This is a genomic window from Klebsiella aerogenes, from assembly GCA_029027985.1.
Taxonomy (GTDB): Bacteria; Pseudomonadota; Gammaproteobacteria; order Enterobacterales; family Enterobacteriaceae; genus Klebsiella; species Klebsiella aerogenes_A.
Genome location: CP119076.1, coordinates 1,325,345 through 1,383,015, shown reverse-complemented (window position 1 = coordinate 1,383,015; position 57,671 = coordinate 1,325,345). Strand labels below are relative to the sequence as shown.

General features: G+C 54.5%; 51 protein-coding genes and 6 tRNA genes (2 of these 57 running past the window's edge). 24 read left to right on the top strand and 33 right to left on the bottom strand.

The annotated features are described in order from the left end of the window. On the top strand, positions 1-486 hold the final stretch of the coding sequence (gene nupC, locus PYR66_06630; GenBank protein ID WEF29383.1) for a nucleoside permease NupC. It extends 717 nt beyond the left edge of the window; only the last 486 of its 1,203 coding nucleotides appear in the window; its start codon lies beyond the left edge, outside the window; the stop codon is at positions 484-486. 50 nt (positions 487-536) lie between these two features. On the opposite strand, the gene PYR66_06625 is transcribed toward nupC, so the two are convergent. The 3 genes from PYR66_06625 to PYR66_06615 form a co-directional block, all read right to left on the bottom strand. Further along, positions 537-2,720 (bottom strand): EAL domain-containing protein, encoded by a 2,184-nt coding sequence (locus tag PYR66_06625; protein ID WEF29382.1) that lies wholly within the window; start codon positions 2,718-2,720, stop codon positions 537-539. Positions 2,721-2,928: 208 nt separating this feature from the next. Continuing rightward, positions 2,929-3,004 (bottom strand) — tRNA-Ala (locus tag PYR66_06620). Positions 3,005-3,045: 41 nt separating this feature from the next. Next, positions 3,046-3,121, bottom strand: a tRNA-Ala gene (locus tag PYR66_06615). Positions 3,122-3,340: 219 nt separating this feature from the next. Between PYR66_06615 and PYR66_06610 the strand changes: the two genes are divergently transcribed. Both PYR66_06610 and PYR66_06605 read left to right on the top strand, forming a co-directional pair. Further along, the gene (locus PYR66_06610) at positions 3,341-3,694 is read left to right on the top strand and encodes a putative DNA-binding transcriptional regulator (protein WEF29381.1); all 354 of its coding nucleotides are present in this window, start codon (positions 3,341-3,343) and stop codon (positions 3,692-3,694) included. Between the two features lie 7 nt (positions 3,695-3,701). Further along, a complete protein-coding gene (locus PYR66_06605) occupies positions 3,702-4,097 on the top strand; it encodes a putative DNA-binding transcriptional regulator (protein ID WEF29380.1) in 396 nt (131 codons plus the stop codon). 54 nt (positions 4,098-4,151) lie between these two features. On the opposite strand, the gene gltX is transcribed toward PYR66_06605, so the two are convergent. Next, positions 4,152-5,570, bottom strand: coding sequence for a glutamate--tRNA ligase (gltX, locus tag PYR66_06600; protein ID WEF29379.1), 1,419 nt, complete (start codon positions 5,568-5,570; stop codon positions 4,152-4,154). A 258-nt stretch (positions 5,571-5,828) separates the two neighbouring features. On the opposite strand from gltX, the gene PYR66_06595 reads away from it, so the two are divergent. From PYR66_06595 to PYR66_06580, 4 genes are all read left to right on the top strand, one after another. Further along, positions 5,829-5,904, top strand: a tRNA-Val gene (locus PYR66_06595). A gap of 46 nt (positions 5,905-5,950) precedes the next feature. After that, positions 5,951-6,026, top strand: a tRNA-Val gene (locus tag PYR66_06590). 46 nt (positions 6,027-6,072) lie between these two features. Beyond that, positions 6,073-6,148, top strand: a tRNA-Val gene (locus PYR66_06585). A gap of 4 nt (positions 6,149-6,152) precedes the next feature. After that, positions 6,153-6,228 (top strand) — tRNA-Lys (locus PYR66_06580). A gap of 263 nt (positions 6,229-6,491) precedes the next feature. Here PYR66_06580 and PYR66_06575 read toward each other — a convergent pair. The 10 genes from PYR66_06575 to PYR66_06530 form a co-directional block, all read right to left on the bottom strand. Next, on the bottom strand, positions 6,492-7,613 hold the full coding sequence (locus PYR66_06575; protein WEF29378.1) for a fimbrial protein: 1,122 nt from the start codon (positions 7,611-7,613) through the stop codon (positions 6,492-6,494). Between the two features lie 10 nt (positions 7,614-7,623). Continuing rightward, the gene (locus PYR66_06570) at positions 7,624-10,158 is read right to left on the bottom strand and encodes a fimbrial biogenesis outer membrane usher protein (GenBank protein ID WEF29377.1); all 2,535 of its coding nucleotides are present in this window, start codon (positions 10,156-10,158) and stop codon (positions 7,624-7,626) included. Further along, entirely contained in the window at positions 10,158-10,850 is a 693-nt protein-coding gene (locus PYR66_06565; protein ID WEF29376.1) for a molecular chaperone, read from the bottom strand. Before PYR66_06565 ends, PYR66_06570 begins: the two co-directional genes overlap by 1 nt. 125 nt (positions 10,851-10,975) lie before the next feature. Beyond that, on the bottom strand, positions 10,976-11,539 hold the full coding sequence (locus PYR66_06560) for a fimbrial protein (protein WEF29375.1): 564 nt from the start codon (positions 11,537-11,539) through the stop codon (positions 10,976-10,978). A gap of 211 nt (positions 11,540-11,750) precedes the next feature. Next, a complete protein-coding gene (locus PYR66_06555; GenBank protein ID WEF29374.1) occupies positions 11,751-12,377 on the bottom strand; it encodes a helix-turn-helix domain-containing protein in 627 nt (208 codons plus the stop codon). A 263-nt stretch (positions 12,378-12,640) separates the two neighbouring features. Next, the gene (locus PYR66_06550) at positions 12,641-13,876 is read right to left on the bottom strand and encodes a hypothetical protein (GenBank protein WEF29373.1); all 1,236 of its coding nucleotides are present in this window, start codon (positions 13,874-13,876) and stop codon (positions 12,641-12,643) included. Between the two features lie 8 nt (positions 13,877-13,884). Next, positions 13,885-16,476, bottom strand: coding sequence for a fimbrial biogenesis outer membrane usher protein (locus tag PYR66_06545; GenBank protein WEF29372.1), 2,592 nt, complete (start codon positions 16,474-16,476; stop codon positions 13,885-13,887). A gap of 29 nt (positions 16,477-16,505) precedes the next feature. Continuing rightward, positions 16,506-17,174: a fimbria/pilus periplasmic chaperone gene (locus PYR66_06540; GenBank protein WEF29371.1), complete on the bottom strand. Its 669-nt coding sequence runs from the start codon at positions 17,172-17,174 to the stop codon at positions 16,506-16,508. Between the two features lie 105 nt (positions 17,175-17,279). After that, positions 17,280-17,867, bottom strand: coding sequence for a fimbrial protein (locus PYR66_06535; protein WEF29370.1), 588 nt, complete (start codon positions 17,865-17,867; stop codon positions 17,280-17,282). A gap of 202 nt (positions 17,868-18,069) precedes the next feature. Further along, positions 18,070-18,996 carry a LysR family transcriptional regulator gene (locus tag PYR66_06530; GenBank protein ID WEF29369.1) on the bottom strand — a complete coding sequence of 309 codons (927 nt, stop codon included), beginning with the start codon at positions 18,994-18,996 and terminating at the stop codon, positions 18,070-18,072. Positions 18,997-19,085: 89 nt separating this feature from the next. On the opposite strand from PYR66_06530, the gene PYR66_06525 reads away from it, so the two are divergent. Then, the gene (locus tag PYR66_06525) at positions 19,086-20,084 is read left to right on the top strand and encodes a bile acid:sodium symporter (GenBank protein ID WEF29368.1); all 999 of its coding nucleotides are present in this window, start codon (positions 19,086-19,088) and stop codon (positions 20,082-20,084) included. Here the strand turns inward: PYR66_06525 and PYR66_06520 are convergent. The 3 genes from PYR66_06520 to zipA all read right to left on the bottom strand — a co-directional run bounded on the left by PYR66_06520 (position 20,081) and on the right by zipA (position 23,431). Then, the gene (locus tag PYR66_06520; protein WEF29367.1) at positions 20,081-20,299 is read right to left on the bottom strand and encodes a DUF3820 family protein; all 219 of its coding nucleotides are present in this window, start codon (positions 20,297-20,299) and stop codon (positions 20,081-20,083) included. The genes PYR66_06525 and PYR66_06520 overlap by 4 nt on opposite strands. A 1-nt stretch (position 20,300) precedes the next feature. Continuing rightward, positions 20,301-22,316 (bottom strand): NAD-dependent DNA ligase LigA, encoded by a 2,016-nt coding sequence (gene ligA / locus PYR66_06515; protein ID WEF29366.1) that lies wholly within the window; start codon positions 22,314-22,316, stop codon positions 20,301-20,303. Positions 22,317-22,390: 74 nt separating this feature from the next. After that, positions 22,391-23,431 (bottom strand): cell division protein ZipA, encoded by a 1,041-nt coding sequence (gene zipA, locus PYR66_06510; GenBank protein WEF29365.1) that lies wholly within the window; start codon positions 23,429-23,431, stop codon positions 22,391-22,393. 230 nt (positions 23,432-23,661) lie between these two features. On the opposite strand from zipA, the gene cysZ reads away from it, so the two are divergent. The 5 genes from cysZ (at position 23,662) to crr (ending at position 28,530) form a co-directional block, all read left to right on the top strand. After that, positions 23,662-24,423 (top strand): sulfate transporter CysZ, encoded by a 762-nt coding sequence (gene cysZ, locus PYR66_06505; protein WEF29364.1) that lies wholly within the window; start codon positions 23,662-23,664, stop codon positions 24,421-24,423. Between the two features lie 174 nt (positions 24,424-24,597). Beyond that, positions 24,598-25,569, top strand: coding sequence for a cysteine synthase A (gene cysK / locus PYR66_06500; GenBank protein WEF29363.1), 972 nt, complete (start codon positions 24,598-24,600; stop codon positions 25,567-25,569). Positions 25,570-25,948: 379 nt separating this feature from the next. Beyond that, positions 25,949-26,206, top strand: a complete 258-nt coding sequence (gene ptsH, locus PYR66_06495; protein ID WEF29362.1) for a phosphocarrier protein Hpr — start codon at positions 25,949-25,951, stop codon at positions 26,204-26,206. A 44-nt stretch (positions 26,207-26,250) separates the two neighbouring features. Beyond that, entirely contained in the window at positions 26,251-27,978 is a 1,728-nt protein-coding gene (gene ptsI, locus PYR66_06490; GenBank protein ID WEF29361.1) for a phosphoenolpyruvate-protein phosphotransferase PtsI, read from the top strand. A gap of 42 nt (positions 27,979-28,020) precedes the next feature. After that, complete coding sequence (gene crr / locus PYR66_06485) at positions 28,021-28,530, top strand: PTS glucose transporter subunit IIA (protein WEF29360.1); 510 nt, start codon at positions 28,021-28,023, stop codon at positions 28,528-28,530. Positions 28,531-28,616: 86 nt separating this feature from the next. Here the strand turns inward: crr and pdxK are convergent, their stop codons facing one another. Then, complete coding sequence (gene pdxK, locus PYR66_06480; protein ID WEF29359.1) at positions 28,617-29,480, bottom strand: pyridoxine/pyridoxal/pyridoxamine kinase; 864 nt, start codon at positions 29,478-29,480, stop codon at positions 28,617-28,619. Between the two features lie 82 nt (positions 29,481-29,562). On the opposite strand from pdxK, the gene ptsJ reads away from it, so the two are divergent. Both ptsJ and PYR66_06470 read left to right on the top strand, forming a co-directional pair. After that, positions 29,563-30,858, top strand: coding sequence for a transcriptional regulator PtsJ (gene ptsJ, locus PYR66_06475; GenBank protein ID WEF29358.1), 1,296 nt, complete (start codon positions 29,563-29,565; stop codon positions 30,856-30,858). A 17-nt stretch (positions 30,859-30,875) separates the two neighbouring features. Beyond that, on the top strand, positions 30,876-31,592 hold the full coding sequence (locus PYR66_06470) for a type 1 glutamine amidotransferase (protein ID WEF29357.1): 717 nt from the start codon (positions 30,876-30,878) through the stop codon (positions 31,590-31,592). A 44-nt stretch (positions 31,593-31,636) separates the two neighbouring features. Here PYR66_06470 and cysM read toward each other — a convergent pair whose 3' ends face one another. The 5 genes from cysM to PYR66_06445 all read right to left on the bottom strand — a co-directional run bounded on the left by cysM (position 31,637) and on the right by PYR66_06445 (position 36,491). Next, positions 31,637-32,548, bottom strand: a complete 912-nt coding sequence (gene cysM / locus PYR66_06465; GenBank protein WEF29356.1) for a cysteine synthase CysM — start codon at positions 32,546-32,548, stop codon at positions 31,637-31,639. A 134-nt stretch (positions 32,549-32,682) separates the two neighbouring features. Next, complete coding sequence (cysA, locus tag PYR66_06460) at positions 32,683-33,777, bottom strand: sulfate/thiosulfate ABC transporter ATP-binding protein CysA (GenBank protein WEF29355.1); 1,095 nt, start codon at positions 33,775-33,777, stop codon at positions 32,683-32,685. Further along, positions 33,767-34,642: a sulfate/thiosulfate ABC transporter permease CysW gene (cysW, locus tag PYR66_06455; GenBank protein WEF29354.1), complete on the bottom strand. Its 876-nt coding sequence runs from the start codon at positions 34,640-34,642 to the stop codon at positions 33,767-33,769. The genes cysA and cysW overlap by 11 nt, the downstream gene beginning before the upstream one ends. Continuing rightward, positions 34,642-35,475 (bottom strand): sulfate/thiosulfate ABC transporter permease CysT, encoded by an 834-nt coding sequence (gene cysT / locus PYR66_06450; protein ID WEF29353.1) that lies wholly within the window; start codon positions 35,473-35,475, stop codon positions 34,642-34,644. The genes cysW and cysT overlap by 1 nt, the downstream gene beginning before the upstream one ends. Continuing rightward, positions 35,475-36,491 carry a sulfate ABC transporter substrate-binding protein gene (locus tag PYR66_06445; protein WEF29352.1) on the bottom strand — a complete coding sequence of 339 codons (1,017 nt, stop codon included), beginning with the start codon at positions 36,489-36,491 and terminating at the stop codon, positions 35,475-35,477. Before PYR66_06445 ends, cysT begins: the two co-directional genes overlap by 1 nt. A gap of 200 nt (positions 36,492-36,691) precedes the next feature. On the opposite strand from PYR66_06445, the gene PYR66_06440 reads away from it, so the two are divergent. After that, on the top strand, positions 36,692-37,054 hold the full coding sequence (locus PYR66_06440) for a DUF559 domain-containing protein (GenBank protein WEF29351.1): 363 nt from the start codon (positions 36,692-36,694) through the stop codon (positions 37,052-37,054). Positions 37,055-37,779: 725 nt separating this feature from the next. On the opposite strand, the gene PYR66_06435 is transcribed toward PYR66_06440, so the two are convergent. From PYR66_06435 to PYR66_06420, 4 genes are all read right to left on the bottom strand, one after another. Then, positions 37,780-38,679, bottom strand: a complete 900-nt coding sequence (locus PYR66_06435) for a Dyp-type peroxidase (protein WEF29350.1) — start codon at positions 38,677-38,679, stop codon at positions 37,780-37,782. A 94-nt stretch (positions 38,680-38,773) separates the two neighbouring features. Continuing rightward, entirely contained in the window at positions 38,774-39,349 is a 576-nt protein-coding gene (locus PYR66_06430) for an RpoE-regulated lipoprotein (GenBank protein ID WEF29349.1), read from the bottom strand. Positions 39,350-39,410: 61 nt separating this feature from the next. Beyond that, positions 39,411-39,860, bottom strand: a complete 450-nt coding sequence (locus PYR66_06425; GenBank protein ID WEF29348.1) for a DUF2919 domain-containing protein — start codon at positions 39,858-39,860, stop codon at positions 39,411-39,413. Then, positions 39,847-40,272 (bottom strand): GNAT family acetyltransferase, encoded by a 426-nt coding sequence (locus tag PYR66_06420; GenBank protein WEF29347.1) that lies wholly within the window; start codon positions 40,270-40,272, stop codon positions 39,847-39,849. Before PYR66_06420 ends, PYR66_06425 begins: the two co-directional genes overlap by 14 nt. Positions 40,273-40,483: 211 nt before the next feature. Here PYR66_06420 and amiA point away from each other — a divergent pair, with 211 nt between their 5' ends. Continuing rightward, positions 40,484-41,356, top strand: coding sequence for an N-acetylmuramoyl-L-alanine amidase AmiA (gene amiA / locus PYR66_06415; GenBank protein ID WEF29346.1), 873 nt, complete (start codon positions 40,484-40,486; stop codon positions 41,354-41,356). Next, the gene (gene hemF / locus PYR66_06410; GenBank protein ID WEF29345.1) at positions 41,356-42,258 is read left to right on the top strand and encodes an oxygen-dependent coproporphyrinogen oxidase; all 903 of its coding nucleotides are present in this window, start codon (positions 41,356-41,358) and stop codon (positions 42,256-42,258) included. The genes amiA and hemF overlap by 1 nt, the downstream gene beginning before the upstream one ends. A gap of 80 nt (positions 42,259-42,338) precedes the next feature. Here the strand turns inward: hemF and maeB are convergent, their stop codons facing one another. After that, positions 42,339-44,618 (bottom strand): NADP-dependent oxaloacetate-decarboxylating malate dehydrogenase, encoded by a 2,280-nt coding sequence (gene maeB, locus PYR66_06405; protein WEF29344.1) that lies wholly within the window; start codon positions 44,616-44,618, stop codon positions 42,339-42,341. Between the two features lie 292 nt (positions 44,619-44,910). Between maeB and tal the strand changes: the two genes are divergently transcribed. Next, positions 44,911-45,879 carry a transaldolase gene (gene tal, locus PYR66_06400; protein WEF29343.1) on the top strand — a complete coding sequence of 323 codons (969 nt, stop codon included), beginning with the start codon at positions 44,911-44,913 and terminating at the stop codon, positions 45,877-45,879. 7 nt (positions 45,880-45,886) lie between these two features. Next, the gene (gene tkt / locus PYR66_06395) at positions 45,887-47,881 is read left to right on the top strand and encodes a transketolase (GenBank protein ID WEF29342.1); all 1,995 of its coding nucleotides are present in this window, start codon (positions 45,887-45,889) and stop codon (positions 47,879-47,881) included. Here the strand turns inward: tkt and PYR66_06390 are convergent. Beyond that, positions 47,871-48,917 (bottom strand): DUF1176 domain-containing protein, encoded by a 1,047-nt coding sequence (locus PYR66_06390; protein WEF29341.1) that lies wholly within the window; start codon positions 48,915-48,917, stop codon positions 47,871-47,873. The genes tkt and PYR66_06390 overlap by 11 nt on opposite strands. Positions 48,918-48,995: 78 nt before the next feature. Further along, positions 48,996-49,592 carry a GDP-mannose pyrophosphatase NudK gene (gene nudK / locus PYR66_06385; GenBank protein WEF29340.1) on the bottom strand — a complete coding sequence of 199 codons (597 nt, stop codon included), beginning with the start codon at positions 49,590-49,592 and terminating at the stop codon, positions 48,996-48,998. A gap of 381 nt (positions 49,593-49,973) precedes the next feature. On the opposite strand from nudK, the gene acrD reads away from it, so the two are divergent. Continuing rightward, positions 49,974-53,087 carry a multidrug efflux RND transporter permease AcrD gene (gene acrD / locus PYR66_06380; GenBank protein ID WEF29339.1) on the top strand — a complete coding sequence of 1,038 codons (3,114 nt, stop codon included), beginning with the start codon at positions 49,974-49,976 and terminating at the stop codon, positions 53,085-53,087. A gap of 103 nt (positions 53,088-53,190) precedes the next feature. On the opposite strand, the gene ypfM is transcribed toward acrD, so the two are convergent. Further along, on the bottom strand, positions 53,191-53,250 hold the full coding sequence (gene ypfM, locus PYR66_06375) for a protein YpfM (protein WEF30372.1): 60 nt from the start codon (positions 53,248-53,250) through the stop codon (positions 53,191-53,193). 369 nt (positions 53,251-53,619) lie between these two features. On the opposite strand from ypfM, the gene PYR66_06370 reads away from it, so the two are divergent. Genes PYR66_06370 through PYR66_06360 form a run of 3 tightly spaced genes read left to right on the top strand, consistent with a single transcriptional unit; the run spans position 53,620 to position 55,361 of the window. Further along, positions 53,620-53,976 (top strand): ArsC family reductase, encoded by a 357-nt coding sequence (locus tag PYR66_06370; protein ID WEF29338.1) that lies wholly within the window; start codon positions 53,620-53,622, stop codon positions 53,974-53,976. A gap of 3 nt (positions 53,977-53,979) precedes the next feature. Continuing rightward, positions 53,980-55,107 carry a succinyl-diaminopimelate desuccinylase gene (gene dapE, locus PYR66_06365; GenBank protein WEF29337.1) on the top strand — a complete coding sequence of 376 codons (1,128 nt, stop codon included), beginning with the start codon at positions 53,980-53,982 and terminating at the stop codon, positions 55,105-55,107. 53 nt (positions 55,108-55,160) lie between these two features. Then, entirely contained in the window at positions 55,161-55,361 is a 201-nt protein-coding gene (locus PYR66_06360; GenBank protein WEF29336.1) for a YpfN family protein, read from the top strand. Between the two features lie 721 nt (positions 55,362-56,082). On the opposite strand, the gene ypfH is transcribed toward PYR66_06360, so the two are convergent. After that, a complete protein-coding gene (gene ypfH, locus PYR66_06355) occupies positions 56,083-56,781 on the bottom strand; it encodes an esterase (protein ID WEF29335.1) in 699 nt (232 codons plus the stop codon). A 106-nt stretch (positions 56,782-56,887) separates the two neighbouring features. Further along, positions 56,888-57,671: the 3' end of a GNAT family N-acetyltransferase gene (locus PYR66_06350; protein ID WEF29334.1), read on the bottom strand. It continues 1,217 nt past the right edge of the window; only the last 784 of its 2,001 coding nucleotides appear in the window; the start codon falls outside the window, past its right edge; its stop codon occupies positions 56,888-56,890.

The window sequence follows — 57,671 nt, the reverse complement described above, 5'->3', positions numbered from 1 at the left end:
GGAGAATACATTCTGGCAGGCTTCAAGGTCGCGATTATCGTTGCTGCGATGCTGATTGGTTTTATCGCACTGATTTCCGCGCTCAACGCCCTGTTCGCCACTGTCACCGGCTGGTTCGGTTATAGCATCTCCTTCCAGGGGATCCTCGGCTACATCTTCTACCCGGTTGCCTGGATCATGGGCGTGCCGGCAAGTGAAGCGCTGCAGGTGGGAAGTATTATGGCGACCAAACTGGTATCTAACGAGTTCGTGGCGATGATGGATCTGCAGAAAATTGCAGCGACGCTTTCCCCGCGCGCGGAAGGTATCATCTCTATCTTCCTGGTTTCCTTCGCTAACTTCTCTTCTATCGGCATCATCGCCGGGGCGATTAAAGGCCTCAACGAAGAACAAGGCAACGTGGTCTCCCGCTTTGGCCTGAAACTGGTTTATGGCTCAACGCTGGTTAGCGTGCTGTCAGCCTCTATCGCTGCGCTGGTTCTGTAATCTCAAACCTTGCAGCAATAAAAAAGTCGGGCTTCAACACCCGGCTTTTTTTACGCCTTTAATTCACTTAGCGGCTGAGGTTTTCCTATCAGGTAGCCTTGCAAATAATCAACGCCCAACGCCAGCAACATCGCCTTCTGCGCCTCCGTCTCAACGTATTCCGCCACCACCGTTAACTGCTTTGCCCGCGCGATTTCAATAATGGATTTCACAATGATCGCATCAAGCTGGTCACTCTCAATTTCATGTACAAAGTAGCCATCGATTTTAACGATATCCGCCTGCAGACTCTTCAGACGCTCATAGTTAGCATAGCCGGTACCGAAATCGTCAATCGCAATAGCGCAGCCGAATTCACTTAGCTGTTGAATATTATGCTGGCTGGTATCCACATTCGAAAATGCCTGCTCTTCGGTGATCTCAATGGTGATATAGCTTGGCGAGACGTGATAGCGCTTAAACAGCGCAATAATCTGCGCCGCGCTATCCTTTTGCATTAGCGTATACGGCAGCAAATTGACGGAAAAGCGTCGCCCCGGATGCTGGTCAAATTGGCTAAACAGCGTTTCCAACACCAGCATATCGAAGCGCAAGCTGAGGTTGAACTGGGTGACAAGCGGAATAAAGCGATCTGGCATAATGATCGTCTCGCCACAACGCATGCGAGTGAGGATTTCGTAATACCCCTCCCCTGCCGCATTCTGAATCGGCTGTGCATACAGGAGCAGGTCGCGATCGTTTAACGCCTGTTTGATTTTGGTCAGCATCCGCACCTGCTCACTGGTTTGATCGGAGACTTCTTCCTGCGCCGTATCCAGCGCCAGTACCCGCTGAGTGGCCCCGGCCTGCTCCGATAACCAACTAAGCTGGCCCAGCATAGGGTGCAATTCAACCTCATCGCCGCTGTAGCTGCCCCACGCAGCGCCAAATTCTAAATCCAGAGTTTGGTTATGCCAGTTAAATTTGGTGTGATTAAGCATGGCGACAATATGATTAAGGCGCGCCGAAGGGTCCGGCCCTTGTAGTACCAGCAGCAACTCGCTACCCGGTAGCTGAAATGCTTTATCCCGGTTATCGAGCAACGGCTGCAGGCAATGGGCGACTTGTCGTTTGCAATCAACGCGCATCATCATGCCGTAATGGCGGCTAAGGAAGTCGAGATTTTCAATGCGCAGGCTGCTAATGACCACCCGGGGAGCCTGACGCAAATGCGCTTCCAGCGCCCGCAGATTGGGTAACCCGGTTAACGGATCTTCTTCTGCCCGATCGCGCCAACGTTGTTTAATTCTCTCACTGCGCGAATAAATATCCGTCATGTAAAATAAGCAAATCGTGAATGAAATTAACACTGACAGAACAAATGATAAGGAATACCCCGATTGAACGCCCTGAAGAAAATTTTTGTTATAGGCCACCAGGAAGAACGCGGAAATAGCCCACGTAATACGAATTAACTCATATCCTAATCGACCAATACCTATAAAATAGAGAATGAAAATAATAGGTACCAGATAACCAGCAATTAAGTCGGAATCATAGGGTGCGCACAGCACCAACATGATCGTAGTTAATACCGTAAACCAATATAAGGTAAAGGTCCGTTTTTCTTTCACCAGCCACGGCTGACAATGCCGCAGCCAAAAAACGCGCGCATAGCGCGGACAGACAATCATCCGCATTGGGTAATAGAAAGCGGTAGTGAAGATGAGCGCAGCGCAAATCAGCGCCTGAATATCCATCACCGAGTAGATGACCGACGCGGTGCTGAAGTAGCTGGAGACCGTTATCGGGAAGGCAAAGAAACTCCCTGCCAGGTACATCGTCAGCTTAAGCAGTACAGGCGCAAAGAAGCCACCCCAAAAAATCCTACGGCCAATATGCTGCCTGGCTGGCCGACCACTACGCCATTTTTTTCCCAAAAACGAACGCACAATGGCGCAGGAGACCAAAACGGCAAACAGTTGACAAAATAACAGGATAGCCGCCTGACTCCAGGTTAAATCTATTATAAAAGTATTAGTTATCGCAAAAACGACAATCAACGGTATGACCGCATACCGACCAAAAATAAAAATAGCCGAATACATCACGCTTAACGGTAACCAGGCGAGATAGATTTGTTTTCCGTCGATAATAGTTTGTGGCGAAATTAATCGAGACAATGGAATAAAAATCAAACAAACAATTAACGCCAGCAGAGTTTTTTTAACTTTGATGTTAATTTTGTCAGTCATTATTGTTAATCAATACCTCTGTGGCTAAACATTAAAAGCATTCAGAAAATACTATGTCGCTTAATAATAGCAGGCAAGAGAATAGATCAAGAAAAAATCTGAAATTACGTTCGTTTGTAATTGTTTGATACTCACTGACGTAAGCACAAAGCGCTTTACATAAACGGCATGAAAAACAAAAACCCCGCCGTAGCGAGGTTTTGAATTTTGGTGGAGCTAAGCGGGATCGAACCGCTGACCTCTTGCATGCCATGCAAGCGCTCTCCCAGCTGAGCTATAGCCCCACAGGACCTCTTTACGAACCAAATCCGCTGGGTGCAGAATTTGGTGGAGCTAAGCGGGATCGAACCGCTGACCTCTTGCATGCCATGCAAGCGCTCTCCCAGCTGAGCTATAGCCCCGTAACGTAAAGCGTGTCGTGTTGACGGGCGGCATAATATGAATTCCTTCGCCAGGTGTCAACGGCAAAATCAATCCTCCTCATTCAATCGCTGAAAAAGCAGGCAAATAACTGACAATGCGAGCCTTATCTCAGGTAGGCGTTAAACATGTCACGATTTCCTGTAAAAGGATGCTATAACATGAAGCACTAATTCCCACATATTTAATCAGGAAATAGTATGCTCAAGGAACGAATGACACCGGAAGAAATTGCGCATCTAACTGGCTTCAGCCGACAGACGATAAATAAATGGGTTCGTAAAGAGGGCTGGCAAACATCGCCGCGGCCTGGCGTACAGGGTGGTAAAGCACGTCTCGTTCACGTTAACGAGCAGGTACGGGAGTTTATCCGCAGCGCCCAGCGCGTCGCGGAAACGCCCTCCGCTTATTCTGCAGCAGAGACTGACCTTGAACCTTTATTGCTTACCCTCTGTAAAGAGATGACCCACCGTGAACAAAAGCAGCTGATGTCGCTGTTGTTGCGCGAAGGCATTACCGGATTATTAAACCGTCTTGGAATACGCGGCCAGTGAAACACGAATGATGAAACTGAAAGAGAAAATGACGCCTGCGGAGCTTGCCGACATTCTGGGTCTGGCCAGACAGACAATCAACCGCTGGGCGCGAGAACAAAAATGGCGGACCGAAGCGATTCCCGGCGTCAAAGGCGGACGCGCGCGTCTGATTGTCATCGACAGATCGGTGCTCGAATTTCTGACCAATATTCCGGCATTTCGTCATCTGAACGAAGAGTATCAGCTCGCCGAACAACCCGGCGGCTACTTTATTAATGAAGCGGATGCCGTTTGGCGGCAAATCGCCGACACGCTGCAACTGATGACCAGTGCAGAACAAACGCATCTGCGCGATCTTCTCGCCCGCGATGGTATTAGCGGTTTCTTAACGCGGCTAGGCATTAGCACAACCACCAAATAGCGGCGAAAAAAACGGCAGGATTAACCTGCCGCTGGATTCACCTTGAGCTCAGACTCAGGACTGCTGGTTTTCGCGTTCGGCAATAAATGCCAGCGCTTTATTGATGCGCTCAACGCTGCGGGATTTACCGATCGCATGAACGGTGACGTCCAACGCCGGGGATTGACCAGCGCCAGTCACCGCAACGCGCAGCGGCATACCGACTTTACCCATCCCCACTTCCAGCTCATCGGCGGTCGCCTGAATCGCATGGTGTACATTTTCCGCCGTCCAGTCGCTAATCGCCATCAACTTATCGCGAACCACTTCCAGCGGTTGACGTGCAACCGGGCGTAAGTGTTTCTTCGCCGCATCGGCGTCAAACTCGGCGAACTCTTCATAGAAGTAGCGGCAGCTCTGCGCTATCTCTTTGAGTGTTTTGCAACGTTCGCCCAGCAGTTTCACCAGCTCAGCCAACTGCGGGCCATTGCGGGTATCGATATTTTCCTGTTCGATGTGCCACTGCAGATGCGTTGCCACGTACTCTGCCGGCAGCGTATTGATGTAGTGATGGTTCAACCACAGCAGTTTGTCGGTGTTGAACGCACTGGCGGACTTACTGACTGCGCCCAGCGAGAAGAATTTGATCATCTCTTCGCGGGTGAAGATTTCCTGATCGCCATGGGACCAGCCCAGACGCACCAGATAGTTCAACAGCGCTTCCGGCAGGTAGCCGTCGTCACGATACTGCATCACGCTCACCGCGCCATGGCGCTTGGAGAGTTTTTTACCATCGTCACCGTTGATCATCGACACGTGCGCGTAAACCGGCACCGGCGCATTCAGCGCTTTGAGGATGTTGATCTGGCGTGGAGTGTTGTTGATGTGGTCTTCGCCGCGGATCACGTGAGTGATCGCCATATCCCAGTCATCCACCACGACGCAGAAATTGTAGGTCGGGGAGCCGTCGGTACGGCGAATGATCAGATCGTCCAGCTCCTGGTTGCTGAATTCGATCGGCCCGCGGATCTGGTCGTCAAAAATAACCGAACCTTCCTGCGGGTTAGCAAAACGCACGACGCACGGCTCATCGGCGGCGTGATGCTGATGGTCATGGCGGCAGCGGCCATCGTAGCGAGGCTTCTCGCCATTTGCCATCTGCTCTTCACGCAACGCATCCAAACGTTCTTTAGAGCAGTAGCACTTATAAGCCGTACCTGCTTCCAGCATTTCATCAATGACCGCGTTATAGCGATCGAAACGTTTAGTCTGGAAGTACGGACCTTCATCCCACTCCAGATTCAGCCAGTTCATCCCATCCATGATGGCTTCAATTGCTTCCGGGGTGGAGCGTTCGAGATCGGTGTCTTCAATACGCAGCACAAACTCACCGTCGTGATTACGTGCAAAAAGCCAGGAATAGAGAGCAGTACGCGCACCGCCAACGTGCAGATAGCCTGTTGGGCTTGGCGCGAAGCGAGTTTTGATTTTCATGAATTGGCCTTACGTTTAATAAAGATGCCGGTAGCCGGCAGTGTTCTTGGAATTGATAGGGGAATATTCTAACACCACAGGCTGATTCCTCAATGTAGATCCCGTCTGAACATCACGGTTTACCATTTTTGTTTATAAATCATACTCTATGGCTGGTTTTGCGATCGCTTTGTTTAATTTTACGACGAACAAACAAATTATTTAGAAAAGGCGTTGACTCATTTTCAACTCTCCCTATAATGCGACTCCACACAGCGGGGGTGATTAGCTCAGCTGGGAGAGCACCTCCCTTACAAGGAGGGGGTCGGCGGTTCGATCCCGTCATCACCCACCAACTACTTTATGTAGTCTCCGCCGTGTAGAACAGAAAATTGAGAAGTGGGTGATTAGCTCAGCTGGGAGAGCACCTCCCTTACAAGGAGGGGGTCGGCGGTTCGATCCCGTCATCACCCACCACTTTCTCGCCAGCTGGATTTTCTGTCAAAATGTGAAGTACCGAAGTGGGTGATTAGCTCAGCTGGGAGAGCACCTCCCTTACAAGGAGGGGGTCGGCGGTTCGATCCCGTCATCACCCACCACTTCGGGTCGTTAGCTCAGTTGGTAGAGCAGTTGACTTTTAATCAATTGGTCGCAGGTTCGAATCCTGCACGACCCACCAATGTAAAAAAGCGCCCTAAAGGCGCTTTTTTGCTATCTGCGATATTTAAGATTCGAACCTGCAGCAGGTTCGGGTCGACAAAATTGTCGGGAACAATTTTGCACAACGCGTAGCGTTGCCCGAAGGGCGAGTCTCAGGATGAGACGAGTAGCGAAGAGAGACAACGGAGCCGCCTGCGGCGACGGCCCGAAGGGCGAGCGAAGCGAGTCATCCTGCACGACCCACCAATGTAGAAAGGCGCCCTAAAGGCGCTTTTTTGCTATTTATTTCAGATCCATCTTCACCGTCACATTGCCTTCAAATTGCCCGGCAGCGGGCTGCGCGCTTTGGGTGCTTACTGGCGCGGCTTTGATGCTAACCACCCCGTCGCCCTGCTCGTCCAGGGTGATGGGGAACTCAAACGTACCGTCTAACGGCACATTTTGGTTGTTGCTGTCGAATACCCGTACGCCCAGATCGTCCCGGCCAATTAACTTTGCGATGAGCGGTTCACCGCTTACCGTGCCCTGATCGGCGCTTAGCGTCAGCTTTATACGGTCCGAGCTGCCTACTGCGCTGCTATCGCAGTGGTAATGGATATCGACATTTTTCAGCGTGTATCCCGCCGGGGGCTGGCCTGGAGTCACAAACTGCGATTTCACGATGCTGCCCAGATCGGCTTCAATGGTGGTACCCGCATTAATCGTGCAGCTTAACGGTGCCGTGACCGCGCCACTCATCCAGACATCAGAGACATGATAAAAATACGTTGCACATGATGACCCATCACTACCGCTTGCGATAGAAATGCACGCGTAGTACTGCACCATCAGGGTGTGCGGAATGACCTCAACGCCCAGAATCGGTTTGTTGACAAAAAGCCGTACGCTGAAAGTATTCAGGTTAAATTGACGTTTGGGGTAGCTGGGATTCTTGGCGCATACGCTGGCATCCTGTTCCTTGAATTGGGGGGCGTTTTTCCAGGCCATTGTCGATACCCCCACCGGTGTCGGATAGTTGTCTATAGCCAACGATTCGCCTCCAGATTCAGCGTAGGCCGTCACACTAACATCAAGACTATCCGTAAGCTTACCACGCGCCCCCGCAGCCCCTGCCTGGAGTGGAGATCCGGCGTACACAGTTTCAATGATTGGCGAAGTATTGAGTACATTACCGTGGCAGAGGCAGCTGGCGGTTACCGCTGGCCCCGACCCGGTAATAGTGTCTGATATATCGGTATATTGGCCAGCCTTATTTTTGCTGGGGTCAATTTCATGACTGACAACGGCCTCGTAGGTTGCCGTTGAGGTAAAACAGTCACTCAGCCAGACACTCGCGTGCGCCGGTCCGGCAGTGAGCAGGCAGAATAAGGCGGCTGACAGGGAAAGGCGCAATGTGTTTCTCATGTGCTGGTTCCTATTGGCAAAGCGCGTGAAGATAACGGATCCCGGTTTGCGTGGCTTCGGCTTGCTCAGCGCTCACGTTAAGCTGCACGCGGCATTGCTGGCTGGGGGCGTTGCCCCATTTCACGCGTAACAGCGTGTCATTGCGAATACCGGCCAGGTAGAGCGTGCCTGTTTCGTCCACAATACCGTTCACGGCGAGCGCATCGACAGTGGCCATCGCGCCAAACGGTACGGTCGCCCCATTCGGGCGGGTGAGGGTGATGAGCAGGCGATAGCCAATGTGAGCATTAAAGGTGGCGGTCACGGCGGCATTGCGCGATGGGATCACCGTGACGGCGGTTTCGTCGGTATCCACGTCTTCCGGCAGGCTATTGGTATCAATCCGGATAGCATTCTCCTGATAGGCGCTTAATGAGGGGATCACGGCATTACCCAGCCAGTCGGTTTGAATACCGCGCTGATTTTGAAAACGCACGCCCGATGCGCCATCGGCGGTGACGATCGCGAACTGGCTGCCCAGCGGCTGCGCCAGCGTTACGCCGTGAGGATGGGCAACCACCGCGCCGTTGATGCCGTAGTTCAACCGTTGGGTATTATCTGACCAGTAGTAGCCAGCGCTCAGGTTGGCATATTGCGAGCGGTAGCTCCCGGAGATGTTGCTGGTATCGCCCTGCCCCTGATTGGCATGGCTTTGCTGGAAGGAGTAGCTGAGTCGGTCATCATCCAGCAGCGTGCCGCTCAGCCCCAGGTTGTGTTGCGTGCTGCCGTGCTTACTGCTACTCATGTTGTAGCTGCTCCAGGCTTTCGGCAGCCATGTGCTTAATGGGATACTGAACCCAAGCGCAATCATTTGATCGCTCGTGCTGCCCCCACTTTTGCTGTAGGTATACGTCAGGTGCGTACTCACACTGCTGATCATCGCATTCACCCCCAGCGACAGGCTGCTATCCGTGTATGACGAGTCCCAATAGTCTTGCTGATAGCCATTCAGATAGATATTCACGCCCGCGATAGTTTGATTGATGCTGGCCTGGATCCGGTTGCGCTTGTTGTAGCGGAACAGGGGATCGTCGTCCTGGGCGTCGTAGTGCTGGTTGGCGTCGGCAAAGCTGTAATAGCCCTGCGTCGAGTAGCGATAGCCTGCCAGGGTGAAGTTGGTGTCGGTCGCGTCAATTTTTCCGGAGTAGAGCAAACGATAAGACTGACCGCTATGCTCGGTGTCGTTGTCCAGCGTGGTATTGGCGTAGGTCACATCGGCCGAAATCGCCCCCAGCGAGCCTAAAGAAAGGCCGGTACCCGTATTGATCGCCCGATAATCTTTGGCGCCGGTGACGCCGCCGAACAGCGTCATGACGTTATTCAGGCCATAGATGAGGCTGCCCTGCACGAAATCCGGCTCATTTTGATCGCTACCGCTGTCGGCCCGGTAGCGGCCTGCGGTGAATTCATATTTTATCCCGCCGGGGCGTTGCATGACGGCAATATTGGAATAAGGCTGGGTAAAGTGGTGCTCGGTGCCGTCCGCTTCTTTCACGGTGATATCGAAATCACCGCTGTTGGTGGTGGAATACAGATCTTTAATTTCAAAGGCGCCGGGGGCGACGCTCTGTTGATAAATCAGATAACCGTTCTGGCGTACCGACACCTCGGCGTTGGAACTGGCGATCCCGCGGATAACTGGCGCATAGCCGCGCTGGCTGTAAGGCAGCATCTCTTCATCAGAAGCCACGTTGATGCCGCGATATTGCACGCTGTCAAACACATCGCCTCTGGTGTTGCTTTCGCCCGCGGTAAACTGCGACCTTAACGCGTCAATATCATGCTGCACGTAGGTATTGATGGTCTCCCAGTGGTTGTCGTTGTCGCTGTGCGTCCAGGTGGTGTAATTGCGTAGCCGCCAGCCGCCGACGTTCGCGCCGCCGCGAACATTCAGGTACTGGCTGTCGGCAGTGTGATGAGACGCATCCTGCTCCCGGGAACCCGAGAAGGCATAGTCGGCAAACGCCACCGGTGCGCCGTCATCCCAACGAGAGGGGTCGATATACCCCTTTCCCATCCCCGCGATGGCCGCCTGAGGGATGCTCAGGCGCAGCGTCATGGTAGAAAAATCTAGCGTGGCCTGCGCCTGCGCAATGTAGTTCCCCAGCGGCTGGGGAAGCGGTTTGGCAGCGTCGAGCGCGGCTAAATCGGGGTATTTATCAACGGCCACGCCCCATTTGCGCAGCATCTCGGGGGTGAACTGGGGGATCAGCTCACCCTTTTCGCCGCCGAGGTAGGTGATATTCATGTCGCCCAGGCGCGTCTCATTGATCTTCACGCTGGAGGAGTACGTACCGGGCAGCTGGGTATTCGATTGCGAGAACAAAGAAAGGTCGATGTCCTGCTGCGTAAGCATGTCGCCTTCCAGCGCGGAAGGCGCAAAATCATATTCACGCGCCTGCGCCAGGCGGGACGATGCCAGTAAACAAAGACTAATACATTGGGCCAACAGCGTAAATCGCCAGACGGACAGATAAGGTGAGCGCGACGATTCCAAAGCCATCATTACCCCTGGCTTAGCGCTGCGGTGTGCTGAGAGGACGCGCTGCCGTAATCGGTAATACAACGCCAGTGCGCAGTATGTTCGGTCGCATTCTGAGGAATCGACAGCTGGACGCTGGATTTCGGCGCCACCATATCCGCGTTGTTGAGTGCGACATTGCCAAGCTTCAGGGAGTCGAAAACGCTGTAAAACGCGCCGTCATTGATGACCGTTAACCGGTTGCCCTGACGGACAAAGCGCAGCTTCTCGCATGTTTCACCGGGCGTGCCGGATAACGTTTTAGGCCGCCAGAACAGCTTCAGGCGGGTTTTATAGTTCAGCCGCAGCACGTTTTTGTCGCGGTCTTCTTTGGCGGTGCCGGGGATCGTGCGCACGTTCAGGTAAAACAGTGACTCTTGATCGAGCGGAAGCGCGGCACCATTCCACGCGATACGCAAACTTTGTTCTTTTTGGGCATCAAGGCGAAACAGCGGCGGGGTGACGATAAATGGCCCGCGGGTCTTGCCATCGCCGGTATCCGTCCAGGATTGAACCAGCCACGGCAGCTCGCTGTCTTTATTCACCAGAGGAAGTGAAACCTCTTTTTTATTCGCGTCATAAATAACGCGCGTACGCCCAATCTGAACGCCCGCCGCATCGCAAAAGGGGGCGACAAAAATAGGGGTAAATAATAAAGCACGAAACAGCATACGCATAATATAAGCTTATTCCGGATGAATGTTTTAAATAAGAAAGATAACGACTTAAGAATCATTAAGCCGTTATCTTTCCTGAAACAAAAAAACATTTGATAATGTGTGGTGACGATTTATTGTTTTTATCAATGATAAAGAATATTGACCGTCATATCCGCATCTGCGGGCCCTGGCGTTACGGTGGCGGAGTAAGACTTATAACGCGCATTGAAATTTGCCGACACATTCGATCCATCGACTGTTGGCAAACCAACCCAGATATGCCCTTCACTACCGTCCATTGGTATCAGTTCGTTATCGTTCCCATCCTCACTCAACGCAATACCAACACCAGTTGCAGCGTCATCGCCAGCGGCAGTGGTGGAGATTTTGCTCACCGCCAGCAAGTTAACATCCTCGGAGACCGTCGGACCATTGAACGTTAGCTGAACAGCAGCTAAACCATCGCTTGCCAGCGGGCACCCCGATAACGTAATGGTAAACGGTACCATTGCGGATTCTTTTCCCGACACGTCAAAATACGATGGCGCGATAGTGCCCAATGAGACATCGCCGTCCTCCATCGTGCAAGACGGGCTGACAATTTCCCCGCTAAAGTGGATGGTGCCCGCATTATCTTCCTCGGCCAGAACGTGACCTGATATTAATGCCAGCAATATACCTGACAGTATTTTGTAGTTTATATTCATAAAAGCAATCCTTTCCTTTTGCTAATATCATAAAATAATACTTCACACCTGACATTCTTAATATAAACCTGGCAACTTGTCTTCAGACACATTTATTTTTTAAAATTTAGTCCAATGTTGGACTCCCCGAATCGGGCGATGATGATGCCGATGAGTTGATGACCAATAACAACCGGGTCTTGCCAAAGCGCCCCGTATGACGTTGAATTCGTCACTTATTTATTTTAATCAGGATACCCTTCTTTGTTTCAAGATAGCCTGATTTCTTGAGGTCGGAAATAAACCGCATAATCCAGCTACGGGAGAGCAAGGTTCGCTCCTGGAGATAGGCCAGCACCGTCGTGTTAGCTCGTACGATTTCTGGTTCCTTGTAAAGCGCATCCAGGAGAATACGGGCTGTCTTGTTATGATCATTATTTATCAATACATTGTTGTATAGATGATAAGACATTAGCATCCAGGTCAAATTAGCCGTCTGTTGCTTCCACAGATTGAACTCTTCAAGGTATTGATTGAAAAGTTCAATGGGTATCAGGGCATACTTAATTTCGCTGATGGCCCGGATTATGAAATAATCGGCCTGGTCCTCTGGCACCCCCGTCCCCAGCACAACAGGTGCTCGCATGGTCGATAGCGTTCTTAAATCCTGCTGTCGGGCCAGGGAGATATGACCCTCGATTAACAGGATGACCTGTTTTTTACCCTGGAAATTAAGAGAAACTCGCCTGTTCTTCTGCCCATGCCGCACTTTTACTCTATCTTTCAGGGCATCAATGATATCTGCAATGTCTTTTGTTGGTTTGCTCTTACGAATGTTCGGTAGCTGGCTACTCATCATCACCCCGAATTATAGGTATTTTAAAATGTTGGGCGAAACTGATGAACCCATGGTTCATCGACATTATAAAACACTTTGGGATAATAAAGCAGCGCCATTCAGAAATAGCATTCATTACGCATCGGATCTCTGCCTCGCAGCGGCTGGCAGCAGAATCGATGCGTGTTTAGTGGAGGTTTCGATAAGGCAATCGGAACCGTGCCGCTGGTCATGTCACCATACGGAAACCTATCCCCCGATTTTTCAGGAATCACGGATGCTGTTTATTGGTAATTCGCAATCACCTGCACGATGGCGTTCGCGGAGCCATACATGGCATCTCCTGTCGTTCGGACATAACGCGCCGCCATTTTGATGGTGTTATCCCCGCCAGTAAAAGCATTGCCACCAATGGGCGTACTGTTCTTGCTAAATGCTGAGTTCAGCGTATTTGCATCTACCGGGGTCCCTAATATGACCGGGGAGGCAGGATCATCGCCGGTCGTTTGTGTGCTGTAATCTCCCCATGCCAGCTGAATGCCATAACCCTGAGCACCGCTGCCATCAAGCGCGATAATGCCCCGGTTTGCGTCAATCACTTCACTATTTAAAGGGATAATTTTAACCTGAACGCGACCATTTAGTTGATTATTCGCGGTGTATGACCCACCCGGTGAGATATTATAATAATTAGAATGTGGGTCTAATTGTTTAGTATCGTAGGTGCCTCCGTAGCCGTAACCATCCGGGCAAACCAAATGAAAGCTTGCATCCTTCCAGTCCGAATGGCCGTTCAAGCCATCATATTTCCCCATATCAACATTGACGTTATCACCCTGAACATTGCACGTTCCTGGCTGAAAGATAAATGATGCTGTGAGTATACGGGAACCTGAAACGTATGCCTTACCATTCCCCCCACCACCTTCTGAGTAAATTGAGACAATTCGTTCAGGGTACTGGCTTGTCAGCGTATAACCGAAATCATCAAGAAAGATAGCCATTTCAGGTCCTGTTACTGTAATAGGACCTGAAGCCAAAGGAATAATTCCGGGAACCTTCCAAAAGGTAACATCAACATACATAACATTACCGGACGCATACCTACCAGTACCCCCATGAATATTTGGGAAAGCCTTATACGAAAAATTAGCATGAACAGGATCACTTACCGAAACACCAATACCTGGGACATTTGTCGGAAATATATTATTACCAGATTTATTGGTGATTAAGGTTGGGCTTGATAACATGCCCAAATCACTATAAAGCCCTCCCGTACAGTTAGCCGACGCATTCAATACAGCCACCGATTTGAACGTATAAAGTGCAGTATAGTCAGGTATACTTGTCCCAACTGTAATTTTTATATCCGAAGGCATAAGTTCAAAGGGAACATGAATTTTGGACCATGGATCATCTGTGGGCTCACAATCAATGGACGCTGCAAATACCGATTCAGCATGAAAGAAAAAAACTAAAAATATAATCTTCACAAAAAACATTTTATTAAAAGACATAACTTCCTCTACTGGCACACACTGCTAAAACGCTGAATCGCATTTTTGCTGTTCTTATTCGGATCGGAGGCATCCAGCGTATACGCCACCTGACACTGGCTGCGGTTATCCTCGCCCCATTTCACGGTTAACCGGCCTTTCGCTTTACTCACTTTCACGTATATCACCCCACCCTGTGATACCGCACCGATATGCGTATTATCATCATCAAAAATATCGGCCCCGAACGGCAACGGCTCCCCATTCCAGGTGGAAACGATCAGCAGCGGCGTGCCGGTACGGGTATTAAACTTCACTTTGACCACCGCCCCGTCCCGCGGCACCACATCCTTCGCGGTGTTTTCGAACTCCACGCCTAAGTCAGAACCCTGCGGGTCAATGGAGACATGGTTTTGCTGATAAGGCATCAGCGACGGCGCCAGCGCATAACCCGATGAATCTATCGTAGAACCAGAACTGCCGGACACCCGCGCCCCCTCTGCCCCTTTCGCCTCAATCAGGGCATAGCTATCGCTGTTCGACGGTGAGAACGTCACGCCACCGGAGTGAATCACCATCCCCCCGGACATCCCGGCGGATGAACTGCTATAGCCCTTACCGGTACTGTAGCTGCCGTTGAGCGTCGCTTTGCTGCCTGACCACGAGCCGCTCACGCTGCCGGAGCTGCCGGAATAGTCATCATGGCTGCCGCTGATGCTATAACCATACTGGTTATCATCCCCGAGTGAGCCGGAAAGGGTCGCCTGCTCGCCCTGGTTGCCATCGCTGTCGTTGTTGTAACGCATACTGACATACGGCGCTTTAGCGTGGCCCGGCCAGAGGGGCATTGACAACATCAGATACCAACTGGTCTGGTCCACACCATTTCCGCTCTTATTTCGGCTGGCGTTGATGCTGTAGTTCAGCCATTTATAGCTGTTGGAGTACCCTGCCTGGTACTGCGTGTCATAGCCGCCGCCGTCATTCCAGTAATTCTGCACCGATGCGCTGATATACAGATTACCCAGGCCTGCCGGCAGCCCCTGGTTCAGGCTAACCCAGAACTGGTTCTTTGATCGCCAGACGGTGTCCGGGCTGTCGCCATGATGAATGGCGTCGCGTGTCTGCACCGCGGTCTGGAAGTCCATATAGCCGGAGCTGGAATAGCGATAGGTCGAGATGGTGATGTTACTGTTAGTGGCATCAATCAGTTTGCTGTAGTTAACGCGGTAACTTTGCCCGGATAAATCGCCCGCTTCGCCGCCGAGGTGGCTACGTGCCTGGGTGACATCGACGCTGATCGCGCCGACAGGCGTTCCCACCGCACCGCCAATCAGCCCCGCCTGATAATCCTCGCTGTACTGAACCCCGGCATAGGTGGTCAGGATATTGGTGATACCACGCATCCAGGTGGTTTCCAGGAAGCGCGGCGTTTCGGATGTACTGTAGTAATTACGCAGCTCACCAACCGTGGCGGTAAACTGCTGCGCACCGGGCCGTAGCGACAGCGCCAGCGAAGAATACGGGACAGTGTATTGTTGAGATGAGCCATCCGCCTCGTCAACGGTCACATCCAGATCGCCGCCATAACCGGTCGGCCCTAAGTCGTCGATGAGGAAGGCCCCCGGCGCAACGGTGGTCTGATAGATGATATTTCCCGACTGACGCACCGTGACTTTAGCATTGGTTTTCGCCACCCCCCGGATTTCCGGCGCATAGCCCCGCTGCGAGGCCGGTAGCATGCGATCGTCGGTGGCCAGCTGCGCGCCGGTAAACGAGAGCGAATTAAACATCTGCCCGGACGTGTAGTACTGCCCCAGATAGAGGCGGCCATTCACAAATTCTGTATCGCGCTGCAAATAAGTATTGCTGCTCTGATAATGGCCCCCGGCGTCCTGATCCCAGTTATACGAGCCGTTGTGCCGGAGATACCATTTGCCAATATTCAGCCCGGCATTGAGAGAGGAATAGAATGAACGGGACGTTTCCGCATTGTCATAATGCGACTCATAGCCATTCATATAGTAACCCAGCATCAGCGCCGGTACGCCGCTGTCCCACATTGCCGGATCCACGCTGCCCCGTGAAATGTGCTGCATGTAGATTTGCGGCACATTAATATCAAGCTGCTGTTTGTCCGCATTAAACTTAACGCTGGCACCCGGCAGCAGATGCGCCAGATCGGTACAGGCCCCTGGTGCCGTTATATCTTCCCGGCTGTCAAACGGCAGTTTCTCGACATTGAGTTTGATGAGCTTAACTATTTTGGGGGTTAAACACGGTGTCACAATTTTGTTATGGCCTTCCGTAAATACCACCTCGTCATGAGCAACAGGTTGTTGATTGACCAGAATATCAATGCGGTATTTTCCCGGCATCACGCTCGCGCCATAGGCAAAACGGCTGACATCAATAGCCTGCGAATTTCTTTCCTGACGTAACAACTGCGGATCGAACTCCACGGCTTCTTCTGTGGCAGGTTCTACTGATGTTTCTGTATTTTTCTCACCGGTGGCCGCACTGCTAATTTCACTGCCGCTGGCACAATAAGGCGAGAACAGAATAAACGCGGAAAGACAATACAGGTGAATGCGAGAAAAGCTGCCTCCATTTATCATCATAAAGCCACCAACGTCCTTGTCAGCAGAAATTAACTTTTCGCTTTGTGGTTAACTAAAGCGCCATAATCATTGACGGTACTAAATGACAGGTTGCTAATGCTGCCCGTATTTTTTAACGGATAGGTTTGTGATTCCCCGGGGGCAATCATCTTGCCTTTGACTTCGCTATTAACGCCTTTACCCTGGTAACTAATATTCAGCAGTGAAATATTATATTTTGAATTATTAATCACCATGACGTTACTGTTGTTCAGGCGCCAGTGCAGTTCATCCACCGCACTGATACTGTCGCCTTCCAGCCCTTCCGGACGATAAAAAAGCTTAATTCGGGTGCGGAATACCACATTAAGTTTCTGTTTTACCTCACCGCTGTTTTTCGCTTTGGAAGGAACCTCAAGGATATTCAGCCAAAAAACGGACTCTTTGTCGGTAGGTAGTGCGGGAACGCCGGTGTAGCTGATACGTATCGTCTGGCTATTATTCGGCTCAACCCTGTTGATGGGCGGAGTGAGCACAAACGGCACTGAAATTTTTTCCGGTGCCGCTTGCTCATCACCACGATCGATCCAGCTTTGAATTAAAACCGGCGCTTTATTTTTGTTGGTGACATTCACCGTCACTTCATTTTTACTTCCCTGATATATCACCCTGGTGCCATCAACAACAATACTGGCGCAAGTATCCGCGCTGAATAACACCGCTGAAATAAATACCAGGCACGCCAGTGAAGATTTACTGCCAATATTACGTATGATTCTCATAAATAAAAACTCAAAGTCAATCAGGGAAGTGAATGATATTACTTACTCGTAGGTTAAATCATAATTAACTGTGCTGGTAACCGCGCCTTCCGATGCCCCACCCGCCGCACTGTAGTAGCGAACGCTATATTTCATGACCATTTGCGCGCCTTCAGTCGTGTCAATATCGACTTTTCCTGATGTACTGGCAGCTTGCGCCGTAGTATCACCAATTTTCACCAGGGCGCCAGTATGATCATAAATGCCTAATTGCACATTCGTGGCGCCGCCAGTAGTCGCGGTGTTATTCAAATAGCCCGCATTGTCGCTGTTATCACTTGTAAATCTCGGGTACATTTTTGTCTTCGTGGTGTCACCAAAATCGCAGTTCTTCGCAACAATAGAAAAATATTCTGGGTCGGTCGAGCTCTGAGGCGCTGTCAGGTCCTTCGCGTGACCAGCTAGCAAGGTAATATCTCCAGAGCCACCAGTACCTACCACTGCGTCATGACTGTCGTGCAATTCGACGTCACAGGTTACCGCGTCAATCGAACCGGTAAAGGTGATGGTATTGGTTGCCGAAGCGATAGACACGTTAAGTAAACTCAGTGATAACGCCCCGCCAACTAATATTAATTTCTTAAATTTCATATACAACTCCATTTGATTTATTCATTTCTAAAAACAATACAATATTTATTATTCACGCCAACAATGAATGGTATTTATGGGTGCATAATAAATTGTTTATACGATACATCTGTTGTTTTTTTTCAGACAGATTTATTTTTAGAATATAGTCCAGCATTGGACAATTTATTGCGGAGACGTTGGGTCGCGATCGTATTGATGTTTATATTCGATATAGTGGATCCTGCAAACGTTCATCCATCAAGCATTGCCCCTGCTCCCGCACCACATCCCACAACGCTTGCGCGGCGGTAGATAGCGAACGCTTTTTACGCCGTGCCAGCATCAGCTGGCGCTCGACACCCGGATCCAACCGCTTCACCACCAGCGGGCTGCCTTCTGGCAGCGGCAGCGCCAGTGCCGGAATAATGCTAATGCCAATACCTGCGGTGACCATGGGAAACAGCGTCGCCGGATGACCAATTTCCTGCACAATATCCGCCTCAATCTGATGTAAGCGAAGTGCCGCATCAATCAGCATACGGCTACCGGACGCATAGTCCTGTAAAACCAGTTTCGCTCCCTGAAGCGCTTGCCAGTCAACGTTCGCTAATTCTGCAAACGGATGGTCATTTCTGCATAGTAAAAAGAACGGTTCCGACAGCACGGTCTCACACTGCAAATCACTGACCGCACCGGGGTCAATGACGATGCCAAAATCCACGTCGCCTTGACGAATACTTTCAAGAACCCACTGCTGAGGACGGTCGTGCAGCACAAAGCGGATATCTGGATAGCGCCGGTTACTCTCGGCAATGCATTGGGGGATCAGGTGCGCTGAGATAGTCTGGCTGGCGGCGACCCGCACGGTTCCGCTCAATTGCTGCCCTACCCGCCCCGCTTCGCGGAGGGTAACGTGCAGTTCATCCAGCAACCGCTCAAGCTTGCCCGCCAATTGATGGCCAGCTTCGGTGAGCACCACTTCACGCGTCGTTCGGTCGAGCAGGCGTACCCCGGTTTGATGCTCCAGCTCCTTAACGCTATGGCTAACCGCCGACTGGCTGAGGCCAATAATTTCCCCGGCCCGGCTGAAGCTGCGCGCCCTGGCAACGGTGACAAAGACTTTTAACTGGCGTAGCGAGTAATTCATATTTTTTATTCATGAATGGATGCAATAAATCAATTTTATTTCTCAAATCAAAGAAAGCACAATAGCGGCATCGATTTTCAGGAGCGTTTATGAAACTTTTCCGCATTCTTGATCCCTTTACACTGACGTTGATTACCGTAGTTCTGCTGGCCTCGTTCTTTCCGGCGCGTGGCGAATTCGTCCCTTTCGTTGAACATTTGACCACCGCCGCCATCGCATTGCTGTTCTTTATGCATGGCGCCAAGCTGTCGCGTGCGGCGATTGTCGCTGGCGGCAGCCACTGGCGTTTACACCTGTGGGTCATGTGCAGCACGTTTATCGTCTTCCCAATACTTGGCGTACTGTTCGCCTGGTGGGCACCGATTAACGTCGATCCGATGCTCTACAGCGGTTTCCTGTATCTTTGCATCCTGCCGGCGACCGTACAGTCAGCCATTGCCTTTACCTCACTGGCTGGCGGCAACGTCGCCGCCGCGGTCTGTTCCGCATCCGCATCAAGCCTGCTCGGTATTTTTATCTCGCCATTGCTGGTGGGGTTGTTGATGCACCTGCATGGCGCTGGCGGCGATCTGGAACAAGTCGGCAAAATTATGCTGCAGCTGCTGCTGCCGTTCGTGCTCGGTCACCTGTCGCGCCCGTTGATCGGCGACTGGGTGGCGAAACACAAAAAATGGATCGGCAAAACCGACCAGACGTCGATTTTACTGGTGGTCTATTCCGCGTTTAGCGAAGCCGTCGTGAATGGGATCTGGCATAAAGTCGGCGTCGGGTCGCTGTTGTTTATCGTCATTGTCAGCCTGGTGCTCCTGGCCATTATCATTGCGATTAACATGTTCGTCGCCCGCCGCTGCGGTTTCAGTAAAGCGGATGAAATTACCATTGTCTTCTGCGGTTCGAAAAAGAGTCTGGCAAACGGTATACCGATGGCCAATATTCTGTTCCCGGCATCAATTCTGGGGATTATGGTACTGCCGCTGATGATCTTCCATCAGATCCAACTGATGGTCTGCGCCGTACTGGCGCGTCGCTATAAAGAGCAGGCGCAAGCGAGAGAAGCGCAGGAGAAGTCCCGCGCCTCGGCAGGTTAACGCGGTTGTTTCAAGGGCTGCACCAGTTGGGTCAGCCCTTCGGTCTTAATCAGCAAGGTTAAGGCCATCAGCTCGCCGAGATGCCCGGCGGGAAACTGATCCTTACGGGCGAACCACAGCAAATACTCTTCCGGGACGTCAATCAAACGACGTCCCTTATATTTGCCAAACGGCATCTCGGTATTAGCAATCTCGATGAGCTGAGCTTTATCCACCTTACTCTCCCAACAAGCGCATCATTTCAGCTTCGTCGATAACCGCGATGCCTAACTCCTGCGCTTTCGCAAGCTTAGAACCCGCCGCCTCGCCGGCAATCACCAGGTCGGTTTTCTTCGACACGCTTCCTGCCACTTTCGCCCCCTGCGCCACCAGACGCGCTTTGGCATCATCGCGTGACAGCTGGCTCAGGCTGCCGGTTAACACGATCGTTTTACCGGCAAACGGGCTATCGATCTCTTCGGCATTCACCACGACTGGCGCCGGCCAGCGAACACCTTCAGCGCGCAGCTGAGCGATCACTTCACGGTTACTCTCTTCGGCGAAGAAGTTAAAGGTATGCGTGGCGACGACAATCCCAACATCAGGGACTTTCTGCAGTTCCTCGATAGAAGCCTGCTCCAGCGCTTCCACGGTACCAAAATGCGCCGCCAGACCGGCCGCTGTCGCTTCACCGACTTCGCGGATCCCCAGCGCATAGAGGAAGCGGGCGAAAGTCGTCTCTTTGGCTTTTTCCAGCGCGTTGACCACGTTTTGCGCCGACTTCGGCCCCATACGGTCCAGGCCGGTCAACTTACCGGCGCTCAGACGGAACAGGTCCGCTGGCGTGTGGACGTACTCCTTTTCAACCAGCTGATCGATGATTTTATCGCCCATACCATCGACATCCAGCGCCCGCCGGGAAACAAAGTGCTTCAGCGCCTCTTTACGCTGCGCACCGCAGATAAGCCCGCCGGTACAGCGCGCCACGGCTTCACCTTCGACGCGCTCGACGTCTGAGTGGCATACCGGGCAATGGGTCGGGAACACAATTTCGCGCGTGTTGTCCGGACGCTCGGAGAGCACCACGTTCACCACCTGCGGTATCACGTCGCCTGCACGGCGAATCACCACTTTGTCGCCAATGCGCAGACCTAAACGCTCAATTTCATCGGCATTATGCAGCGTGGCGTTACTCACCAGCACCCCGGCGACATGTACCGGCTCAAGACGCGCGACCGGCGTAATCGCCCCGGTACGACCCACCTGGAATTCCACGTCATTGACGAAGGTCATCTGCTCCTGAGCCGGAAATTTAAAGGCCACCGCCCAGCGCGGGGCGCGGGCAACGAAACCGAGCTGTTCCTGCAGCGCCAGCGAGTCGACTTTAATCACTACGCCATCGATATCAAAACCCAGATGCGGGCGGTCTTCTTCCACTTTACGATAGTAAGTAAGCACTTCCTCTGGAGAATGGCAGACCGTCACGCGGTCACTCACCGGCAGTCCCCACTGCTTAAACTGCTGCAAACGCGCAGAATGGCTGGCTGGCAGCTCTCCGCCTTCCAGGATGCCAACACCGTAGCAGAAGAAAGTAAGCGGTCGCTTCGCGGTGATGCGGGGATCCAGCTGGCGCAGTGAACCTGCGGCGGCGTTACGCGGGTTCGCGAATACTTTACCGCCGGTACGCCGCGCTTCTTCATTAATTTTTTCAAACCCGGCCTGCGGCAGGAACACTTCGCCGCGGACTTCCAGACGCGCTGGAATATCGTTGCCGCGCAGCTTCAGCGGGATGGCGCGAATAGTACGCACGTTGGAGGTAATATCTTCGCCGGTAGTGCCGTCGCCGCGGGTCGCCGCCTGGATCAACACGCCGTTCTCATAAAGAATGCTTACCGCCAGGCCGTCGAGCTTAAGCTCGCAGCACCAGGCAAGATCCGCCGTATCGCTTAAACGGTCCTGCACGCGCTTGTTAAACGCGAGGAAGCTCTCTTCATCAAAGACGTTATCCAACGACAGCATCGGCACTTCATGGCGGATCTGGCTAAAAGAAGCCAGCGGCGCCGCGCCTACGCGCTGGGTCGGTGAATCCGGGGTAATCAGTTCGGGGTGTTGTGCTTCAAGTTCGCGCAGTTCGCGCATCAACCGGTCATATTCCGCGTCGGGAATTTCCGGGGTATCCATAACATGATACAGATATTCATGATGGCGAAGGGTGGTTCGCAGTTCAGTCAGTTTTTGTTCGATCGGTTCCATATCGCACCATCAATGATAAAAAACCCCCGACGGGCGGGGGTTCATAATGACCAGACGACACGCAAACGCGGAGATCAGGCGTTCGCCTCTTTCACTTCACGAATACGATCCTGGTACTCACGCAGTTTTTGCGGCGTCATCATCCGGCGCTGGTCGTCAAGCACGACGCCGCCGACTTCATCGGCGATGTACTGTGCCGATTGCAGCATCAGTTTAAAGTTCTGCAGTTCGTCGCCAAACGACGGTACCTGCATAAAGATAGTTACGCCCGGCGTGGTCATATCGACCATCGCATCCGGATTAAAGGTGCCTGGCTTGACCATATTCGCCAGGCTGAACAGCACTTGTCCGCTGCCGTCCGGGCTCAGATGGCGGTGGAAAATATTCATATCGCCAAATTTGAAGCCAGCCTGCTGAATGCTGTTGATCAGCAGTTCGCCATTGAGCTGCGAACCGTGATGCGCGGCAACGTTCATCACGATAACCGTCTCTTTGCGTTCTTTCGGCTGCGGAGCGGCGGCAGGCTGCTGCGGTTCGACGGCCGGCGCTTCAGGCGCTGGAGCCGGTTGCTGCGGCGCGACAGGTTGCTGAACCGGCGCAGGCTGTTGAGGAACAGGCTGCTGCGGCGCATGTTGAACCGGCTGCTGGTATTGCGGCTGTGCCGGTTGCGGCTGCTGCGCAGGAGCGACGTTATGCGGTTGCTGAACCTGCGACGGCTGAACATGCGGCTGCGGAGCGACCGGTTGCTGCGGGCGCGGCGCTTGCGGCGGCGCCTGATGAACCGGCTCGTCCTGACGCACAGGCTGCTGCACCTGACGCTCATAAGGAGGCTGATACTGGTGTTGCGGCGCCTGACGAGGTGCTTCTTGCTCCCCATATGCGCCATTCGGGGCGTGGTTAACCCGGTGAACGCGAACTTCACCTACGCCTTCAACATCGTCATCAAAGTCATCGCCTTCCGACGCGTCATCGTCACGAGACTTCATACGTTTCAGTGGGCGATCGCGGAACATCGAGGAACGCTCTTTACGGCTGGTCCAGAAACCATGTACCAGTAAAGCGATTATGGCGATCGCGCCAACAATGATTAATATCAGACGCAAATCCTGCATCATTATATTCTCTGTTGTTCTAACACCTTGCCACCACGGCAAACATTTACTCACTAAGAGTATTTGCCGATTACATCAAGTGCAAGTGCGTCTGCCGCTTTCACCCCATAAAGATGAACTAAATCGTGCTTTTTGCTGTTTTTTCGAACATTTCCTAACTGGTTATTGTCTGGCAACCCGATAAAATAAGCGGGCATTCACGCTGAATGTTAAAAAAGGAGCATCGCCTGACTATGGTTTCATCATCCGCAACTCCCCCACGTAGCGGCGTCTACTATTTTTCACAGGGCTGGAAACTGATCAGGCTGCCGGGGATCCGTCGTTACGTGTTTCTGCCTTTATTAGTCAACGTGCTTCTGATGGGCGGCGCATTTTGGTGGCTATTCACCCGCCTCGATAGCTGGATCCCTTCTTTGATGAGCCATGTGCCCGAATGGCTGCAATGGCTGAACTACCTGCTGTGGCCGGTAGTGGTTCTCTCTATTCTGCTGGTGTTCGGTTATTTCTTTTCGACGATTGCCAACTGGATCGCCGCGCCGTTTAGCGGCCTGCTGGCGGAACAACTCGAAGCGCGACTGACCGGCGCAACCCCACCGGACGTTGGCGTCTTCGGCATCATGAAAGATATCCCGCGCATCATGAAGCGCGAATGGCAAAAGTTCGCCTGGTACCTGCCGCGCGCCATTGTTTTGCTGCTGTTGTACTTTATTCCCGGCATCGGCCAAACCGTCGCGCCGGTACTGTGGTTCCTGTTTAGCGCCTGGATGCTGGCCATTCAGTATTGCGACTATCCGTTCGATAACCATAAAGTGCCGTTTAAAACCATGCGCGAAGCGCTACGTTCGCGAAAAGTCATCAATATGCAGTTTGGCGCGCTGACCAGTCTGTTCACGATGATTCCCGTTCTGAACCTGGTTATCCTGCCGGTCGCTATCTGCGGCGCCACGGCGATGTGGGTCGATTGTTATCGCGACAAGCATGCGATGTGGAAATAACCGCAAGCCTTTGATGGGGGCGGCTCACGCCGCTCCTTATTTCCCGCCTTATTCCTTCTCGCTCATCATTATTTCCCTTCAGCATATAGATATGCTAAATCCTTACTTCCGGATATTGTTTAAGCGGGTATGCTGAAGCCGTACCCCCAAATTTCATACAGTTAAGGACGGGCCATGAGTAAGATTTTTGAAGACAACTCCCTGACTATCGGTCATACGCCGCTGGTACGACTGAACCGCATCGGTAATGGCCGTATTCTGGCTAAGGTAGAATCTCGTAACCCGAGCTTTAGCGTTAAATGCCGTATCGGCGCCAATATGATTTGGGATGCCGAAAAACGCGGCGTACTGAAGCCAGGCGTGGAACTGGTTGAACCGACCAGCGGCAACACCGGTATCGCCCTCGCCTACGTCGCGGCCGCTCGTGGTTACAAGCTGACGCTGACCATGCCGGAAACCATGAGCGTAGAACGCCGTAAGCTGCTGAAAGCGTTGGGCGCCAATCTGGTGCTGACCGAAGGCGCGAAAGGCATGAAAGGCGCTATCCAGAAAGCGGAAGAAATCGTTGCCAGCAATCCGGAAAAATACCTGCTGCTGCAGCAGTTCAGTAACCCGGCAAACCCGGAAATTCACGAAAAAACCACCGGCCCGGAGATCTGGGAAGATACCGATGGTCAGGTCGATGTCTTTATTTCCGGCGTCGGCACCGGCGGCACGCTGACTGGCGTCGCTCGCTATATTAAAGGCACGAAAGGCAAAAAAGATCTGATTACCGTCGCCGTTGAGCCAACTGACTCCCCGGTTATCGCCCAGGCGTTGGCGGGTGAAGAGCTGAAACCAGGTCCACACAAAATTCAGGGTATCGGCGCTGGTTTTATCCCAGGCAACCTCGATCTGAAACTGGTTGATAAAGTGGTCGCCATCACCAACGAAGAGGCTATTTCCACCGCTCGTCGCCTGATGGAAGAAGAAGGCATTCTGGCCGGTATCTCTTCCGGCGCGGCTGTCGCCGCTGCGTTAAAGCTGCAGGAAGATGAAGCCTTTACCAATAAGAATATTGTGGTTATCCTACCGTCTTCCGGTGAGCGCTATTTAAGCACCGCGCTGTTTGCCGATCTCTTCACTGAGAAAGAACTGCAACAGTAATGCCAGTTTGTAAAAACAGTGTAAAAAAGCACCTTTCTGGGTGCTTTTTTGTGGCATAGCTCAAAGTTTTACCCCTCCTGGCATTGATTCACCTCGTAGGGTCTGGTATTTAACCAGCACATTTATTTTGAAGCGCGAAATTATTCAGATTTGGATTTCCGCAGGCTGAATCGATTTTATGATTTGGTTCAAGTCTTCCTTTCGCGGCATAATGTTTAATGAAGTGCTAGACGTCAACGGACTTAAGGTCCTCACAGTCGTTTCACTGCTGACGCCTTAGCCACACACGTAACGCCGGCGCTAACAATACAGGCTAAAGTTTAGTCGTTAGGCTAGACTTTAGGTCCACAACACTAAACCTATAAGTTGGGGAAATATAATGTTCCAGCAAGAAGTTACCATTACCGCTCCGAACGGTCTGCACACCCGCCCTGCTGCTCAGTTTGTTAAAGAAGCGAAAGGCTTCACTTCTGAGATCACTGTAACCTCCAACGGCAAAAGCGCCAGCGCAAAAAGCCTGTTCAAACTGCAAACTCTGGGCCTGACTCAGGGTACCGTTGTCACCATCTCCGCTGAAGGCGAAGATGAGCAAAAAGCAGTCGAGCATCTGGTTAAACTGATGGCTGAACTCGAGTAAGTTCACGGGTTCTTTTTAATATCAGTCACAAGTAAGGTAGGGTTATGATTTCAGGCATTTTAGCATCCCCGGGTATCGCTTTCGGCAAGGCTCTCCTGCTGAAAGAAGACGAAATTGTCATCGACCGGAAGAAAATTTCTGCCGATAAGGTTGATCAGGAAGTAGAACGTTTCCTGAGCGGCCGCACCAAGGCCTCCGCCCAGCTGGAGGTCATCAAAACCAAAGCTGGTGAAACTTTCGGTGAAGAAAAAGAAGCCATCTTCGAAGGGCATATTATGCTGCTGGAAGATGAGGAGCTTGAGCAGGAAATCATAGCCCTGATTAAAGATAAACTGATGACTGCCGACGCGGCGGCCAATGAAGTTATCGAAGGTCAGGCAACAGCACTGGAAGAGCTGGATGACGAATACCTGAAAGAGCGTGCTGCTGACGTACGCGACATCGGTAAGCGTCTGCTGCGCAACATTCTGGGCCTGGCAATCATCGATCTGAGCGCTATCGCGGATGAAGTCATCCTCGTGGCCGCCGATCTGACCCCGTCCGAAACAGCACAGTTGAACCTGAACAAGGTACTGGGTTTCATCACCGACGCGGGCGGCCGTACTTCCCACACCTCCATTATGGCGCGCTCTCTTGAGCTGCCAGCGATCGTGGGCACCGGTAGCGTAACGGCTCAGGTGAAAAACGGCGACTATCTGATTCTCGACGCGGTAAACAACCAGGTTCTGGTGAACCCGAGCAACGAAAAAATCGAAGAACTGCGCGCGCTGCAGACTCAGGTTGCTGAAGAGAAAGCAGAACTGGCGAAACTGAAAGATCTGCCGGCGATTACGCTGGACGGTCATCAAGTTGAAGTTTGCGCCAACATCGGTACCGTTCGCGACGTCGAAGGCGCTGAGCGCAACGGCGCGGAAGGCGTAGGCCTGTACCGTACTGAATTCCTGTTCATGGACCGCGATTCTCTGCCGACTGAAGAAGAACAGTTCGCAGCGTACAAAGCGGTTGCCGAAGCGTGCGGCTCTCAGGCCGTGATCGTTCGCACCATGGACATCGGCGGCGATAAAGAGCTGCCGTACATGAACTTCCCGAAAGAAGAGAACCCGTTCCTCGGCTGGCGTGCCGTGCGTATCGCGATGGATCGTAAAGAGATCCTGCGCGACCAGGTTCGCGCTATCCTGCGCGCCTCCGCTTTCGGCAAACTGCGCATCATGTTCCCGATGATCATCTCCGTTGAAGAAGTGCGCGCACTGAAGAAAGAGATTGAGATCTACAAACAGGAACTGCGTGACGAAGGTAAGGCATTTGATGAATCCATTGAGATCGGCGTCATGGTGGAAACCCCGGCCGCTGCAACCATTGCTCGTCATTTAGCCAAAGAAGTTGATTTCTTTAGTATCGGAACCAATGATTTAACGCAATATACTCTGGCAGTTGACCGTGGTAATGATATGATTTCGCATCTTTACCAGCCAATGTCACCATCCGTGCTGACTCTGATCAAGCAAGTTATTGATGCTTCTCATGCAGAAGGCAAATGGACTGGCATGTGCGGTGAGCTTGCGGGCGATGAACGTGCTACACTTCTGTTGCTGGGTATGGGGCTGGACGAGTTCTCTATGAGCGCCATTTCCATCCCGCGCATCAAGAAGATTATTCGTAACACGAACTTCGAAGATGCGAAAGTATTAGCAGAGCAGGCTCTTGCTCAACCGACGACGGACGAGTTGATGGCGCTGGTTAACAAGTTCATTGAAGAAAAAACAATCTGCTAATCCACGAGATGCGCGGCCCAAATTACTGCTTAGGAGAAGATCATGGGTTTGTTCGATAAACTGAAATCTCTGGTTTCTGATGACAAAAAAGACACCGGAACTATTGAGATTGTTGCTCCGCTCTCTGGCGAGATCGTCAACATCGAAGACGTGCCGGATGTGGTTTTTGCGGAGAAAATTGTGGGTGATGGCATTGCCATCAAACCTACTGGCAACAAAATGGTTGCGCCGGTAGATGGTACCATCGGTAAAATTTTTGAAACCAACCATGCTTTCTCTATTGAATCCGATAGCGGCATTGAGCTGTTTGTTCACTTCGGTATTGATACTGTTGAACTGAAAGGCGAAGGCTTCAAGCGTATCGCTGAAGAAGGTCAACGTGTGAAAGTCGGCGACCCGGTTATCGAATTCGATCTGCCGCTGCTGGAAGAAAAAGCCAAGTCTACCCTGACTCCGGTGGTCATCTCCAACATGGACGAGATCAAAGAGCTGATCAAACTGTCCGGTAGCGTCACCGTCGGTGAAACTCCGGTTATCCGCATCAAGAAGTAATTCTCGCTTGCAGAAAAAATGGCGCCTGAAGGCGCCATTTTTTTATGTTCTCCGGCAGCACTGCCCGCTCGCCCATGCTTTCATCGTTATTGCGCTCCCGGCGGCGGTAAAATCAGCTCGTCGCAACCTTGCCGATCGGTCCAGGTCATCACCGACAGCACTCGTTGCGCGGCGGCGCGAGTGGCATCGCCAAGCGCCATATTACGCACCAGATGGCTAATAAGTTCAGCGCAGAACAGATCGCCTGTACCTTTCAGGTCGGTTTCCACACGCGGATGCGCCACGACTTCCACCGTTTCCTCCGTCACTACCAGCACGTTGATGGTCGAGGCATCTGCTCCAGGAGCACTGGTAATCACCACCCATTTCAAAGTTTCAGAAAGCAGACTGCGTGCGGCAATCACCGCGTCCTGCTGGTTGCGGCACGGCATGCCGCTAAGCGTTTCAAGTTCAAACAGATTCGGCGTGATACCCTGCGCCAGCGGCAGCAGGTGGCGGCGATAAGCCTCGGGAATTTCCGCTTTCACATAGATGCCGCTATCGACATCGCCAATCACCGGATCGACCAGGATGCAGAGATCGGGATGGCGCTCGCGAATACGCTGAAGCCACTGCGCCAACAGCGCAATCTGCCCGGCGCTGCCCATATAACCGGTCGTAACCGCCCGCAGTTCACGTAGCGCATCGCGCTCCTCCAGCGCCTGCAAATAGCCGCTAAACCACTCCTCCGGGATCACTCCGCCATAGAAGGTATCGTAGTGCGGCGTATTGCTGAACAACACCGTCGGCACCGCCATCACCCGCAATTCATGCTGCTTGATCGCCGGTACCGCGATACTGTTGCCGACGCTGCCGTATATTACCTGCGATTGCACGGCCACAATATCGACCTCCAGCGCCCGGCTGCGGTCGTTAAAGAGCACGGACTGTATTTCGTCTTGCTGACTCATCCTTTCTCCCCCCGCTGGACAGCGGGTCATACTCTGATTATCATTCGTCCTATGCTAAAATTCATTTTGTCATAGGTCAATAATGTTCACCGGAAAAACCGCAAGCGAGATTTTCGACAACATCCGTCACCTGGTGCAGAGCGGCGCGTTGCAACCCGGTGAGGTGCTGCCGCCGGTGCGCGAGCTGGCAGGCGATCTCGCGGTCAACCGCAATACCGTCGCCGCGGCCTACAAACGTCTGGTGACCTCCGGGCTTGCCGTCAGCCAGGGGCGCAACGGTACGGCTATTAAGGCGCTGGATACCCTGAACGCGCTGGAGGGCGGCGATCCGACAACATCGCTGATAGATATCTCCGGCGGCAATCCGGACCCGCAACGTCTACCTGACATTCGCCGTTATCTCCCACAGTTGGCGCTCACTCCGCACTTATACGGCGATGCCGCCGTCGAGCCGCGTCTGGCTGGCTGGGCAAGCGAGTGGATCGGCCACGATATTGACCCACCATTTGACATCAATCTGACCAGCGGTGCGATTGACGCCCTTGAGCGCCTGCTCGGCGCGCTGCTGTTGCCGGGCGACGGCGTCGTGGTGGAAGATCCCTGCTTTCTGAGTAGTATCAATATGCTGCGTTACGCCGGTTTCCAGCCCCGCCCGGTCGCCGTCGACGCCGAAGGGATCAACCCTGAGGAACTCGAAGCAGCCCTACACAACGGCGCCCGGGCGGTGATCCTCACCCCTCGCGCTCATAACCCGACCGGCTGCAGTTTGACGCCCGCTCGGGCGGAAGCGATCCACGCCGTTCTCGCCCGCTATCCGCAAGTGCTGGCGATCGTCGACGATCATTTTGCCCCGCTCTCCTCGGTACACTGGCACAACCCATTGCCTGAAGGCATTCAGCGCTGGGCGCTGGTACGCTCAATGTCCAAAACGCTGGGGCCGGATTTGCGGCTGGCGATTGTCGCCAGCGATCCGACAACCTCGGCAGCACTACGTCTGCGACTGAATGCCGGCAGCCAGTGGGTCAGCCACCTGCTGCAAGAGCTGGCGTTAGCCTGCCTGAATGATAGCGCCTTTATCTCCTCCCTGACTGCGAGCCAGCGCCACTATCGACAGCAAAATCAACGGCTCGCCGCTGCGCTGTCCCGTCTCGGCGTTGGCGACTATTCGCCGGGCGATGGGCTTAATTTCTGGCTACCGTTATCCGTCCCCAGCCAGCCGCTGGCGCTGCGTCTGGCCAGAGCCGGTTGGCTGGTTCGCGAAGGTGAAGCCTTTGGCGTGAAAGCACCCGCGCACGGCCTACGTTTATCACTGGGCGCATTGACCGAGGCGCAAATTGAAAAACTCGCGCACGATTTATCGCTCGTCTTACCCTCTTAGCCACTGGAGTTTGTGTTATGCGGATCCATTTTATTGTTCATGAGGTTTTTGAAGCCCCCGGCGCTTATCTCCACTGGGTTAACGCGCGCGGCTATCAGGCCCGCTGGTCACGGGTGTACGCGGGCGATCCACTGCCGGCGAATGCGGAAGGTTTTGATATGCTGGTGGTGCTCGGCGGCCCGCAGTCGCCACGAACCACCCTTGCAGAATGCCCATGGTTTGACAGTCATGCCGAACAAAACCTGATTGCTCGGGCGATTGCCGCCGGGCGTATCGTGGTCGGGGTTTGCCTCGGCTCGCAGCTGATTGGCGAAGCGCTGGGGGCGCCAGTGATGTCGAGCCCGGAAAAAGAGGTGGGTCACTACCCTATCACCCTCACCACCGCCGGACGGCAGGATGACAATATTGCCCATTTCGGCCCCTCGTTAGTGGTCGGCCATTGGCATAACGATATGCCAGGCCTGACGCCGGTAGCGGAAGTGCTGGCCTCCAGCGAAGGTTGTCCGCGACAAATCGTCAAATACGGCGAGCGAGTCTACGGCTTCCAGTGCCATATGGAGTTTGATGCGGAGGTGATTGCGCTATTAATTGAACACTCGCAGCAAGAACTCGCCGCCGCAAAGGGTAAGCGCTTTATTCGCACGGAAGATGAGATGCGTCACTGGGATTACCGCGACATGAATCAACAGCTGTGGGCGTTTCTTGATAAGCTGACGGCGAAATACGCCCGCTAACCTAACCGGCCTCCATGCCTGATATGGAGGCCGTCATCCAATGATTAGATGCCCGCGCCCTGGCTAAAGTGTTCCTCGCCGAAAACGCCGGTTGAGAGATAGCGATCGCCGCGATCGCAGATGATCGCCACCACCACCGCGCCAGGGTTGTCGCGGGCGATGCGCAACGCCCCGGCGACCGCGCCGCCTGAACTGACGCCGCAGAAAATCCCTTCCCGCACCGCCAACTGGCGCATGGTGTTCTCCGCGTCCTGCTGATGAATATCAAGGACCTGATCCACCAGCGAGGCGTTAAAAATCCCCGGCATATACTCTTGCGGCCAGCGGCGAATCCCCGGAATGCTGCTGCCCTCTTCCGGCTGCAGGCCGACAATGCTCACCGGCTTTGTCTGTTCGCGCAGAAAACGCGATACGCCGGTAATGGTGCCGGTCGTCCCCATGCTGGAGACGAAGTGGCTGATGCGCCCACCGGTCTGCTGCCAGATTTCCGGCCCGGTGGTCGTGTAATGGGCGTATGGGTTATCCGGGTTATTGAACTGATCCAACAACTTACCTTCGCCACGCTCGGCCATCGCCGCCGCCAGATCGCGAGCGCCCTCCATCCCCTGTTCTTTGCTGACCAGAATCAGCTCAGCACCGTAGGCGCGCATCGCGGCGCGGCGCTCCTGGCTCATGTTATCCGGCATCAGCAGCTTCATGTGATAGCCTTTCAACGCGGCGATCATCGCCAGCGCGATACCGGTATTACCGCTGGTCGCTTCGATCAGCACGTCGCCAGGTTTAATTTCACCGCGCTTTTCCGCTTCGACGATCATCGACAGCGCGGCGCGGTCTTTTACTGAGCCCGCCGGGTTATTACCTTCCAGCTTAAGCCAAATTTCACTGCCGTTATCCGGCCCCAGACGTTGTAATTTCACCAGCGGCGTATTGCCGATTGTTTGCTCTAATGTATTCACGGTTTTTGCCCAATAAAAAGGCCGGGGAGAGTTTACCCGGCCTGCAAATGTCCCCGGATGGTGACGCATCGCGTCTTATCCGGGCGACTAAATCCTGCCGTTGCGAAACAGCGATAAACTTGCGGATTAAGCTATCAGGCCGACTCGGCCAGAGCAAGCTCGCCGCGCGGCTCGATACGCTCGGTGCCGTGATACAGACGCGCATTCTGTAGCCCGACAAACAGACGTTCGCCGCGGGACGGCGCCTCATCGCCCGCCAGTACAACGGCTAGCGGTTCGTCATACCACCCAAGAGGTTGTACGACTAATTGGGTGTAGTGTCCCTTCGGGCTGGCTTCCAGTACCTGCACCGGCAACGGTGAATCAAGGCTGGTGCGGCGGCTGATATCCACTTCCCACGGGCGCAGGAACAGATCGACCGGCCCCTGGTATGCCGGGGTATAGCCTAACGGCCAGCGATGGGCGCCGACGTGGAACTGACCTCCGCGAATGGTGCCCTGCAGGCGGTTAACCTCGCCCATAAACTCCAGCACGAAACGGGTAGACGGCTCGCGCCATACGCGCTCAGGCGCATCAGCCTGCTCGATGTTGCCCTGACTCATCACCACCACCCGGTCAGCGACTTCCATCGCTTCTTCCTGGTCGTGGGTGACGAACACGCTGGTGAACTTCAGCTCCTCATGCAGCTGACGCAGCCAGCGGCGTAGCTCTTTACGCACTTGAGCATCCAGCGCGCCAAAAGGTTCATCCAGCAGCAGAATTTGCGGCTCAACCGCCAACGCGCGCGCCAACGCGACGCGCTGCTTCTGGCCGCCGGAAAGCTGCGCCGGGTAGCGGTCGGCCAGGTGCGCCAACTGCACCATTTCCAGCAGTTTAGTCACTTTCGCTTTAATCGCCGCCGCGTTGGGACGTTCGCGACGCGGCAGCACGGTCAGGCCAAAGGCGATATTATCGAATACCGTCATATGGCGGAACAGCGCGTAATGCTGGAAAACGAAGCCCACTTTACGATCGCGGGCGTGCATCCGGCTAACATCGGTGCCGTGAAAACGAATATGGCCGCTGGATTGATGTTCCAACCCGGCGATAATCCGCAGTAACGTGGTTTTACCGGAACCAGACGGCCCCAGCAACGCAACCATTTGCCCGGAAGGGATATCCAGCGAGATATCATTTAGCACCTGGGTGCGACCAAACGATTTCTTAATATTGGCAATCTCAATGCTCATGATTTCCCTCCTGTTGCGCGCGTTTTTCCTGATTGGCCAGACGCCATTGCAACATACTCTTTAAAAACAGGGTCAGAATAGCCATTAACGTCAGCAGGGCGGCGGCGGTAAACGAACCGACGGTATTGTAGTCCTGCTCCAGTAATTCAATTTGCAGCGGCAGCGATAACGTCTCGCCGCGAATCGAGCCGGAAACCACCGACACCGCGCCGAATTCGCCGATGGCGCGAGCGTTGGTTAACACCACGCCATACAGCAGCGCCCAACGGATATTCGGCAGCGTGACCCGGCGGAACATCTGCCAACCGGAAGCGCCAAGCAGGATCGCCGCTTCATCTTCGTTGCTGCCCTGGCTCATCATCACCGGCACCAGCTCGCGCACCACAAATGGGCAGGTGACGAAAATCGTCGCCAGCACCATCCCCGGCCAGGCGAACATCACCTGCAGGTTATGTTCATCAAGCCAGCCGCCGAGCGGGCCGTTGGAACCGTAAAACAGTAAATAAACCAGCCCCGCCACCACCGGCGAGACGGCAAATGGAATATCCAGCATCGTCAGCAGCAGCTGACGCCCCGGGAAGGTAAAGCGCGTCACCAACCACGCCAGCAGCGTACCGAACACCAGGTTCACCGGCACGGTAATCAATGCAATCATCACCGTCAGCCAGATAGCGTGCAGCATGTCCGGGTTGGCCAGGTTTTCCAGCACCGGCATGAGCCCTTTGCTGAAAGCCTGAACAAAGATGTAAACCATCGGCACCACGAGGATGAAGGCGGATACCAGCATCCCGACGCCGATCAGAAACCATTTACCCCAGTTGATACGGGGCGCGTCGTAACGCTTTAATTGAGTAACTTCCGCCATTAGTGACCTACCACACGTCGACCAAAGCGACTCTGCAAAGTGTTGATGGAGAATAACAGCAGCAACGAAGCCGCCAGGATCACCGAAGCAATTGCGCTCGCCGCCGGGTAATCAAACTCCTGCAAACGAATGAAGATCATCAGCGAGGTCACTTCCGTTTTCCACGCGATGTTGCCGGCGATAAAAATCACCGCGCCGAATTCACCGAGGCTACGGGTAAACGACAGCGCGATCCCCGCCAGCAGCGCAGGCGACAGCTCAGGCAGCACCACTTTGCGGAAGCTCTGCAGCCGCGTCGCGCCGAGGGTTTCCGCCGCTTCTTCATATTCCGGCCCGAGCTCTTCCAGCACCGGTTGAACGGTGCGCACCACAAACGGGATGCTGGTAAAGGCCATCGCCACCGCGATGCCGAGCCAGGTATAAGTCACTTTAATATCTAACTTCGCCAACCATTCGCCGTAAAAGCCGTTGACGGAAAACAGCGAAGCCAGCGTCAGGCCAGCCACCGCCGTCGGCAGCGCAAACGGCAGATCCATTAAGGCGTCCAGCAGCGTGCGGCCCGGGAAGCGATAGCGGGTCAGGATCCATGCCATCAGCAGGCCGAACACGCCGTTAAAAATCGACGCCACGAATGCCGACAACAGCGTCACTTTATAGGCCGCCACCACCTGTGGGTTAGTGATGACGTCCCAGTACTGCGCCCAGCTCATCTGCGCCAACTGCATGACCAACGCGCTGAGCGGCAACAACAGAATCAGACAAACAAACAGCAGGCTGGTGCCGAGACTCAGGGTAAAGCCCGGCAGCACGCGCTTGGACGACACAGCAAACATTACTTACGCCCCGCCGCCAGCAGTTTGTCCAGCTCGCCGCCGCTGGTGAAGTGGGTTTTCATCACTTCAGGCCAGGAGCCAAACTGGTCTTCCACGCGGAACAGTTCAGTCTGCGGGAATTTGTCTTTCAGCGTCGCCATCACTTTCGGATCGTTCACGCGATAGTAGTAATCGGTGATGATGGTCTGCGCCTGCGGGCTATAGAGATAGTTCAGGTAAGCTTTCGCCGCTTTTTCAGTACCGTTGGCTTTGACGTTTTTGTCCACCCACGCCACCGGGAATTCGGCGAGAATATTGACCTTCGGCACCACTACTTCAAAGCCCTGCGCTTCATACTGTTTGCGGATGTTGTTCACTTCCGATTCAAAGGTAATCAGCACGTCGCCCAGCCCGCGCTCGACGAAGGTGGTGGTCGCGCCGCGGCCGCCGGTATCAAACACTTCGACGTTTTTCAGGAACTGGGTCATAAACTGTTCGGTTTTAGCTTTATCGCCGCCATCCGCTTTATCCGCCGCGCCCCATGCCGCCAGGTAGGTATAACGCGCATTACCGGACGTTTTTGGATTCGGGAACACCAGTTTCACGTCCGGACGTACCAGATCGTTCCAGTCGTGGATATTTTTCGGGTTGCCCTTACGCACCAGGAAAGCCATGGTGGAATAGAACGGCGAGCTATTATTCGGCAGACGACTCTGCCAGTTAGCCGGGATCAGATTGCCTTTGTCATGGAGAATCTGTACGTCGGTCACCTGGTTATAGGTCACCACGTCAGCCTTCAGGCCTTGCAGAATCGCCAACGCCTGCTTTGACGAACCGGCATGCGACTGTTTGATGGTCAGCTTGTCGCCGCCATTCTCTTTTGCCCACTGCTGCTCAAAAGGCGGGTTAAGGGCGGCAAACAGCTCGCGGGAAACATCATAGGAACTGTTCAGCAGTTCAGTCGCCTGCGCCTGCGCGACCAGCAGCATGGAAGCCGCCAGCGCCAGATATCCTTTTTTCAGTGATTTAACGGCCATTGCGCACCCTTATCGAAATTGATCATTGACTGATGATCATCATATTTATAACGAGTACGAAAGGAGTAACGGTTTTATATACCGTTTGGCGATTTGGAAGTCGAAAAGAGAATAAGCAACTGGCAAAGCTTTGCTGAAGCGTGCTTCCAGAATCGGGATGACATTCTGACAAGCGTCTGGCAAACAGGCACAGTGCCATCATGAAAAGCCCCCAGATATTAGCTCGCCAGCTCAGGCGTAGCTTGACACCCGCAGAACGTCGACTGTGGTATTTACTTCGCGACCGGCGCTTTGCTCGCTACAAGTTTCGCCGCCAGCATCCCGTTGGTCCCTATATCATTGATTTCGCCTGTTGCGCAGTACGGCTGGCGATAGAGCTGGATGGCGGTCAACACGATGAGAGAAGCGTTTACGATGCTCGTCGCACCCGCTGGCTGCAGAGTCAGGGATGGCGAGTTTTACGCTTCTGGAATAATGAGTTTGAAGATTATGAGGATGCAGTGATGGAAAGGATACTTGAAGCGCTTAAGTCGCCGATACCCTCACCCCGGCCCTCTCCCTGAGGGAGAGGGAGAAAAGCAGTCGGCGCTCGAACTCATCAACAACGCCGATAGCTCCCCTCTCCCCTGTGGGGAGAGAGTTAGAGTGAGGGGGAAAGGCAATAGGCGCCCGAACTCACCAGCAACGCCGATCGATCCCCTCTCTCCTGTGGGGAGAGGGTTAGGGGGAGAGGGTTAGGGTGAGGGGGAAAGGCAGTCGGCGCTCAAGCTCACCAACAATGCCGGCCGCTCCCCTCTCCCCTGTGGGGAGAGGGAGAAAGGCAGTCAGCGCTCGAACTCACCAGCAACGCCGATCGCTCCCCTCTCTCCTGTGGGGAGAGGGTGAGGGTGAGGGGGAAAGGCAGTCGGCGCTCAAGCTCACCAACAATGCCGGCCGCTCCCCTCTCCCCTGTGGGGAGAGGGTTAGGGTGAGGGGGAAAGGCAATCGGCGCTCGAACTCATCAACAACGCCGATCGCTCCCCTCTCCCCTGTGGGGAGAGGGTTAGGGTGAGAGAGAAAGGCAGTCGGTGCTCGCACTCACCAACAACGCCGGTCGCTCCCCTCTCCCCTGTGGGGAGAGAGTGAGGGGGAAAGGCAGTCGGCGTTCGCACTCACCAACAACGCCGATCGCTCCCCTCTCCCCTGTGGGGAGAGAGTGAGGGGGAAAGGCAGTCGGCGCTCAAGCTCACCAACAATGCCGATCGCTCCCCTCTCCCCTGTGGGGAGAGGGTTAGGGTGAGGGGGAAGTTTACAGCGCCTGCAGCCTGTCCAGCGACGGTGCGAAGTAATAACCACCGGTCACCGGCTTAGTGAAGCGCAGCATCGCATCGCGTTTACCGTCGGTATCGCCAAACATGCTCAACAGCTGCTGCTCAATGTTATACAGGCGCGCGCAGTAGGCGCAGAAGTAGAGGCCATTGGTACCGCTGGCGGTGCCGTACGGCAGGCTCTGGCGGACAATCTTCAGTCCTTTGCCATCTTCTTTTAAGTCAACGCGGCTCAGATGCGAGGTGGCCGGACGATCGTCGCCGTCGATCTCTTCGTTGGCTTCTTTGGTGCGGCCAATCATCATCTCCTGATCCGGCACGCTCATGCGGTTCAACTGCTTGAGATTGTGCTCCCAGCGTTGGACGAACACGTAGCTACCGCCCGCGTCAACGCCGTCTTTGATCACCGCAACATCACGGCGGGTTTCTTCCCCTGCCGGGTTTTCGGTACCATCGACGAAGCCGCTCAGGTCGCGCTCTTCAATCCAGCGGAAACCGTGGATTTCTTCCTTTACCTCAATGGCGTCGCCGAAAGCGGCCATCGCCGCCTGCGCCACGGAGAAGTTAACTTCATGGTGGGCGGATAAAATATGAATGAGCACGTCATACTGCGTGGATGGCGCCAACCCTTTGCCGTAGACCGGGAAATTTTTTAACTCATCCGCCCCTTCGCCGCCGCTCAGCTGACGCCAGACGTTATTGCCGAACGCCACTACGGCGCCCAGTTGGGCATCGGGGAATTTCGCCTGGAAAGTGGCGATTTTATCGACAAAGACTTTGCTCGCTTCGCGCAGGGCGTTAACGTCCCCTTTGATATTGGCTTCAATCCAAATCGCCGCGCGGCAATGTTCCGGCAAAATGCCGCTCTGAACCTGAGACATCGCTCCTCCTGAAATGATGCAACCACAACGCTATCGCATTGCTAACACGCCATTGTAACCGTTTTTATCCGCCCACGGGTCTCTTCAGATCAAATTAGCGACGCCAGATAATTTTGCTGACTTTCCAGTTTTTCAGGGTATCGTCAGACGGCATCAGCTCATCCGGGCCGCTCCAGTGGCCGGTAAAGGCGTAGCTAATGTGCTGGCTGTCTTTGGCCTTACATTCCACCACCGCGCCGTTATCGCTGACGCCCTTCTCGCAGTTGCCGAACGCTTTGCTGTACAGGTCGCTAAACGGCGTGCCGATTTTCACGCCACTGGCTGCCGGGATATTGCTATCCCGCACGTCGATGCGGCTCACCGTTCCGCCGTCGCCGTTTATGGTCAGCGCCAGCTTGTCGTCTTTCAGCGCTTCAAAATATTGTACGATTTTGCCATCAGCGGTTTTCATTCCGCTGCGCAGGCGGTAGCTGCCGCCCAGCGCATCGCTTATCGCCTGTTCATTCAACGGCGTTGCAGCCGTCAGTTTGCCCACCCCCTGTTCGGTGACCTCATTTGAGGAACCAAACCAGTTCCACGGATAGGCAGCCGACCAGTTCACCGCGCTCATCGTCGAGCAGCCGGTTAGCGCCAGCGGAAGCGCGCAGAGCATGAAACGTAGCGATTTCATAAGACAATCCTTTCTGATTAATTCAACGCATGTTGGAGTACGCGATCGGCAAAAAGTGCCATTAAAGCGCCTCAAGGCGAAAACAGGCGCGCAGTCTACGACTGGTTATTAACCACCAGAGCGCGTAAAGATCGGCCGCCAGCAAGGCGATGGTGAGCGCGGAAGGCGCCTCACCGGAAAACCACAGCCACGGTTGCCAGGCTAACAACAGCGCCTGCGAAATAATCAGCAGCCAACGCATCAGTGGCCAAATTCGGGGAAAACGTTGACGCTGGCCGCTCAGCAGAAACGCCAGTACCGCTGGCACGCCAGGTACGAGCCCCAGCCAGAAGTTATCATGATCGGGATAGAACAGGCTAAGCAGCGCGTCGCCCTGCTGGCGCGATGCGCCGGCCATTAAGAACAACACCCAGGTGCGCGCCTGCAGCAACAGGACGCACCAGAAGAGAAAAGGCAAGCGTAACCGACCCTGAGCATCGTAATCGGCAGGAATAAACTCAGTATTCTTCATCTTCAATCAGGCGCTTACCCAGGGTCAATACATCCGAGTGCTCGTAGCCGAGACGCTCATACATCCCCTGCACAACATCATTGTCATCACGCACCATAATTGAAATTTTCGGGCAACCACGGGCAATCAGCTTCTTTTCCAGCCGGTTGAGCAACGCATTGGCAATGCCGCGACCGCGGTATTCCGGATGTACGCCAAGATAGTAAGCAGAGCCACGGTGGCCATCGTAACCCCCCATGACCGTCCCGACGACCTCGCCGTTGACTTCCGCAACCAGAAACAGGCTCACGTCGTGGTTGAGCTTACGCTCGATATCCATTTCAGGATCGTTCCATGGGCGCAGAAGATCGCAGCGCTCCCAAAGGGTGATCACTTCTTCGAAATCCTGCTGGCGAAAAACGCGTATCTCCATGGTATTCCCCACCATTTACGGTTAAAAACAGTGATTATGGCGCGAATATGACTGATAGCCAATATCAGGCGAAATCATCAGCAAAAAATGGCATAATATGACTTTGTCATGTATTGAAATGAAAAGTAAAACAATTCTTATTTTGAGTGGTCGTAACGGGAAACGCGATACGATATAACATTGGACATCACTTGTTTACAATTCAGGCCGAATGAGCACTTTTAAACCATTAAAAATACTTGCTTCGCGCCGTCAGGTGCTGAAAGCAGGACTGGCTGCCATGACGCTTACCGGAGTCGTTTCTCAGGTCAGTGCAAAAGAACAGCCGTTAAAAACAACCAATGGACACAGCAAACCCGCCGCTAAAAAGGCTGGCAGTAAACGCATCGTCATGCTCGACCCAGGCCACGGCGGAATTGATACCGGCGCGATTGGTCATAACGGTTCGAAAGAGAAACATGTGGTGCTGGCGATTGCCAAAAACGTGCGCAGCATTCTGCGCAGCAATGGCATTGATGCCCGCCTGACGCGCAGCGGCGATACGTTTATCCCACTGTACGATCGCGTTGAAATCGCTCATCAGCATGGCGCGGATCTGTTTATGTCCATCCACGCCGACGGCTTTACCAACCCCAGCGCGGCTGGCGCATCTGTCTTTGCGCTCTCCAATCGCGGCGCCAGTAGCGCCATGGCGAAATATCTGTCTGACCGGGAAAACCGCGCCGATGAGGTCGCCGGGAAAAAAGCGACGGATAAAGACCATCTTCTGCAGCAAGTCTTGTTCGATCTGGTACAAACCGACACCATCAAGAACAGCCTGACGCTTGGCTCGCATATTCTGAAAAGAATTAAGCCGGTGCATAAACTGCACAGCCGCAATACCGAGCAGGCCGCCTTCGTGGTGCTGAAGTCCCCTTCTATTCCATCTGTACTGGTCGAAACATCGTTCATTACCAACCCGAATGAAGAAAAGCTGCTTGGCACCACCGCGTTTCGGCAGAAGATCGCCGACGCCATCGCTTCCGGTATTATTAGTTATTTCCACTGGTTCGATAACCAGAAAGCGCATTCGAAGAGACGTTAATGAAACCCGATGTACAGCAGGTAAAGGCCTTTCTCCTCCAGCTCCAGGACGCCATATGCGCCAGACTTTCCGCCGTTGACGGCAAGGATTTTGTCGAAGATAGCTGGCAGCGTGAAGGCGGCGGCGGTGGTCGCAGTCGGGTTTTGCGCGACGGTGGTGTGTTTGAGCAGGCCGGTGTTAACTTCTCGCACGTCCACGGCGATGCCATGCCCGCGTCAGCGACCGCACACCGCCCGGAACTGGCTGGACGTAGCTTCGAGGCCTTGGGCGTCTCGCTGGTGATCCATCCGCATAACCCCTATGTGCCGACCAGCCACGCTAACGTCCGTTTTTTCATTGCTGAAAAACCCGGCGCCGACCCGGTTTGGTGGTTCGGCGGCGGATTCGATTTAACGCCTTATTACGGCTTTACCGACGATGCCGTTCACTGGCACCGCACCGCCCGCGATCTGTGCCAGCCGTACGGCAACGAGGTCTATCCGCGTTATAAAAAATGGTGTGACGACTACTTCTTCCTCAAGCACCGTAACGAGCAGCGCGGTATCGGCGGCCTGTTCTTTGATGATTTGAATACCCCGGATTTCGACCACTGCTTCGCGTTTATGCAGGCAGTCGGTAATGGCTTCAGCGAAGCCTATCTGCCGATCGTCGAGCGCCGCAAAGCGACGCCTTACGGCGAGCGCGAGCGCAATTTCCAGCTCTATCGTCGCGGGCGTTACGTGGAATTCAATTTGGTGTGGGATCGCGGTACGCTGTTTGGCCTGCAGACCGGTGGGCGCACGGAGTCGATCCTGATGTCGATGCCACCGTTGGTACGTTGGGAGTATGATTACCACCCACAGGCAGGTAGCCCGGAAGCGGCGCTGAGCGAGTTTATAAAAGTGAAAGACTGGCTCCTGTAGCCCGGCCAAGCGAAGCGCCGCCGGGGTTAGCCCGGAGCCATCCCCGGGGTCGGCGCGAACGCCTCGCCCGGGTTACATTGTTACAGCGGCTGAGTCTGCGCTTCTACTACCGCCAGCGCGACCATATTGACGATACGGCGTACAGAAGCAATCGGCGTCAGAATATGTACCGGCTTGGCGATCCCCATCAGTACCGGACCGACGGTCACCCCTTCAGAACTGGAGACGCGCAGCAGGTTGTAGCTGATACGCGCAGCTTCCATATTCGGCATGACCAGGATATTCGCCGCGCCTTTCAGCGGGCTATCCGGCATGCGATCGTTACGGATGCTCTCTACCAGCGCCGCATCGCCATGCATTTCGCCATCAATCATCAGATCCGGCGCGCTCGCTTTCACCAGTTCCAGCGTTTTACGCATTTTGCTGGCCGACGGGCAATCCGCGGAACCAAAGTTAGAGTGCGACAGCAGCGCCACGCGCGGTTCGATACCGAAGCGGCGTACGCTTTCCGCCGCCATCAGGGTAATTTCCGCCAGCTCTTCCGGCGATGGATCGTGGTTGACGTAGGTATCGGCGATAAAGGTGTTGCCGCTTGGCAGCAGCAGCGCGTTCATCGCCCCACCGGTGTTCACGCCGTCGCGGAAGCCGAACAGCGGCTGCACCACGCGGTAGTGCTCGTGATAGTCGCCGATGGTGCCGCAGATCATCGCATCCGCTTCACCGCGATGCACCATGATGGCGCCAATCACTGACGAATTGCTAATCACCGCCCGCTGCGCCTGCTCCTGGGTAATGCCACGGCGCTTCATCAGTTGATAGTACTCGCTCCAGTACTCTTTAAAGCGCGGATCGGATTCATTGTTGACGATTTCGAAATCGACGCCTGGCTTGATCTGCAGACCCAGTTTCTGGATGCGCATTTCAATCACGCTCGGGCGGCCCACGAGAATAGGCTTCGCCAATCCCAGAGAAACCAGCTCCTGCGTCGCATGCAGCACGCGGGTTTCTTCACCTTCCGCCAGCACCACGCGCTTCGGCTGTTTACGCGCCTGCGAGAAGATTGGCTTCATAAACAGATTGGTTTTATAAACGAACTCGCTCAACTTCTCGATATAGGCATCAAAGTCGGCAATCGGGCGCGTCGCGACACCGGAATCCATCGCGGCTTTCGCGACCGCCGGGGCGATCTTAACGATCAGACGTGGATCGAACGGTTTCGGAATAATGTATTCCGGACCGAAGCTCAGATCCTGATCGCCGTAGGCGGAGGCCACCACTTCGCTCTGCTCGGCATGCGCCAGCTCGGCGATGGCGTGAACCGCCGCCAGCTTCATCTCTTCGTTGATTGCCGTCGCGCCAACATCCAACGCGCCGCGGAAGATGAACGGGAAGCACAGCACGTTGTTCACCTGGTTTGGATAATCGGAACGACCGGTACAGATGATGACATCATCGCGCACTTCCTTCGCCAGTGGCGGCAGGATTTCCGGCTCCGGGTTGGCTAGCGCAAGAATCATCGGCGCGCGCGCCATTTTTTTCACCATCGCCGGGGTCAATACTTTCGGGCCAGAGCAGCCAAGGAAAATATCGGCGCCGTCGATAACGTCCTCAAGGGTACGTTTACCGTCGTCTTCCACTGCATAAGCCGCTTTGGTTTCCGCCATGTTGGCTTCGCGGTTTTTGTAGATAACGCCTTTCGAGTCGCAGACCACGATATTGTGCTTCTGCATCCCCAGCGCTACCAGCAGGTTCATACAAGCAATGGCTGCCGCACCCGCGCCGGATACTACCATCCGTACATCGGAGAGGTTTTTCTCTACGACGCGAAGGCCGTTAAGAATTGCCGCGGTGCTGATGATCGCCGTACCGTGCTGATCGTCGTGGAACACTGGAATATTCATGCGCTCACGCAGCTTCTGCTCAATGTAGAAACATTCCGGCGCTTTAATATCTTCGAGGTTGATCCCGCCGAACGTTGGCTCCAGCGCGGCGACCACGTTAATGAATTTATCCGGATCCAACTCGTCAACTTCGATATCGAAAACATCAATACCGGCGAATTTCTTAAACAGTACGCCCTTACCTTCCATCACCGGCTTACCCGCCAGCGCGCCGATGTTACCTAAACCGAGGACGGCGGTACCGTTGGAGACGACCGCCACAAGGTTGCCGCGGGCGGTGTATTTATAAGCGGCCAAAGGATCCTTCTCGATTTCCAGGCACGGCGCGGCAACGCCCGGAGAATATGCCAGCGCCAGATCGCGCTGGGTCGCCAGAGGCTTGGTCGGCGACACCTGAATTTTCCCGGGGACCGGGAACTCGTGGAAATCGAGGGCGCTTTGTTTCAACTGCTCATCCATTTTATGGTTCCTTTCACGTATCGAATCGTAGGGGTAAAGCGTGATGACGAGCCGGCGGCCCGCCTTAAGGCGGTACTTAGTATCTCGCCTGACGGCTTCATAAACTTTGAAGGCCGCCAAACTCTTGCCATCACAAAGGTCTGGTTGTTATCAATTTATAATGTTTATGTAACCTAGTTTCGAGGTCAATGATAGTCCCGTCTGCTATGCTTTTTAGTTATGAACCTCATTAAGCTCTCTGCCGCACAACGACAAGAACTCATGCAACATATTGTTTCAGGAGTACTTATTCATGAATCAGCTAGACAGCATCAAACAATTCACCACCGTTGTCGCCGACAGCGGCGATATTGAATCTATCCGTCATTACCAACCGGAAGACGCGACCACCAACCCCTCCCTACTCTTAAAGGCCGCCGGACTGGATAATTACGCCGGGCTTATCGACGACGCCATCGCCTGGGCCAGCAAGCAGGGCGGCAGCCGCGAAGATCAAGTGGTTCACGCCTGCGATAAACTGGCGGTTAACTTCGGGGCGGAAATTCTCAAAAGCATCCCCGGGCGCGTCTCAACCGAAGTCGATGCCCGCCTCTCCTTTAATCGCGAAAAGAGCATGGCGAAAGCCCGTCATCTGGTCGAGTTGTATAAAGAAATGGGCATTGATAAGTCGCGGATCCTGATAAAGCTAGCCTCCACCTGGGAAGGGATTCGTGCGGCGGAAACGCTGGAGAAAGAAGGCATCCATTGCAACATGACGCTGCTGTTCTCTTTCGCCCAGGCCCGCGCCTGTGCCGAAGCCGGGGTATTTCTGATTTCACCGTTCGTCGGGCGTATTTACGATTGGTACCAGGCGCGCCAACCACTGGATCCCTACGTGGTAGATGAAGACCCGGGGGTGAAATCGGTGCGCAATATCTATGACTACTTCAAACAGCATAAATACAACACCATCGTCATGGGCGCCAGTTTCCGCCGCACTGAACAGATTCTGGCGCTGGTCGGCTGCGACCGGTTAACCATCGCCCCGCCCTTGTTAAAAGAGCTGCAGGCCAGCGACGCGCCGGTGGTACGTAAACTGATTCCCGCTCACCAGATCCTGCCGCGCCCGGTTCCGCTGAGCGAAGCGGAATACCGCTGGGAGCATAACCAGGATCCGATGGCGGTCGATAAGCTGGCAGAAGGTATTCGCCAGTTCGCCGTCGATCAACGCAAACTGGAAGATCTGCTTGCGGCAAAACTGTCATCCTTTGTCACGGAGTAAAACGACTATGTCCCGAAGAGAGCTTGCCAACGCTATTCGCGCCCTGAGCATGGACGCTGTCCAGAAAGCCAATTCCGGCCACCCCGGCGCCCCCATGGGCATGGCGGATATTGCCGAGGTGCTATGGAATGATTTTCTCAAACACAACCCGGAAAACCCGCACTGGTACGATCGCGACCGCTTTATTTTATCCAACGGCCACGCCTCGATGTTGCTGTATAGCCTGCTACATCTGACTGGCTACGACCTGCCGATAAACGAGCTAAAAAACTTTCGCCAGCTGCACTCGAAAACGCCGGGTCACCCGGAGCATGGCCATACCCCGGGCGTTGAAACCACCACCGGGCCGCTCGGCCAGGGGCTGGCCAACGCCGTCGGGATGGCGATCGCCGAACGCACGCTGGCGGCGCAGTTTAACCGCCCGGGACATGACATTGTCGATCATTACACCTGGGTCTTCATGGGCGACGGCTGCTTGATGGAGGGGATTTCGCACGAGGCCAGTTCGCTGGCGGGCACTTTAGGGTTAGGCAAGCTTATCGGCTTCTACGATCACAACGGCATCTCCATCGACGGTCACGTTGAAGGCTGGTTCACCGACGATACCGCCGAACGCTTCCGTGCCTATCACTGGCACGTGGTCGCCGATATTGACGGCCATGACCCGCAGGCAGTAAAGCAGGCGATCGTCGAAGCGCAGGCGGTGAAAGATAAGCCATCGCTGATTATTTGCCGTACGGTGATCGGCTTCGGCTCGCCGAATAAAGCCGGCTCCGAAGAGTCGCACGGCGCAGCATTAGGAGAAAAAGAGGTGGCGCTGGCCCGCGAACAACTGGGCTGGGAATACCCACCCTTTGAAATCCCGAAAGAAATTTATCAAGCCTGGGATGCGCGCCCGCGCGGCGAGCAGGCCGAACACGCGTGGGATGACAAGTTCGCCGCCTACCAGCAGCAGTACCCCGAGCTGGCGGCGGAACTGAAACGCCGCATGGAAGGCGAATTGCCAACGGGCTGGCAAAAAACAGCCCACGATTATGTGGCGAAACTGCAATCGGAACCGGCGAAGATCGCCAGCCGCAAGGCTTCACAAAACACGCTCAACGCCTTTGGCCCCGGATTACCGGAGTTGCTCGGCGGTTCTGCCGACCTGGCGCCAAGCAACCTGACGATCTGGTCCGGCTCAAGGTCTCTCAAAGAGGATCTGGCCGGGAACTATCTCCACTACGGCGTACGCGAGTTCGGCATGACCGCCATCGGCAATGGTATCGCCCTGCACGGCGGTTTTATTCCCTACACGTCAACCTTCCTGATGTTCGTCGAATACGCACGCAACGCCGCGCGCATGGCGGCGCTGATGAAGGCCCACCAGATTATGGTCTATACCCATGACTCGATCGGCCTTGGCGAAGACGGTCCGACGCACCAGGCGGTTGAGCAACTGGCGAGCCTGCGCTTAACGCCGAACTTCAGTACCTGGCGTCCTTGCGATCAGGTGGAAACCGCTGTCGCCTGGCAGGCGGCTATCGAACGCCGTGACGGCCCCACTGCGCTTATCCTCTCACGGCAAAATCTGGCGCAAATGGCCCGCACGCCGGAACAGGTGCAGGAAATCGCCCGCGGCGGCTATGTGCTGAAGGATGCGGGCGGCAAGCCGGATCTGATTCTTATCGCCACCGGTTCGGAGATGGAAATTACCGTTCAGGCAGCGGAGACGCTACTGGCGAGCGGCGTGAACGTGCGGGTGGTGTCTCTGCCGTCCACTGATGTGTTTGATGCCCAGGACGAGGCCTGGCGAGAGTCGGTACTGCCGTCCAATGTCAGCGCCCGCGTCGCCGTTGAAGCCGGTATTGCCGATTACTGGTATAAATATGTCGGCTTAAAAGGCGCGATTGTCGGCATGACCCGCTACGGCGAATCTGCCCCTGCCGACAAGCTATTCCCGTTCTTCGGCTTTACCGCCGAGCATATCGTCGCGGTCTGCAACAAACTGCTTAACGGGTGATCCACAGCGTGGGCCAGGCATCTGGCCCCTGCCAGTTATCACACTGCGGCTGCTGAGCATAGCGCGTCAAATTGAACCGCTGGCCGTCATAGCGCCAGCGGGTTTGAATCCCGCAATCGCCCGGTGCGCGACCTTTATCGATGGTCACCAGTTCATGACGCTTTTCATCGAAACTGGCGTTAATCAATTCAACATCGCGCGATGTATCGCCGGGCGGCTGGAAAGGCAGCGTCAGGCGAACCTGGCGGGAAAGATGCGGCGTTTTGCGCGACACCAGCCAGGCCAACCAGACGGTGTTGTAGGCACCCGCTTCACAGCTGGTCATCAACAGAACTTTATCATCGGTCAGCGCAGTGACGCGGATTTCGCGGCGGAAAGGATCAAGCGAACAAGGGCTGGCGTTCATCCGCTCATTACCGTAATCCATCAGCTCGTTAAGCTCATCGCGGCTCAACGGCGACTGCGCCACTTCGGCTTTCCCCACGGTACGCAGCGCTGGCGCTGGCGGGACGCTGAGCGGCGGTTCTTCGCCTTTACCCACCCACGCGGTTTCGCTGCCGACCCGCTTTTGCCGATTATCAATAAATAGCAGCGCGGCTTTTAACCCCTGCAGCGAAATGTTTTGCAGACCATTTTGCAGGGTAATTTCTTTCCCCTCCTGCACCTGTTGCAGGAAAGCGTCGATGCTGACGCTATCGCCGGTTTTAATCAGCTTGTCGGCAATTTGCCAGTGTTTGCCATCAAAATGCAGCGGCTTACCGTCAAGCTGTAAACGCGGGCCTATCGCCGCCAGCGCGGCGACCGGATTGCCGACACCACCAAGCTCTATGCGCAGGCCGGCGTCGGTCGCCGCCCCCGCGCTGCGACTCAACGTCATCACCAGTCCATGATGCAGACCGACGTTGCGGGTGATGCAAAAATTTTGATTGTTACAGGTGACCTGCCAATCGCCGAACAACTGCTGAGCCGGCGCCGCCCACACCAACGACGTCGGCAGGAAACCGAAAAGCAGCAATATTAAGACCCGATAAAACATGAGCGGCGCAATCCCGAAGTGTATCTGACAGAGTGATTTTTTATTTCACCGTTATCATCAGCACTGGCGGGGTTTTGCTCAATCAGATTTATCAGAGATCCCCGACATCAGGCCGGAATTTTGCAGGTATTGCAGCAGGATCACCGCTTTGCCATCCTGGATTTCGCCGTTGGCGACCATCTGCAGCGCCTGGGTAAACGGCAGCTCCAGCACCTCGATCGCTTCATCGTCCACCCCGCCGCCGCCGTTGGCGCGCTGCGCTTCGCTGTATTCAGCGATAAAGAAATGAATCAGTTCAGTCACGCCGCCGGGTGACATATACAGCTCAAACACTTTACGCGCCTCCCCCACCTGATAACCGGTTTCTTCGATGGCCTCTTTGCGGATACACACCTCCGGCTCGTCGTTATCCAGTAGCCCGGCGCAGGTTTCAATCAGCATGCCGTCCTGGTTACCGTTCACCCAGGTCGCAACGCGGAACTGACGTACCAGCACCACGCTCTGCTTGCTGCGGTTGTAGAGCAGCACCGTGGCGCCATTGCCGCGATCGTAAACCTCGCGTTTGTGGCGCACGACGCTACCGTCATGGCGCGTCAGCTCATAGGTCATGTTGCGCAGCAGGAAGTAGTTTTCGGACAGAATTTTATCTTTAATGACGTGAATATTGAGTGACATGCAAACTCCGCAGCGTGAAATGACCTCGTCATACTACATGACTTTCATTACCTGATATCACAGTTGCTGAAAAATGGTCATTTGCCCGGAAATCGGCTTTTCTCGCCATAATCCGGTTTAGAACAAAAATGTTGACTTAAATGAAATTTTGTTTCATTTAACTGAGCAATACTAAACGGCGGATGCAAAATGACAGAACAGGCGGGATGCGAGCATATAAATTCAGACAGAAAGGGGTGATGTTTCTTTACGCACTCATAAAAGACACATGATAAATTACACCATCTCCTTAATTTCTCCACGATTGCCCGCAGAGTTAACTATAAAGTGTCACAGGCTGTGCAATAACAAAAAAATGTACAAAATGAGGTCCTAATTCCGATGGCGAATTTCTTTATCGATCGCCCCATTTTTGCCTGGGTTCTGGCTATTCTGTTAGTCCTGACCGGTACACTGGCAATTTTGTCGCTCCCCGTTGAACAGTATCCGGAACTGGCGCCGCCAAACGTCCGTATTACCGCCAACTATCCCGGCGCTTCAGCACAAACACTGGAGAATACCGTTACCCAGGTTATCGAACAGAATATGACCGGCCTCGATAACTTAATGTACATGTCATCGCAAAGTAGCGCCACCGGCCAGGCGACGGTTACCCTGAGCTTCACCGCCGGAACCGACCCTGACGAAGCGGTGCAACAGGTACAAAACCAACTGCAATCGGCCATGCGTAAATTACCACAAGATGTGCAGAATCAGGGTGTTACGGTACGTAAAACCGGCGACACCAACATTCTGACGCTGGCTTTCGTCTCCACTGACGGCAGCATGGATAAGCAGGATATCGCCGACTACGTTGCCAGTAACGTTCAGGATCCTATCAGCCGCGTTAACGGCGTTGGCGATATCGATGCCTACGGCTCACAGTATTCAATGCGTATCTGGCTCGATCCGGCCAAACTCAATAGCTATCAAATGACGGCAAAAGACGTGACCGACGCCATCACCTCGCAGAACGCGCAGATTGCCGTCGGCCAGTTGGGCGGCACGCCATCAGTGGATAAGCAGGCGTTGAACGCGACCATCAACTCGCAATCGTTGCTGCAGACTCCGGAACAGTTCCGCGATATCACGCTACGCGTGAATCAGGATGGGTCGGAAGTCACGCTTGGCGACGTCGCCAGCGTGGAGATGGGGGCGGAAAAATATGATTATCTGAGCCGCTACAATCGCCAGGCCGCCTCGGGTCTCGGGATTAAACTCGCCTCTGGCGCCAACGAAATGGCCACCGCCGAACGCGTTATCGCCCGCCTCAACGAGCTGTCGCAATACTTCCCGCACGGTCTGGAATATAAGGTCGCTTACGAAACCACGTCCTTCGTGAAAGCCTCGATTACCGATGTGGTAAAAACACTGCTGGAAGCGGTCCTGCTGGTGTTCCTGGTGATGTACCTGTTCCTGCAGAACTTCCGCGCCACCCTGATCCCCACGATAGCCGTACCGGTCGTGTTGATGGGCACCTTCGCGGTGCTGTACGCCTGTGGCTACAGTATCAACACCCTGACCATGTTTGCGATGGTGCTGGCGATAGGTTTGCTGGTCGATGACGCCATCGTGGTCGTGGAAAACGTCGAACGTATTATGAGCGAGGAAGGCCTCTCGCCTCGCGAAGCAACGCGAAAATCCATGGGGCAAATCCAGGGGGCGCTGGTCGGTATCGCCATGGTGCTGTCAGCGGTATTTGTGCCAATGGCCTTCTTCGGCGGCACGACGGGCGCGATTTATCGTCAGTTCTCCATTACTATCGTCTCTGCGATGGTGCTATCAGTACTGGTGGCATTGATCCTCACCCCGGCGCTGTGCGCCACATTATTAAAACCGATTCACAAAGGCGAAGTTCACGGGCAAAAAGGTTTCTTCGGTTGGTTTAACCGCAACTTCAACCGCAGCGCCAGCCGCTATGAAACCTTCGTAGGTAAAATCCTTCATCGTTCGCTGCGCTGGATTTTACTTTACGGCCTGCTGCTCGGCGGCATGGTGTTCCTGTTCATGCGTCTGCCGACCTCATTCCTGCCGCAGGAAGACCGCGGTATGTTTACCACGTCTGTGCAGTTGCCAAGCGGTTCAACCCAGCAGCAGACGCTGAAGGTCGTGCAAAAAGCGGAAGATTACTTCCTCAAAAATGAGAAGGATAACGTTGAATCGGTCTTTGCCACCATCGGCTCCGGCCCTGGCGGCAACGGGCAGAACGTGGCGCGGATGTTCGTCCGTCTGAAAGACTGGGATCAGCGCGATCCAACCACCGGCTCTTCCTTCGCCATCATCGAACGAGCGACGAAGGCCTTCAATAAAATTAAGGAAGCGCGCGTTTACGCCAGCAGCCCGCCGGCAATCAGCGGCCTCGGCAGTTCCGCAGGCTTCGATATGGAGCTGGAAGATCACGCTGGCAACGGCCACGATGCGCTGATGTCGGCGCGCGATAAGCTGCTGGAACTGGCGGCAAACAACAATCAACTCACCCGCGTGCGCCACAACGGCCTTGATGACAGCCCGCAGTTGCAGGTTGATATCGACCAGCGTAAGGCGCAGGCGCTGGGCGTGTCGATTGATGATATTAACGATACCCTGCAGACCGCCTGGGGTTCGAGCTACGTGAACGACTTTATGGATCGCGGGCGCGTGAAGAAGGTCTACGTGCAGGCGGAAGCGAAATACCGCATGCTGCCGGACGATATTAATCTGTGGTATGTCCGTAACAACAGCGGCACGATGGTACCGTTCTCCGCCTTTGCCTCATCGCGCTGGGAAACCGGTTCGCCGCGTCTCGAACGTTACAATGGTTACTCGGCGGTAGAGATCGTCGGGGAAGCGGCGCCAGGCATCAGTACCGGTACCGCCATGACGATTATGGAAGACTTAGCCAAACAGTTGCCGAACGGTTTCGGCCTCGAATGGACGGCAATGTCGTACCAGGAACGCCTCTCCGGCGCGCAGGCGCCTGCGCTATACGCCATTTCGCTGCTGGTGGTCTTCCTGTGTCTGGCGGCGTTGTATGAAAGCTGGTCGGTGCCGTTCTCGGTCATGCTGGTGGTGCCGCTGGGGGTTATCGGCGCACTGCTGGCGACCTGGATGCGTGGGCTGGAAAACGATGTTTATTTCCAGGTTGGTCTGCTGACGGTCATTGGTTTGTCGGCGAAGAACGCCATCCTGATCGTGGAGTTCGCTAATGAACTGAATCAGAAAGGCGAGGATTTGCTGACTGCAACGCTGTCGGCCTGTCGTCAGCGTCTGCGCCCCATTCTGATGACCTCGCTGGCGTTTATCTTCGGCGTGCTGCCGATGGCCACCAGCACTGGCGCGGGCTCCGGCAGCCAGCATGCGGTCGGTACCGGCGTGATGGGCGGCATGATTTCCGCCACCGTGTTGGCAATCTTCTTCGTACCACTCTTCTTCATACTGGTGCGCCGCCGCTTCCCGCTGAAGGAAAGGCCTGAGTAACGGCGACCCGCGGCAAATAACAGAAAAGGCGACTTCCAGAGTCGCCTTTTTCATGGGGTCACCTTAAGGGTGACATTGCTTGCAGTACTCACAACACCAGATTTTATTTGCGCAGCATATCTTCAATAAAATCTTTCCAGTTCCCCAGTTCATGCTCAATCATAATAGCCTCTCTTATTATTATGGCGATTTTAGGTAAATTCCCTGCTCAGGGGAAGTTCGTTTGATCTATCGCTCTAATCACTTTATATGTTGTATTCCTTGTTACCTCCAGCCGTGATATCTCTGGCTTGCGGCTACCTTAAGCCGGTTTATGTAAACTTAATGTGACGCAGAGCAACATTATGCAACATTTGGTTAATCTCAGACTTTTGCTCGTTCATTATTTTATTTTGTTGCAAGACTGTACAAACTTTAATCAGATAAGGCCGAAAGATTATATTTATCTCGCCGATTCACGTATTATTTCGCAAAATTTATATATTCGAAAAAACCTGAAAAAACATACTCCTTAAAAGGAAAAGGTTTAATTATGTTGACCATGTACGGCATCAAAAACTGCGATACGATAAAAAAGGCTCGCCGCTGGCTGGAGGCCCATCAGATTGATTATCGCTTCCACGACTACCGCGTCGACGGACTGGATCGCGAATTGCTTAATACCTTTATTGCCGAATTAGGCTGGGAAGCGCTGCTGAACACCCGCGGCACCACCTGGCGTAAACTCGATGAGTCGGTTCGCGCGAGTATCGATAATGCCGATGCGGCGGCGGCGCTCATGCTGGAAATGCCGGCAATCATCAAACGCCCATTGCTCTGCGCGCCCGGGCAGCCTATGCTGCTGGGCTTTAGTGAAGCAAACTACGAGAAATTTATTAACGAGGTGTAGTCTATGTCTTGCCCGGTCATTGAGCTGGCTCAGCAGCTTATTCGCCGCCCTTCCCTCAGCCCCAATGATGCGGGATGTCAGGCGTTAATGATTGAACGCCTGCGGGCGATTGGCTTTACCGTCGAAGCGATGGACTTCGGCGATACGCAAAATTTCTGGGCCTGGCGCGGGCAGGGTGAAACGTTGGCCTTTGCCGGCCATACCGATGTGGTACCGGCTGGCGATGCCGACCGCTGGCTCAACCCGCCATTTGAACCGACCATTCGCGACGGAATGCTGTTTGGCCGCGGCGCGGCGGACATGAAAGGTTCGCTGGCGGCAATGGTTGTCGCCGCCGAGCGCTTTGTCGCGCAGTACCCCGACCACAAAGGTCGTCTGGCGTTTTTAATCACTTCTGATGAAGAAGCCAGCGCCACTCACGGTACGGTGAAAGTGGTTGAGACGCTGATGGCGCGCAATGAACGCCTCGATTACTGCCTGGTCGGCGAACCGTCCAGCACCGAGATCGTCGGCGACGTGGTGAAAAACGGCCGTCGCGGCTCGCTCACCTGCAACCTGACGATCCACGGCGTACAAGGCCACGTCGCTTATCCGCACCTTGCGGATAACCCGGTGCACCGCGCGGCGCCCATGCTGGCGGAACTGGTGGGCATCGAATGGGATAAAGGTAACGAGTACTTCCCGCCGACCAGCATGCAGATTGCCAACGTGCAGTCCGGTACCGGCAGCAACAACGTGATCCCAGGCGATATGTTCGTCCAGTTCAACTTCCGTTTCAGCACCGAGCTGACCGATGAGATGATCAAAACACGCGTCGTTGAACTGCTGGAAAAATATCAGCTGCGCTATACCGTCGACTGGTGGCTTTCCGGCCAACCGTTCCTGACCGGGCGCGGTAATCTCGTCGATGCGGTGGTGAACGCCATTGAACACTATAATGAAGTTAAACCGCAGTTGCTGACCACTGGCGGCACCTCAGACGGACGTTTTATCGCCCGCATGGGGGCGCAGGTTGTCGAACTGGGTCCGGTCAACGCGACCATTCATAAAATTAATGAATGTGTGAATGCCGCCGACCTGCAGATGCTGGCGCGGATGTATCAACGCATCATGGAACAACTGGTCGCCTGACGACAATAACGTTTACCCTGCGGCGCCGCTGCGGGGTAAAGAGAGGACACAGCATGGAATGGCTTATTAAACACTGGTGGATTCTGGTGTTGGTATTTTTAGTCGGCGTCATCATTAATGTGATTAAAGATCTGAATCGCGTCGACCCGAAAAAATATCTCGATAACAAACCGGATCTACCGCCGCATCGCGATTTCAACAGCAAGTGGGATGATGACGACGACTGGCCGAATAAAGACCAGCCGAAGAAATAACCCCGCGGCCACCACGTGGACGGGATGAATTCCCGGGTGGCGGCTGACGCCTTACCCGGGCTACCAGACAGCACAGAACCGTAGCCCTGCTAAGCATAGCGCCAGCAGGGAAATCCCCTGACGCCTTACCCGGGCTACCGGATGGCGCAGAACCGTAGCCCTGCTAAGCATAGCGCCAGCAGGGAAATCCTCGGGCGGCGGCTGACGCCTTACCCGGGCTACCGGACAGCACAGAACCATAGCCCTGCTAAGCGTCGCGCCAGCAGGGAAATCCCCGGGTGACGGCTGGCGCCTTACCCGGGCTACCGGACAGCACAGAACTCTAGCCCTGCTAAGCACAGCGCCAGCAGGGAAATCCCCGGGTGGCGGCTTACGCCTTACCCGGGCTACCAGACAGCACAGAACCATAGCCCTGCTAAGCGTCGCGCCAGCAGGGAAATCCCCGGGTGGCGGCTGGCGCCTTACCCGGGCTACCGGACGGCGCAGAACCGTAGCCCTGCTAAGCATAGCGCCAGCAGGGAAATCCCCGGGTGGCGGCTGACGCCTTACCCGGGCTACCGGACGGCGTAGAACCGTAGCCCTGCTAAGCATAGCGCCAGCAGGGAAATCCCCGGGTGGCGGCTGGCGCCTTGACAGCACAGAACCGTAGCCCTGCTAAGCATAGCGCCAGCAGGGAAATCCCCGGGCAGCGGCTGACCCGGCCACTACACACCATGCCCCCTCAGAGCATTTCGATAATATCGTCGTCTTTCGGCGTTCCGCCGCTTAACGCTTCATCAAAATAGTGCTTCGGCACGGTATAACGCAGCCTGTCGAGGGCAAACTGCATGCTGCGGTCATCAATGGCATGCCCGAGATCTTCGACGATATCCAGCGTCACATCGCCGCCCAGCTCCTGCAGTCGCTCCTGCGCCGCAACCGCCCACGCCAAATCGATCACCCGATCATCACCGCCGTGAATCAGATGCACGGTGGTCTGCGTCGTCGCCGCTTGCGGCAGCGTCGCGTAGCGGCCGTTAAAGGCAATGACTCGTGACGCCAGCCCCGGATCCGCTTTGATACTCTCAAGCGACATTATCGCCCCCTGCGAAAAACCGATCAGCGCCGTCGCCTGCGGACCTAAACCACTCTGCTTTTGCCAGTAGCGCACCGTCTCAATAAAGGTCGGCATAATGGCATCAATTCTCTGCTGACGGTTCTCTTCCGTCACGCCTTGCACCGAGAACCACTGGCGAGCTGGCGCCGGGCCGCAGGGCTCCGCGCCGCCGATGCTGACGATAAGCGCATTCGGAAACAGCGGCGCAAACCAGCTGCCGATTTGCCCCATCGCGACCGGGTTATCGCCAACGCCATGAAACAGCAGCAGCAACTGTTGCGCAGGCGTCGCAGGGCTTTGAACAATAAAGTGATCGTGTTTCATGGCTGTCTCCTAATGTCACTGAGATACAAGAGCCAGGCTCCTGATTCAGATGGGCAGTTTACGCCGCATACAGAATATGACCATGCCATTTAACTGAATGAGTTAGTTAAAAAAATTGCAGCTTCCTGACCCACTCGCCAAGGTACTCTGCACGCGCCGGATCCAGGCTCGACAAAGCTGCGGCAGCCTCTTCACGCAGCCGCGCCAGCAGCGCCTTACGCCCGGATAAACCAAGGCTTGCGCACAGCGATGCCTCATCCTGCTGCGCTAAACGCGAACGAAGCGCCGCCAGTGGCAGCGGCGTCGCCTGCAGTAGCCGATTCAGACTGCCAGCCGCCGTCAGTAAGGGACGATGAGCAAAAGCAAAACCGGCCGCCTCCAGCCAGTCATCATCTGTAAGCATAGCGGTTTCATCCACCGTTACCGGGGCGCGTTCGTCACGCCACTGGCTGAGCCAGCGTTCATCGCGGGCAAGCCGCTGGCTTTCCTGACGCGCCAGTTGATGGCCTTTCTCGCTTAGCGGGTAGATAGCCATCGCCGTATAGCAACCGCTGCTCGCCTCGCGGTGAGTTCCCATCCGCACCAGCGTAAAGCCGCAGCGCTGCCAGAAGCGCCACAGCTCGGGAGTATAACCAAAACTAACCGAGAGATAATCGCAGCCACGGGCGTGACTGACGGCATGGCTAATCAGGCGCTGGCCCAACCCTTCACGCTGGCGCGATGGATGCACGGCAATACGACTGACGCGTTTGCTCGTCAGCATCGCCGCCAACGGGTTACCGCCGTGCGCCGCCAGCGACTGAGCCACCAGGTTGCCGCGCGGACGGCGATATCCGGCCCACACGGCGCGGCTAAGCTCAGGTTCGAGACCGCCCTCCTCCACCAGCCAT

Bases quoted from the DNA above. Each gene is read 5' to 3' on its own strand.
- PYR66_06625 (WEF29382.1), bottom strand. From the start codon at position 2,720: ATGACTGACAAAATTAACATCAAAGTTAAAAAAACTCTGCTGGCGTTA.
- PYR66_06610 (WEF29381.1), top strand. From the start codon at position 3,341: ATGCTCAAGGAACGAATGACACCGGAAGAAATTGCGCATCTAACTGGC.
- PYR66_06605 (WEF29380.1), top strand. From the start codon at position 3,702: ATGATGAAACTGAAAGAGAAAATGACGCCTGCGGAGCTTGCCGACATT.
- gltX (WEF29379.1), bottom strand. From the start codon at position 5,570: ATGAAAATCAAAACTCGCTTCGCGCCAAGCCCAACAGGCTATCTGCAC.
- PYR66_06575 (WEF29378.1), bottom strand. From the start codon at position 7,613: ATGAGAAACACATTGCGCCTTTCCCTGTCAGCCGCCTTATTCTGCCTG.
- PYR66_06570 (WEF29377.1), bottom strand. From the start codon at position 10,158: ATGATGGCTTTGGAATCGTCGCGCTCACCTTATCTGTCCGTCTGGCGA.
- PYR66_06565 (WEF29376.1), bottom strand. From the start codon at position 10,850: ATGCGTATGCTGTTTCGTGCTTTATTATTTACCCCTATTTTTGTCGCC.
- PYR66_06560 (WEF29375.1), bottom strand. From the start codon at position 11,539: ATGAATATAAACTACAAAATACTGTCAGGTATATTGCTGGCATTAATA.
- PYR66_06555 (WEF29374.1), bottom strand. From the start codon at position 12,377: ATGATGAGTAGCCAGCTACCGAACATTCGTAAGAGCAAACCAACAAAA.
- PYR66_06550 (WEF29373.1), bottom strand. From the start codon at position 13,876: ATGTCTTTTAATAAAATGTTTTTTGTGAAGATTATATTTTTAGTTTTT.
- PYR66_06545 (WEF29372.1), bottom strand. From the start codon at position 16,476: ATGATGATAAATGGAGGCAGCTTTTCTCGCATTCACCTGTATTGTCTT.
- PYR66_06535 (WEF29370.1), bottom strand. From the start codon at position 17,867: ATGAAATTTAAGAAATTAATATTAGTTGGCGGGGCGTTATCACTGAGT.
- PYR66_06530 (WEF29369.1), bottom strand. From the start codon at position 18,996: ATGAATTACTCGCTACGCCAGTTAAAAGTCTTTGTCACCGTTGCCAGG.
- PYR66_06525 (WEF29368.1), top strand. From the start codon at position 19,086: ATGAAACTTTTCCGCATTCTTGATCCCTTTACACTGACGTTGATTACC.
- ligA (WEF29366.1), bottom strand. From the start codon at position 22,316: ATGGAACCGATCGAACAAAAACTGACTGAACTGCGAACCACCCTTCGC.
- zipA (WEF29365.1), bottom strand. From the start codon at position 23,431: ATGATGCAGGATTTGCGTCTGATATTAATCATTGTTGGCGCGATCGCC.
- cysZ (WEF29364.1), top strand. From the start codon at position 23,662: ATGGTTTCATCATCCGCAACTCCCCCACGTAGCGGCGTCTACTATTTT.
- cysK (WEF29363.1), top strand. From the start codon at position 24,598: ATGAGTAAGATTTTTGAAGACAACTCCCTGACTATCGGTCATACGCCG.
- ptsH (WEF29362.1), top strand. From the start codon at position 25,949: ATGTTCCAGCAAGAAGTTACCATTACCGCTCCGAACGGTCTGCACACC.
- ptsI (WEF29361.1), top strand. From the start codon at position 26,251: ATGATTTCAGGCATTTTAGCATCCCCGGGTATCGCTTTCGGCAAGGCT.
- crr (WEF29360.1), top strand. From the start codon at position 28,021: ATGGGTTTGTTCGATAAACTGAAATCTCTGGTTTCTGATGACAAAAAA.
- pdxK (WEF29359.1), bottom strand. From the start codon at position 29,480: ATGAGTCAGCAAGACGAAATACAGTCCGTGCTCTTTAACGACCGCAGC.
- ptsJ (WEF29358.1), top strand. From the start codon at position 29,563: ATGTTCACCGGAAAAACCGCAAGCGAGATTTTCGACAACATCCGTCAC.
- PYR66_06470 (WEF29357.1), top strand. From the start codon at position 30,876: ATGCGGATCCATTTTATTGTTCATGAGGTTTTTGAAGCCCCCGGCGCT.
- cysA (WEF29355.1), bottom strand. From the start codon at position 33,777: ATGAGCATTGAGATTGCCAATATTAAGAAATCGTTTGGTCGCACCCAG.
- cysW (WEF29354.1), bottom strand. From the start codon at position 34,642: ATGGCGGAAGTTACTCAATTAAAGCGTTACGACGCGCCCCGTATCAAC.
- cysT (WEF29353.1), bottom strand. From the start codon at position 35,475: ATGTTTGCTGTGTCGTCCAAGCGCGTGCTGCCGGGCTTTACCCTGAGT.
- PYR66_06445 (WEF29352.1), bottom strand. From the start codon at position 36,491: ATGGCCGTTAAATCACTGAAAAAAGGATATCTGGCGCTGGCGGCTTCC.
- PYR66_06440 (WEF29351.1), top strand. From the start codon at position 36,692: ATGAAAAGCCCCCAGATATTAGCTCGCCAGCTCAGGCGTAGCTTGACA.
- PYR66_06435 (WEF29350.1), bottom strand. From the start codon at position 38,679: ATGTCTCAGGTTCAGAGCGGCATTTTGCCGGAACATTGCCGCGCGGCG.
- PYR66_06430 (WEF29349.1), bottom strand. From the start codon at position 39,349: ATGAAATCGCTACGTTTCATGCTCTGCGCGCTTCCGCTGGCGCTAACC.
- PYR66_06425 (WEF29348.1), bottom strand. From the start codon at position 39,860: ATGAAGAATACTGAGTTTATTCCTGCCGATTACGATGCTCAGGGTCGG.
- PYR66_06420 (WEF29347.1), bottom strand. From the start codon at position 40,272: ATGGAGATACGCGTTTTTCGCCAGCAGGATTTCGAAGAAGTGATCACC.
- amiA (WEF29346.1), top strand. From the start codon at position 40,484: ATGAGCACTTTTAAACCATTAAAAATACTTGCTTCGCGCCGTCAGGTG.
- hemF (WEF29345.1), top strand. From the start codon at position 41,356: ATGAAACCCGATGTACAGCAGGTAAAGGCCTTTCTCCTCCAGCTCCAG.
- maeB (WEF29344.1), bottom strand. From the start codon at position 44,618: ATGGATGAGCAGTTGAAACAAAGCGCCCTCGATTTCCACGAGTTCCCG.
- tal (WEF29343.1), top strand. From the start codon at position 44,911: ATGAATCAGCTAGACAGCATCAAACAATTCACCACCGTTGTCGCCGAC.
- tkt (WEF29342.1), top strand. From the start codon at position 45,887: ATGTCCCGAAGAGAGCTTGCCAACGCTATTCGCGCCCTGAGCATGGAC.
- PYR66_06390 (WEF29341.1), bottom strand. From the start codon at position 48,917: ATGTTTTATCGGGTCTTAATATTGCTGCTTTTCGGTTTCCTGCCGACG.
- nudK (WEF29340.1), bottom strand. From the start codon at position 49,592: ATGTCACTCAATATTCACGTCATTAAAGATAAAATTCTGTCCGAAAAC.
- acrD (WEF29339.1), top strand. From the start codon at position 49,974: ATGGCGAATTTCTTTATCGATCGCCCCATTTTTGCCTGGGTTCTGGCT.
- PYR66_06370 (WEF29338.1), top strand. From the start codon at position 53,620: ATGTTGACCATGTACGGCATCAAAAACTGCGATACGATAAAAAAGGCT.
- dapE (WEF29337.1), top strand. From the start codon at position 53,980: ATGTCTTGCCCGGTCATTGAGCTGGCTCAGCAGCTTATTCGCCGCCCT.
- PYR66_06360 (WEF29336.1), top strand. From the start codon at position 55,161: ATGGAATGGCTTATTAAACACTGGTGGATTCTGGTGTTGGTATTTTTA.
- ypfH (WEF29335.1), bottom strand. From the start codon at position 56,781: ATGAAACACGATCACTTTATTGTTCAAAGCCCTGCGACGCCTGCGCAA.